Source organism: Bacillus sp. SN1, assembly GCF_002796895.1.
GTDB classification, from domain to species: Bacteria; Bacillota; Bacilli; order Bacillales; family Bacillaceae; genus Bacillus; species Bacillus inaquosorum.
On record NZ_PHIE01000002.1, the window covers coordinates 288,096 to 345,766 of the forward strand.

At 45.7% G+C, this 57,671-nt stretch carries 58 protein-coding genes and 3 pseudogenes (2 of these 61 cut by a window edge); 47 read left to right on the plus strand and 14 right to left on the minus strand.

The genetic code is table 11. The features are described 5' to 3' along the window. Window positions 1–764, plus strand: the 3' portion of a protein-coding gene (locus CVV77_RS10170; protein WP_100275324.1) for a class I SAM-dependent rRNA methyltransferase. It extends 424 nt beyond the left edge of the window; the window shows 764 of its 1,188 coding nt (coding positions 425–1,188); its start codon lies beyond the left edge, outside the window; its stop codon occupies window positions 762–764. 35 nt (window positions 765–799) lie between these two features. Here the strand turns inward: CVV77_RS10170 and CVV77_RS10175 are convergent, their stop codons facing one another. From CVV77_RS10175 to CVV77_RS10190, 4 genes are all read right to left on the minus strand, one after another. After that, window positions 800–997: a YwbE family protein gene (locus CVV77_RS10175; RefSeq protein WP_003236073.1), complete on the minus strand. Its 198-nt coding sequence runs from the start codon at window positions 995–997 to the stop codon at window positions 800–802. 36 nt (window positions 998–1,033) lie between these two features. Further along, window positions 1,034–2,236 (minus strand): MFS transporter, encoded by a 1,203-nt coding sequence (locus CVV77_RS10180; protein WP_019259829.1) that lies wholly within the window; start codon window positions 2,234–2,236, stop codon window positions 1,034–1,036. Window positions 2,237–2,342: 106 nt separating this feature from the next. Beyond that, the gene (locus CVV77_RS10185; protein ID WP_019259828.1) at window positions 2,343–3,020 is read right to left on the minus strand and encodes a CidB/LrgB family autolysis modulator; all 678 of its coding nucleotides are present in this window, start codon (window positions 3,018–3,020) and stop codon (window positions 2,343–2,345) included. Beyond that, window positions 3,002–3,388 carry a CidA/LrgA family holin-like protein gene (locus CVV77_RS10190; RefSeq protein WP_003222205.1) on the minus strand — a complete coding sequence of 129 codons (387 nt, stop codon included), beginning with the start codon at window positions 3,386–3,388 and terminating at the stop codon, window positions 3,002–3,004. The genes CVV77_RS10185 and CVV77_RS10190 overlap by 19 nt, the downstream gene beginning before the upstream one ends. Window positions 3,389–3,493: 105 nt before the next feature. Between CVV77_RS10190 and cidR the strand changes: the two genes are divergently transcribed. From cidR to CVV77_RS10225, 7 genes are all read left to right on the plus strand, one after another. Next, the gene (gene cidR, locus CVV77_RS10195) at window positions 3,494–4,399 is read left to right on the plus strand and encodes a cidABC operon transcriptional activator CidR (protein WP_100275325.1); all 906 of its coding nucleotides are present in this window, start codon (window positions 3,494–3,496) and stop codon (window positions 4,397–4,399) included. 7 nt (window positions 4,400–4,406) lie between these two features. Continuing rightward, window positions 4,407–5,225 carry a hydroxyethylthiazole kinase gene (gene thiM, locus CVV77_RS10200; RefSeq protein ID WP_100275326.1) on the plus strand — a complete coding sequence of 273 codons (819 nt, stop codon included), beginning with the start codon at window positions 4,407–4,409 and terminating at the stop codon, window positions 5,223–5,225. Beyond that, complete coding sequence (gene thiE, locus CVV77_RS10205; protein WP_019259827.1) at window positions 5,222–5,890, plus strand: thiamine phosphate synthase; 669 nt, start codon at window positions 5,222–5,224, stop codon at window positions 5,888–5,890. The genes thiM and thiE overlap by 4 nt, the downstream gene beginning before the upstream one ends. A gap of 156 nt (window positions 5,891–6,046) precedes the next feature. Then, window positions 6,047–7,492, plus strand: a complete 1,446-nt coding sequence (gene efeU / locus CVV77_RS10210) for a ferrous ion permease EfeU (protein ID WP_100275327.1) — start codon at window positions 6,047–6,049, stop codon at window positions 7,490–7,492. Beyond that, window positions 7,489–8,646 (plus strand): iron uptake system protein EfeO, encoded by a 1,158-nt coding sequence (gene efeM / locus CVV77_RS10215; RefSeq protein WP_088111839.1) that lies wholly within the window; start codon window positions 7,489–7,491, stop codon window positions 8,644–8,646. The genes efeU and efeM overlap by 4 nt, the downstream gene beginning before the upstream one ends. A gap of 18 nt (window positions 8,647–8,664) precedes the next feature. Next, on the plus strand, window positions 8,665–9,915 hold the full coding sequence (gene efeB, locus CVV77_RS10220) for an iron uptake transporter deferrochelatase/peroxidase subunit (protein WP_003236053.1): 1,251 nt from the start codon (window positions 8,665–8,667) through the stop codon (window positions 9,913–9,915). 280 nt (window positions 9,916–10,195) lie between these two features. Beyond that, window positions 10,196–10,798, plus strand: a complete 603-nt coding sequence (locus CVV77_RS10225) for a DsbA family oxidoreductase (RefSeq protein ID WP_100275328.1) — start codon at window positions 10,196–10,198, stop codon at window positions 10,796–10,798. Window positions 10,799–10,827: 29 nt separating this feature from the next. Here the strand turns inward: CVV77_RS10225 and CVV77_RS10230 are convergent, their stop codons facing one another. From CVV77_RS10230 to slrA, 3 genes are all read right to left on the minus strand, one after another. After that, entirely contained in the window at window positions 10,828–12,369 is a 1,542-nt protein-coding gene (locus CVV77_RS10230) for a solute symporter family protein (protein ID WP_100275329.1), read from the minus strand. Continuing rightward, window positions 12,366–12,674, minus strand: a complete 309-nt coding sequence (locus CVV77_RS10235; protein WP_003236047.1) for a DUF485 domain-containing protein — start codon at window positions 12,672–12,674, stop codon at window positions 12,366–12,368. The genes CVV77_RS10230 and CVV77_RS10235 overlap by 4 nt, the downstream gene beginning before the upstream one ends. Window positions 12,675–13,116: 442 nt before the next feature. Then, on the minus strand, window positions 13,117–13,275 hold the full coding sequence (gene slrA / locus CVV77_RS10240; RefSeq protein ID WP_003236045.1) for a transcriptional regulator SlrA: 159 nt from the start codon (window positions 13,273–13,275) through the stop codon (window positions 13,117–13,119). A gap of 352 nt (window positions 13,276–13,627) precedes the next feature. Here slrA and CVV77_RS10245 point away from each other — a divergent pair, with 352 nt between their 5' ends. From CVV77_RS10245 to galT, 4 genes are all read left to right on the plus strand, one after another. Then, the gene (locus CVV77_RS10245) at window positions 13,628–14,299 is read left to right on the plus strand and encodes a TetR/AcrR family transcriptional regulator (RefSeq protein WP_100275330.1); all 672 of its coding nucleotides are present in this window, start codon (window positions 13,628–13,630) and stop codon (window positions 14,297–14,299) included. A gap of 17 nt (window positions 14,300–14,316) precedes the next feature. Beyond that, entirely contained in the window at window positions 14,317–14,700 is a 384-nt protein-coding gene (locus CVV77_RS10250) for a GtrA family protein (RefSeq protein ID WP_003236040.1), read from the plus strand. Between the two features lie 84 nt (window positions 14,701–14,784). Further along, complete coding sequence (locus CVV77_RS10255) at window positions 14,785–15,957, plus strand: galactokinase (protein ID WP_100275331.1); 1,173 nt, start codon at window positions 14,785–14,787, stop codon at window positions 15,955–15,957. A gap of 3 nt (window positions 15,958–15,960) precedes the next feature. Next, window positions 15,961–17,502: a UDP-glucose--hexose-1-phosphate uridylyltransferase gene (gene galT / locus CVV77_RS10260; protein ID WP_100275332.1), complete on the plus strand. Its 1,542-nt coding sequence runs from the start codon at window positions 15,961–15,963 to the stop codon at window positions 17,500–17,502. 70 nt (window positions 17,503–17,572) lie between these two features. On the opposite strand, the gene CVV77_RS10265 is transcribed toward galT, so the two are convergent. After that, window positions 17,573–17,818: a GlsB/YeaQ/YmgE family stress response membrane protein gene (locus tag CVV77_RS10265; RefSeq protein WP_003222176.1), complete on the minus strand. Its 246-nt coding sequence runs from the start codon at window positions 17,816–17,818 to the stop codon at window positions 17,573–17,575. 513 nt (window positions 17,819–18,331) lie between these two features. Here CVV77_RS10265 and qoxA point away from each other — a divergent pair. From qoxA to qoxD, 4 genes are read left to right on the plus strand one after another with little or no spacing between them, the layout of a single operon-like run. Continuing rightward, on the plus strand, window positions 18,332–19,297 hold the full coding sequence (qoxA, locus tag CVV77_RS10270; protein WP_080010897.1) for a cytochrome aa3 quinol oxidase subunit II: 966 nt from the start codon (window positions 18,332–18,334) through the stop codon (window positions 19,295–19,297). Window positions 19,298–19,324: 27 nt separating this feature from the next. Then, window positions 19,325–21,274 carry a cytochrome aa3 quinol oxidase subunit I gene (qoxB, locus tag CVV77_RS10275; protein WP_003222173.1) on the plus strand — a complete coding sequence of 650 codons (1,950 nt, stop codon included), beginning with the start codon at window positions 19,325–19,327 and terminating at the stop codon, window positions 21,272–21,274. A 13-nt stretch (window positions 21,275–21,287) separates the two neighbouring features. After that, window positions 21,288–21,902 (plus strand): cytochrome aa3 quinol oxidase subunit III, encoded by a 615-nt coding sequence (gene qoxC / locus CVV77_RS10280; protein ID WP_003222171.1) that lies wholly within the window; start codon window positions 21,288–21,290, stop codon window positions 21,900–21,902. Window position 21,903: 1 nt separating this feature from the next. Continuing rightward, window positions 21,904–22,278: a cytochrome aa3 quinol oxidase subunit IV gene (gene qoxD, locus CVV77_RS10285; protein ID WP_100275333.1), complete on the plus strand. Its 375-nt coding sequence runs from the start codon at window positions 21,904–21,906 to the stop codon at window positions 22,276–22,278. Window positions 22,279–22,519: 241 nt separating this feature from the next. Here qoxD and ywcE read toward each other — a convergent pair whose 3' ends face one another. Then, entirely contained in the window at window positions 22,520–22,783 is a 264-nt protein-coding gene (gene ywcE, locus CVV77_RS10295; protein ID WP_003227411.1) for a spore morphogenesis/germination protein YwcE, read from the minus strand. Window positions 22,784–23,288: 505 nt separating this feature from the next. On the opposite strand from ywcE, the gene rodA reads away from it, so the two are divergent. The 3 genes from rodA (at window position 23,289) to CVV77_RS10310 (ending at window position 26,502) form a co-directional block, all read left to right on the plus strand. Beyond that, on the plus strand, window positions 23,289–24,467 hold the full coding sequence (rodA, locus tag CVV77_RS10300; RefSeq protein WP_060399775.1) for a cell shape-determining peptidoglycan glycosyltransferase RodA: 1,179 nt from the start codon (window positions 23,289–23,291) through the stop codon (window positions 24,465–24,467). 108 nt (window positions 24,468–24,575) lie between these two features. Next, window positions 24,576–25,325 (plus strand): oxygen-insensitive NADPH nitroreductase, encoded by a 750-nt coding sequence (nfsA, locus tag CVV77_RS10305; RefSeq protein WP_100275334.1) that lies wholly within the window; start codon window positions 24,576–24,578, stop codon window positions 25,323–25,325. Window positions 25,326–25,500: 175 nt separating this feature from the next. Next, entirely contained in the window at window positions 25,501–26,502 is a 1,002-nt protein-coding gene (locus CVV77_RS10310; RefSeq protein ID WP_100275335.1) for an LLM class flavin-dependent oxidoreductase, read from the plus strand. A gap of 35 nt (window positions 26,503–26,537) precedes the next feature. On the opposite strand, the gene vpr is transcribed toward CVV77_RS10310, so the two are convergent. Further along, the gene (gene vpr, locus CVV77_RS10315) at window positions 26,538–28,958 is read right to left on the minus strand and encodes a serine protease Vpr (RefSeq protein ID WP_100275336.1); all 2,421 of its coding nucleotides are present in this window, start codon (window positions 28,956–28,958) and stop codon (window positions 26,538–26,540) included. Between the two features lie 530 nt (window positions 28,959–29,488). On the opposite strand from vpr, the gene CVV77_RS10320 reads away from it, so the two are divergent. Together CVV77_RS10320 and sacT are read left to right on the plus strand one after the other, a co-directional pair. After that, a complete protein-coding gene (locus CVV77_RS10320) occupies window positions 29,489–29,791 on the plus strand; it encodes a hypothetical protein (protein ID WP_100275337.1) in 303 nt (100 codons plus the stop codon). A gap of 39 nt (window positions 29,792–29,830) precedes the next feature. Beyond that, window positions 29,831–30,661, plus strand: a complete 831-nt coding sequence (gene sacT / locus CVV77_RS10325; RefSeq protein ID WP_003236015.1) for a sac operon transcriptional antiterminator SacT — start codon at window positions 29,831–29,833, stop codon at window positions 30,659–30,661. Between the two features lie 39 nt (window positions 30,662–30,700). Here the strand turns inward: sacT and CVV77_RS10330 are convergent, their stop codons facing one another. Beyond that, window positions 30,701–31,471 carry a formate/nitrite transporter family protein gene (locus CVV77_RS10330; protein ID WP_019259814.1) on the minus strand — a complete coding sequence of 257 codons (771 nt, stop codon included), beginning with the start codon at window positions 31,469–31,471 and terminating at the stop codon, window positions 30,701–30,703. Window positions 31,472–31,770: 299 nt separating this feature from the next. Between CVV77_RS10330 and scrA the strand changes: the two genes are divergently transcribed. The 3 genes from scrA to CVV77_RS10345 all read left to right on the plus strand — a co-directional run bounded on the left by scrA (window position 31,771) and on the right by CVV77_RS10345 (window position 34,934). After that, entirely contained in the window at window positions 31,771–33,156 is a 1,386-nt protein-coding gene (scrA, locus tag CVV77_RS10335; RefSeq protein ID WP_100275338.1) for a PTS system sucrose transporter subunit IIBC, read from the plus strand. Next, on the plus strand, window positions 33,153–34,592 hold the full coding sequence (gene sacA, locus CVV77_RS10340) for a sucrose-6-phosphate hydrolase (protein WP_100275339.1): 1,440 nt from the start codon (window positions 33,153–33,155) through the stop codon (window positions 34,590–34,592). The genes scrA and sacA overlap by 4 nt, the downstream gene beginning before the upstream one ends. Before the next feature lie 93 nt (window positions 34,593–34,685). Beyond that, window positions 34,686–34,934: a hypothetical protein gene (locus CVV77_RS10345; protein ID WP_003236006.1), complete on the plus strand. Its 249-nt coding sequence runs from the start codon at window positions 34,686–34,688 to the stop codon at window positions 34,932–34,934. Window positions 34,935–35,030: 96 nt separating this feature from the next. Here the strand turns inward: CVV77_RS10345 and CVV77_RS10350 are convergent, their stop codons facing one another. Further along, on the minus strand, window positions 35,031–35,840 hold the full coding sequence (locus CVV77_RS10350; protein ID WP_100275340.1) for a bifunctional hydroxymethylpyrimidine kinase/phosphomethylpyrimidine kinase: 810 nt from the start codon (window positions 35,838–35,840) through the stop codon (window positions 35,031–35,033). A 143-nt stretch (window positions 35,841–35,983) separates the two neighbouring features. Between CVV77_RS10350 and CVV77_RS10355 the strand changes: the two genes are divergently transcribed. The 5 genes from CVV77_RS10355 to CVV77_RS10375 all read left to right on the plus strand — a co-directional run bounded on the left by CVV77_RS10355 (window position 35,984) and on the right by CVV77_RS10375 (window position 39,119). Beyond that, window positions 35,984–36,322, plus strand: a complete 339-nt coding sequence (locus CVV77_RS10355) for a PadR family transcriptional regulator (RefSeq protein ID WP_088111853.1) — start codon at window positions 35,984–35,986, stop codon at window positions 36,320–36,322. Next, a complete protein-coding gene (locus CVV77_RS10360) occupies window positions 36,315–36,950 on the plus strand; it encodes a permease prefix domain 1-containing protein (protein WP_088111854.1) in 636 nt (211 codons plus the stop codon). Before CVV77_RS10355 ends, CVV77_RS10360 begins: the two co-directional genes overlap by 8 nt. A gap of 47 nt (window positions 36,951–36,997) precedes the next feature. Then, a complete protein-coding gene (locus CVV77_RS10365; protein WP_100275341.1) occupies window positions 36,998–37,531 on the plus strand; it encodes a hypothetical protein in 534 nt (177 codons plus the stop codon). Window positions 37,532–37,620: 89 nt separating this feature from the next. Continuing rightward, window positions 37,621–38,427, plus strand: a complete 807-nt coding sequence (locus tag CVV77_RS10370) for a glycosyltransferase family 2 protein (RefSeq protein ID WP_019259810.1) — start codon at window positions 37,621–37,623, stop codon at window positions 38,425–38,427. A 14-nt stretch (window positions 38,428–38,441) separates the two neighbouring features. Next, window positions 38,442–39,119 (plus strand): uracil-DNA glycosylase, encoded by a 678-nt coding sequence (locus tag CVV77_RS10375; protein ID WP_003235999.1) that lies wholly within the window; start codon window positions 38,442–38,444, stop codon window positions 39,117–39,119. Window positions 39,120–39,143: 24 nt separating this feature from the next. On the opposite strand, the gene CVV77_RS10380 is transcribed toward CVV77_RS10375, so the two are convergent. Continuing rightward, the gene (locus CVV77_RS10380) at window positions 39,144–40,514 is read right to left on the minus strand and encodes an aldehyde dehydrogenase (protein WP_100275342.1); all 1,371 of its coding nucleotides are present in this window, start codon (window positions 40,512–40,514) and stop codon (window positions 39,144–39,146) included. A gap of 166 nt (window positions 40,515–40,680) precedes the next feature. Between CVV77_RS10380 and CVV77_RS10385 the strand changes: the two genes are divergently transcribed. From CVV77_RS10385 to CVV77_RS10395, 3 genes are all read left to right on the plus strand, one after another. Then, window positions 40,681–40,998: a YwdI family protein gene (locus tag CVV77_RS10385; protein ID WP_084993966.1), complete on the plus strand. Its 318-nt coding sequence runs from the start codon at window positions 40,681–40,683 to the stop codon at window positions 40,996–40,998. 19 nt (window positions 40,999–41,017) lie between these two features. Then, complete coding sequence (locus CVV77_RS10390; protein ID WP_100275343.1) at window positions 41,018–42,340, plus strand: purine/pyrimidine permease; 1,323 nt, start codon at window positions 41,018–41,020, stop codon at window positions 42,338–42,340. A 61-nt stretch (window positions 42,341–42,401) separates the two neighbouring features. After that, window positions 42,402–42,773, plus strand: a complete 372-nt coding sequence (locus CVV77_RS10395; protein ID WP_003227446.1) for a DUF423 domain-containing protein — start codon at window positions 42,402–42,404, stop codon at window positions 42,771–42,773. Between the two features lie 43 nt (window positions 42,774–42,816). Here CVV77_RS10395 and gerQ read toward each other — a convergent pair whose 3' ends face one another. Beyond that, the gene (gerQ, locus tag CVV77_RS10400) at window positions 42,817–43,353 is read right to left on the minus strand and encodes a spore coat protein GerQ (protein WP_100275344.1); all 537 of its coding nucleotides are present in this window, start codon (window positions 43,351–43,353) and stop codon (window positions 42,817–42,819) included. Window positions 43,354–43,671: 318 nt separating this feature from the next. Between gerQ and spsA the strand changes: the two genes are divergently transcribed. The 15 genes and pseudogenes from spsA to CVV77_RS10475 form a co-directional block, all read left to right on the plus strand. Then, the gene (gene spsA, locus CVV77_RS10410; RefSeq protein WP_019259805.1) at window positions 43,672–44,442 is read left to right on the plus strand and encodes a spore coat dTDP-glycosyltransferase SpsA; all 771 of its coding nucleotides are present in this window, start codon (window positions 43,672–43,674) and stop codon (window positions 44,440–44,442) included. A 4-nt stretch (window positions 44,443–44,446) separates the two neighbouring features. Beyond that, entirely contained in the window at window positions 44,447–45,871 is a 1,425-nt protein-coding gene (locus CVV77_RS10415) for a CDP-glycerol glycerophosphotransferase family protein (protein ID WP_100275345.1), read from the plus strand. 126 nt (window positions 45,872–45,997) lie between these two features. Further along, window positions 45,998–46,244 (plus strand): annotated as a pseudogene (locus tag CVV77_RS22165) (DegT/DnrJ/EryC1/StrS family aminotransferase); the annotation flags it as partial. Next, window positions 46,232–47,101, plus strand: a complete 870-nt coding sequence (locus CVV77_RS10425) for a GNAT family N-acetyltransferase (protein ID WP_019259803.1) — start codon at window positions 46,232–46,234, stop codon at window positions 47,099–47,101. The pseudogene CVV77_RS22165 and the gene CVV77_RS10425, both read left to right, overlap by 13 nt. 25 nt (window positions 47,102–47,126) lie before the next feature. Continuing rightward, window positions 47,127–47,202 (plus strand): annotated as a pseudogene (locus tag CVV77_RS22685) (hypothetical protein); the annotation flags it as partial. Then, a pseudogene (locus CVV77_RS22690) lies at window positions 47,192–47,377 on the plus strand (PseG/SpsG family protein); the annotation flags it as partial. The pseudogenes CVV77_RS22685 and CVV77_RS22690, both read left to right, overlap by 11 nt. Window positions 47,378–47,524: 147 nt before the next feature. Next, window positions 47,525–48,265: a sugar phosphate nucleotidyltransferase gene (locus CVV77_RS10435; protein WP_100275346.1), complete on the plus strand. Its 741-nt coding sequence runs from the start codon at window positions 47,525–47,527 to the stop codon at window positions 48,263–48,265. Beyond that, window positions 48,265–49,212, plus strand: coding sequence for a dTDP-glucose 4,6-dehydratase (gene rfbB / locus CVV77_RS10440; RefSeq protein ID WP_019259801.1), 948 nt, complete (start codon window positions 48,265–48,267; stop codon window positions 49,210–49,212). Before CVV77_RS10435 ends, rfbB begins: the two co-directional genes overlap by 1 nt. A 13-nt stretch (window positions 49,213–49,225) precedes the next feature. Further along, complete coding sequence (gene rfbD, locus CVV77_RS10445; RefSeq protein WP_100275347.1) at window positions 49,226–50,077, plus strand: dTDP-4-dehydrorhamnose reductase; 852 nt, start codon at window positions 49,226–49,228, stop codon at window positions 50,075–50,077. Then, complete coding sequence (locus CVV77_RS10450; protein ID WP_003235966.1) at window positions 50,070–50,525, plus strand: dTDP-4-dehydrorhamnose 3,5-epimerase family protein; 456 nt, start codon at window positions 50,070–50,072, stop codon at window positions 50,523–50,525. The genes rfbD and CVV77_RS10450 overlap by 8 nt, the downstream gene beginning before the upstream one ends. A 323-nt stretch (window positions 50,526–50,848) precedes the next feature. After that, a complete protein-coding gene (bslB, locus tag CVV77_RS10455; protein WP_060399757.1) occupies window positions 50,849–51,313 on the plus strand; it encodes a biofilm surface layer hydrophobin BslB in 465 nt (154 codons plus the stop codon). A 176-nt stretch (window positions 51,314–51,489) separates the two neighbouring features. Then, window positions 51,490–52,764 (plus strand): glutamate dehydrogenase, encoded by a 1,275-nt coding sequence (gene rocG / locus CVV77_RS10460; protein WP_084993949.1) that lies wholly within the window; start codon window positions 51,490–51,492, stop codon window positions 52,762–52,764. A gap of 240 nt (window positions 52,765–53,004) precedes the next feature. After that, window positions 53,005–54,552: an L-glutamate gamma-semialdehyde dehydrogenase gene (gene pruA, locus CVV77_RS10465; protein ID WP_100275348.1), complete on the plus strand. Its 1,548-nt coding sequence runs from the start codon at window positions 53,005–53,007 to the stop codon at window positions 54,550–54,552. Between the two features lie 73 nt (window positions 54,553–54,625). Continuing rightward, window positions 54,626–56,326, plus strand: coding sequence for a M20 family metallopeptidase (locus CVV77_RS10470; RefSeq protein WP_100275349.1), 1,701 nt, complete (start codon window positions 54,626–54,628; stop codon window positions 56,324–56,326). Next, window positions 56,326–57,671: the 5' portion of an amino acid permease gene (locus CVV77_RS10475; protein ID WP_100275350.1), read on the plus strand. 67 nt of this gene lie beyond the right edge of the window; the window shows 1,346 of its 1,413 coding nt (coding positions 1–1,346); its start codon is at window positions 56,326–56,328; its stop codon lies beyond the right edge, outside the window. The genes CVV77_RS10470 and CVV77_RS10475 overlap by 1 nt, the downstream gene beginning before the upstream one ends.

Sequence of the window (57,671 nt, forward strand, 5' to 3'; positions counted from 1 at the left end):
CTTTGGATGAGCTGAAACTGGACTATAAAGCCATTTACGAGAAAAAACGCTTCGACACGGCGGGACAATATGTTGAAGATGATGACTTCGTGAAGGGGAAAAGAGGCGAGTTCCCAATCATCATTCTGGAAAATGGCATTCAATACGCGGTGGATCTGAATGAAGGCGCCATGACAGGCATCTTTTTGGATCAGAGACATGTGCGCAAGGTGATCAGAGACCGCTATGCAAAAGGAAAAACAGTGTTAAATACGTTTTCTTATACGGGGGCATTCTCCGTGGCAGCGGCGCTTGGCGGAGCGGAGAAAACAACAAGCGTGGACGTGGCAAACCGGAGCCTTGCCAAAACGATTGAGCAATTCAGCGTGAACAAGCTGGATTACGAGACACACGACATTAAAGTGATGGACGTGTTTAACTATTTTTCGTATGCAGCGAAAAAGGATCTGCGCTTTGATCTGATTATTCTCGACCCGCCTTCCTTTGCGCGTACAAAAAAACGCACCTTCAGCGCGGCCAAGGATTATAAAAACCTGCTGAAGGAAACGATCGCCATCACAGCTGACAAGGGCATCATCGTTGCTTCCACAAACAGCAGCGCCTTCGGCATAAAGAAATTCAAAGGCTTTGTCGATGCCGCCTTTAAAGAAACAAATGAACGCTACACCATCATTGAGGAATTTACACTGCCGGAGGATTTCAAAACGATTTCGGCGTTCCCGGAAGGCAACTATCTAAAAGTGGTTTTTCTGCAGAAAAAATAAAGAAAAAAGCTGCCCTGTTCAGGAGCAGCTTTTTTTTATGTAGAAATGATCTGCTGGACGCGGCCGATGCGGCCATCTTCAAGCCGGACTTTAATGCCGTGCGGATGAAAGCTTGATTTCGTTAAAATATCCTTTACTGTCCCTCTCGTCAGTTTTCCTGTTTTTTGATCTGCTTTCAATACAATATCAACCTGTAATCCTTTCGAAATACTGCTTCGCTCTTGCCCGTTCATAGCGTACATCCCCTTTCCTTTTGTTCATTATAGTCATTATGGTTTAAAAGTAACAGCCGGCTGATGAAGTGTATTTTTGTTTTTTTCAGCCTTCATTAAATATAATGTCAGCCCAAAGCCTGCTATGCTCAGAATGCCAAAAAGCAAGTAGACTGCGAAGATTGACACGTAGTCAAAAATGTATCCGCCTGTAAATGTACAGAACCAGTTGCCGAATCCATTGCCGATGGCGGCGTACATGGTCAGCGCCGTCGCTTCAACGTGGCTTGGCGTAATCTTTTTTACATATTGAAGCGCCGCCGGGATAAATAAACCGATCGCAACTCCCTGAAGAAAGACCGTCGCATAAATGATCCATAATGAAGGCGCTGTGAAATAGAGCGCCCACCTGAATAATGAGACCCCGCCTGACAGCATAATGACGTTGAGCAGCCCCATTTTATCTATAAATGTTTGGGCAAAACGCATAAATGGAATTTCCGAAATGACGCCGATGAAAAATAAAATGCCGATAGCGGAAAGTGACGCGCCGCTTTTGTCCAGAAAAAGACTGAAATACGTATTGTTCGCTAAGTTTGGAGCAAATGTCGTAAAGGTGATGATCATAAAGATGAGGAAGGTTTTGTTGCTGATAAGCTCCCGGAATCCTTTGCGGATATTGACCTTTGTTTTTGTTTTCTGCTGGCCCGGCATTTGTGAGGCCAATATGGCGGCGATGCACAGAAAGGCACAGCCAAAGATAAAGATCACGTGAATGGGGTACAGCTGATTCGTTACCTGTCCCATGGCAAACACTGCGATGCCGAAGCCGAGAGAACCAAACAGGCGAATTCCGCCGTAGTTGCCGTTTGTTTCTTGAGTGTACCTTAGTGAAATGCTGTCCGATAATGGAATAATCGTGCTTTGAAAGGCTGCAAAACAGGCCGCGATTAAAATAAACAGAGGAAAGCCGTCAAATGCAATATAGCCTAATCCAATGATGCCTGTGATTGATGTGCAAACCGCCAGCAGGCTTTTCGTTTTTTGTGTATAGTCGCTCAGCATGCCCCAAAACGGCTGAAAGAAAATCATCACAATCGGACCGAGTGACATGATCAAGCCGACCTGTGATCCGCTTACATGCTGTTCTTTCGTTAAATACATACTGAGTAAGGGAATAATGCTGCCCGTGCCAAGAAAAGCAAACAAATAAAATCCTTTTAACGCGGCGTAATGCCGTCTCACCTGCAAGTTGTGCATGGGGTGCCTCCTTTGGTATCCACAAATTACATTATATTGGAATTCGCCAGCTTTTCAATAAGGGGAAGCACATAAAAAAAACTGCCCTTGAAAGGACAGTTTTTTCTTACATAAATGAAAGTAAAAACGGCGCTGCACAAAGCGTCATAATCGCAGCTAAGATCATCGACACACTGGAAATCGTGCCGGACACAGAGCTAAGCTCAAATGCTTTTGACGTTCCCGCTCCGTGTGCGCTTGTGCCAAGCAGCACACCCCGCGCGATTTCATTATCAATGCGGAAATAGCGGATGACCATCGGGCCGATCACTGTGCCTAACAAAGCGGTCAAAATCACAAACACGGCTGTGACGGCAGGCATTCCGCCGATCATTTCAGATACGTTCATAGCGATCGGCGTTGTCACTGATCTTGGGACGAGGCTGTCAATTAAGCCAGTGCCCAGGTGAAGCCATTTCGCAATAAGAGCAGTTGAAATAATCGCGATGCATGAACCGACGGCCACGTTCAAAATAATTTCCACTGCGTATTTCTTTAAAACAGGGAAATATTTATAAAGCGGGATCGCGAATGCCACGGTAGCCGGCTGAAGCATATCGGTCAGCAATTCGCCGCCGAGATTATATGACTCGTACGGGACATTCACCAGCAGCAGCAGACCGACTAACACAGCGGGCGTCACCAATAGCGGCGACGTATAGACGCGCGGAAAGCGTTGATATACTTTTTTTGCTCCTAAATACACCAAAACCGTTAAAAACAAACTTACAATTCCGATGAACACGTATGCTTTTTCTCCTTTCTTTTTGCAATGATTTGTGTAAGCGTTCCTGTAGACACCATCACGACAAACGTGCTGATGATGACAACAAGCAGAATGCTGACACCAAATTTCGACATAATGTCTCCGTATTCAATCACTCCGACGGCAGACGGGATAAAAAATAAAAGCAGCTCCCCGAGAAGCCACGCAGCGCCAAGCTCTATCCATTCAAGCTTGATGATCTTAAAGTGTAATAATGTGAAAAGAATCACAATCCCAATTATACTGCCGGGAATATTTATATGAAGAAGGGCTGTCACCCAATTAATCAGCCGAGCAAATATAAATAACAGAGCGATTTGAATAACGGTTAGCAACAGTTTTTTCATATTGATGCCTCCCTTATATTCATATTGTACATAAGGTCTCGCTATAGGTAAAATATATATAAAGAATAATAAGTATTCCTTTTGTCTATAGAAAGGGTGAAGCACATGGATATTCGCCATTTAACATATTTCTTGGAAGTCGCCCGTTTAAAAAGCTTTACAAAGGCTTCCCAATCCCTATATGTTTCCCAGCCGACGATATCAAAAATGATCAAAAATTTAGAAGAAGAGCTCGGGATTGAACTGTTTTACCGAAACGGCAGGCAGGTGGAACTGACTGACGCCGGCCAGAGCATGTATGTGCAGGCGCAGGAAATTATAAAATCATTTCAAAACCTGACGTCAGAATTAAATGATATTATGGAGGTCAAGAAAGGGCACGTGCGGATCGGACTGCCGCCGATGATCGGGTCAGGATTTTTCCCAAGAGTGCTCGGGGATTTTCGTGAAAACTATCCGAATATCACCTTTCAGCTAGTCGAAGACGGTTCTATAAAAGTCCAAGATGGCGTTGGGGACGGCTCTCTTGATATCGGCGTTGTGGTTCTTCCTGCAAATGAAGATATTTTTCATTCGTTTACAATCGTAAAAGAAACCCTGATGCTTGTCGTTCACCCTTCCCACCGGCTGGCAGACGAAAAAGAGTGCAGGCTGCGTGAGTTGAAGGACGAGCCTTTTATTTTCTTCAGGGAGGATTTTGTCCTGCACAACCGAATTATGACGGAATGTATCAAGGCTGGATTCCGGCCTCATATCATTTATGAAACCTCACAATGGGATTTTATCAGTGAGATGGTGTCAGCCAACCTTGGAATCGGGCTTTTGCCGGAACGAATCTGCCGCGGACTTGACCCGGAAAAAGTAAAAGTCATTCCGCTTGTCGATCCAGTCATCCCTTGGCACCTCGCCATTATTTGGAGAAAGGACCGTTACTTGCCCTTTGCGGCCAGAGCTTGGCTCGAACATACGAAATCGTATTTATGGGACTCGAAAAAAGATAGTAAAGGATGATGCAAACATGGATGCACAATCAGCAGCAAAATGTCTTACTGCTGTCCGCCAGCATAGCCCTCTGGTGCACAGCATAACCAATAATGTCGTAACGAATTTTACAGCAAACGGCCTGCTCGCCCTCGGCGCATCACCGGTTATGGCGTACGCGAAAGAAGAGGTCGCCGACATGGCGAAGATTGCGGGTGCGCTCGTTTTAAATATTGGAACGCTGAGCAAGGAATCAGTCGAAGCGATGATCATCGCGGGAAAATCAGCCAATGAACATGGCGTCCCTGTCATTCTTGATCCTGTCGGGGCCGGAGCAACACCGTTCCGTACTGAATCGGCACGTGACATCATTCGTGAGGTGCGCCTCGCTGCGATCAGAGGAAACGCGGCGGAAATTGCCCATACCGTCGGCGTGACCGATTGGCTGATCAAAGGCGTTGATGCGGGAGAAGGCGGAGGCGACATCATCCGGCTGGCCCAGCAGGCGGCACAAAAACTCAACACGGTCATTGCGATTACTGGCGAAGTCGATGTCATAGCCGACACGTCAAACGTATATACCCTTCATAACGGCCACAAGCTGCTGACGAAAGTGACAGGTGCCGGATGCCTGCTGACGTCTGTTGTCGGTGCGTTTTGTGCTGTGGAAGAAAATCCATTGTTTGCTGCTATTGCTGCCATTTCTTCGTATGGTGTTGCAGCTCAGCTTGCCGCACAGCAGACAGCTGACAAAGGCCCGGGAAGCTTTCAGATTGAATTGCTGAACAAGCTTTCATCTGTTACTGAACAAGATGTCCAAGAACTGGCGACAATAGAAAGGGTGACTGTCTCATGACACGTATTTCTCGGGAAATGATGAAAGAGTTATTATCTGTTTACTTCATTATGGGGTCGAATAATACGAAAGCCGATCCTGTCACTGTCGTACAAAAAGCGTTAAAAGGCGGCGCTACTCTTTACCAATTTCGTGAAAAGGGCGGGGACGCGCTGGCAGGGGAGGCGCGGATTGAATTCGCTAAAAACGTGCAGGAAGCCTGCCGTGAAGCCGGTGTTCCCTTCATAGTCAATGATGATGTGGAGCTGGCCCTGACGCTGAAGGCTGACGGTATCCACATCGGCCAGGAAGACGCTAGCGCAAAAGAAGTAAGAGACGCTATAGGCGATATGATTCTTGGCGTTTCCGCCCATACAATGTCTGAGGTGAAGCAAGCTGAAGAAGATGGCGCGGATTATGTCGGACTCGGGCCAATCTATCCGACAGAAACGAAAAAGGATACGAGAGCCGTACAGGGTGTATCTCTTATCGAAGCGGTTCGCCGCCAAGGCATCGGCATACCAATTGTGGGCATCGGCGGCATCACAATCGAAAATGCCGCTCCTGTTATCCAAGCGGGGGCCGACGGTGTCAGTATGATCAGCGCCATCAGTCAGGCGGAGGATCCAGAAGGTGCCGCACGCAAGTTTCATGAAGAAATTCAAACGTATAAAGCGGGAAGATAAACGTTGTTTTCCATTCAAAAGGCTGTCCTGTAAAGGACAGCCTTTTTGCTGTGGCATCAAGGTTTTCAGACCTTCAAATTTTAATTGACAAAGAACAGGAACTGGCTATGATTATGATATACAATGATAATCATTTTCATTTATAGGAGGAACATGATGGCTCGGGGGCTGGCACTTATTTTATTCAGCTTGTTGATGGTTTTCGGTTCTGCGGCACATGCGGAAGACGATCCGATCGCTGTGCTGATTCAATTAAACAAGCAAATGATCGAATCTGTAAAAGACGGAGATATAGACACGGCACAACAAACATTTGAAACATTCAAGGCGAAGTGGAAAAAAGAAGAACCTTCTATTAAAAAGGAAAACCTTTCTTCCCACAGCAAAATGGACTCGAATATCGCGATGATTTCTCTTTCTTTCATCAATCAAGACGCAGACAAGCTCAAAACGCAGCTTGAAGAGCTTTCTTCTCATTTAGAAACCTATCAGCAGGCTGTCGTGCTGAAAAAGACATCCTCGGGTCAATCAAGGGCGTCCTTAACAGCCTATATACAAAGCTTAAAAGACACAAAACAGCTAATACAAAAAAACCAATTGGATCAAGCATCATCCGCAATCGACAATTTAATTACATCCTGGCTCGCTGTTGAGGGGGACGTCGTTTCCCAATCGAAGGAAGCCTATACGACATCAGAGGAAAACCTGGCGCTGATGAAGGCTGAAATCGACAGTCATCCCGAAAAGGTATCAAAGCAAATTGACGAAATGATTCAATTGCTCGAGCCAATCGCTTCAAGCAGCTATAGCTGGTGGGATGCGGCACTCATTCCGATTCGTGAAGGGATGGAGGCCCTGCTTGTTATCGGGGCGCTTTTAACCATGACAAAAAAAGCCCGTGTCACGCGTTCCTCTACATGGATCTGGGGCGGAGCATCCGCCGGCATGGTTATTTCCTTGGCAGCCGGCATAGGTGTCACGCTTCTGTTCTCCTCCAACATATTCGGGGAAAACAATTTCTTGCTTGGCGGGGTTACCGGCGTGCTGTCCGCTGTCATGCTTTTGTATGTAGGAGTATGGCTGCACAGAAATGCCTCAATGGACAAATGGAGAGAAAAAATCAATACCCAGAAGTCACAGGCCCTGAAAAAACGAAGTCTGCTTTCCTTCGGCCTGATCGCATTTCTGGCAGTGGTGAGAGAAGGGCTTGAAACGGTCATCTTTTTCATCGGGCTTGTCGGGAAGCTACCGCTCACTGAACTGATTGGCGGAACTGCCGCGGGGCTTATCGTTCTCGTTATCGTCGGTGTTCTCATGATTAAGCTCGGAATGCGTATCCCATTGAAGCCGTTTTTCCTGCTGTCCATGGCGGTCGTCCTGTATATGTGCGTGAAATTTCTCGGAACAGGCGTTCACAGCCTGCAGCTGGCAGGCATTCTCCCGTCTGATGCAGAGAGTTGGCTGCCGTCTATATCGGTGCTTGGAATTTATCCGTCCGTGTACAGCACGGTCCCGCAATTGCTGATTTTACTCTTTTTACTGATTGCGCTTGTCTCAGAAGCGGCAAAACATTTTACAAACGGAAAGGAACTGACAAAATGAATTTCACAAAAATCGCTGTATCAGCCGGCTGCATCCTTGCGCTGTGCGCAGGCTGCGGAGCCAATGACACATCCTCAACCAAAGAAAAAGCTTCATCTGACAAAAGCGGGGTCAGCAAAGAGATCGCCGCATCTGTAGATAAAATGGAAACCATCATTTCCAAGCTGAATGATTCAGCGGAAAAAGGAGACCAAAAGGAAATTGAAAAGAAGGGGAAAGAGCTAAACAGCTACTGGCTTTCCTTTGAAAATGATATCCGCGGCGACTATCCATTCGAATATACAGAAATCGAAAAGCACCTTCAGCCCATCTATACAGAAGCACAGAAAGACAAACCGGATACAGACAAAATCAAGACAGAATCCGAGTCGCTGAAAGCGTCCTTAGAAGACCTGACAGAAGCGAAGAAGAGCAGCAAAAAGGCAAGCGATCAGCTGGAAAAAGCAGCGGACGAATATAAAAACTATGTCAAAGAGCAGAGCGATCAGCTTGTAAAAGCGACTGAAGCATTTACAAGCGCTGTGAAATCCGGCGATATCGAAAAGTCTAAAACGTTATATGCGAAAGCGCGTGTTTATTATGAGCGAATCGAACCGATCGCTGAAAGCCTAGGTGACCTTGATCCGAAAATTGACGCCCGTGAAAACGATGTAGAAGAAGGAGACAAATGGACAGGTTTCCACAAGCTTGAGAAAGCCATTTGGAAGGATCAAGATATTTCCGGGGAAAAGGCAACGGCTGACCAGCTTCTCAAGGATGTAAAAGAGCTTGACGGTTCAATTGAAGCACTGAAATTAACACCTGAACAAATTGTAGCAGGCGCGATGGAGCTTCTGAACGAAGCCGGCATTTCGAAAATCACGGGAGAAGAAGAGCGCTACTCACGAATCGATTTAGTCGACCTTATGGCGAATGTGGAGGGCTCCGAAGCTGTTTATCAAACAGTGAAAAGCGCGCTTGTAAAAGATCACTCTGACCTGACGGAAAAACTGGATACGGAGTTCAGCGAATTTGAAGTTTTAATGGCAAAATACAAAACAACTGATCAGTCCTATACGTCTTATGATAAATTAAGTGAAGATCAAATCAGAGAGCTGAGCACAAAGCTGACGACTCTTTCTGAAACCATGTCGAAGATTGCGAATGTGCTATAAAAGGAGTTTTGTAACAGCATGAGCGATGAACAAAAAAAGCCAGAACAAATTCATAGACGGGACATCCTAAAATGGGGAGCGATGGCAGGCGCGGCCGTTGCGATCGGTGCCAGCGGACTCGGTGGTCTCGCTCCGCTTGTTCAGACCGCGGCTAAGTCGTCGAAAAAGGATGAAAAAGAGGATGAGCAGGTCGTTCCGTTTTACGGAAAGCATCAAGCCGGAATCACAACTGCCCATCAGACGTATGCCTATTTTGCGGCGCTGGATGTTACTGCAAAAGAGAAGAGCGACATCATTACATTATTCAGAAACTGGACAAGTCTGACACAGATGCTGACGTCTGGAAAGAAAATGTCGGCTGAGCAGAAAAATCAATATCTGCCGCCGCAGGATACAGGTGAATCGGTTGATTTATCCCCTTCCAATTTAACGGTCACATTCGGATTCGGGCCTGGCTTTTTTGAAAAAGACGGAAAGGACCGCTTTGGGCTGAAAAACAAAAAACCGAAGCATCTTGCCGCTCTTCCAGCGATGCCGAATGACAACCTGGATGAGAAGCAGGGAGGCGGAGACATCTGCATTCAAGTATGCGCAGACGATGAACAAGTGGCGTTTCACGCACTGCGGAACCTGCTGAATCAAGCGGTCGGAACCTGTGAGGTCCGCTTTGTGAACAAAGGCTTTTTAAGCGGAGGAAAAAATGGCGAAACGCCGCGCAACCTCTTCGGGTTTAAAGATGGAACAGGCAACCAGAGCACGAAGGATGACACCTTGATGAACTCGATCGTGTGGATTCAGTCCGGTGAACCCGACTGGATGACGGGCGGTACCTATATGGCCTTTCGGAAAATCAAAATGTTCCTTGAGATATGGGACCGCTCTTCCCTCAAGGATCAAGAGGATACCTTCGGCCGCAGAAAAAGCTCGGGAGCGCCTTTTGGCCAGAAAAAAGAAACAGACCCCGTGAAGCTGAATCAAATCCCGGCAAATTCACACGTTAACCTTGCGAAATCTACGGGAAAACAAATTTTGCGAAGAGCTTTCTCTTACACAGAAGGACTTGATCCGAAAACCGGCTATATGGATGCGGGTCTCCTGTTTATCAGCTTTCAAAAAAATCCCGACAATCAGTTCATCCCCATGCTGAAGGCTCTTTCAGCAAAGGATGCGTTAAACGAATACACGCAAACAATCGGTTCTGCTTTATATGCATGCCCAGGCGGCTGCAAAAAAGGAGAATATATTGCCCAGCGTTTGCTGGAATCATAAAAGAAGCCTTTACAGGCTTCTTTCAGCGTGTCGACAAACCCTCGCATTCGTTGTCAAGCCTGTGCGTTGGTGCTCACGAATTAGAGCATTCGCTCCGCTCCAATGCTCGGCTTTCCTAGACTTCAAGGGTTTTCAATTACGCTGAAAGCATGACAAAATCCTAAAACGTTTTAGGATTTTGTCAACAATCTGAAAGAAGCCTTATCGGCTTCTTTTAAAAAAAACAGTTGTAACTTTTATTGTTACAGTTTAAAATCAATCTATACGAAAGGAGATTATCATGACAGTACACATCAAAGTTTATTCAGATTACGTTTGCCCATTTTGCTTCATTGGAAAAGCCGCTTTTGAAGAAGCGATAAAAGGAAAGGATGTTGACGTCGAGTGGATGCCGTTTGAACTGCGCCCAAGCCCAACTCCACAGCTTGACCCGGTCAATGATCCTTCCAAACAGTACATGTGGCAGACATCCATTCAGCCAATGGCGGAGAAATTAGGAGTCGACATCAATTTTCCGAATGTCTCGCCACATCCATATACAGATCTGGCATTTGAAGGCTTCCACTTTGCCAAGGAATACAATAAAGGACATGAATACAACACCCGTGTCTTTCAAGCGTTTTTCCAAGAGGGCCAAAATATCGGTGACATTGACATTTTGACGAATCTTGCTGAGGAAGTGGGACTAGACGGAGCCTCATTCAAATCCGCACTGGAATCAAGAACATATCAGGACGTACAGCACCAAGCCTTAAAGCACGCCTATGAAGAGGCTGACATCACAGCCGTTCCAACTTTTATCATTGGCGACACCGTCATTCCGGGAGCAGCCGGCAAGGACGTATTTGAAAAAGCAATTTCTGACGAACAGCAGAAAAAGTAAGAAAAAGCTCTCTATACAAGAGAGCTTTTTTACTCCTGTTCCATATGAATGCCGGTATGCGCCTTCACCTGTATTTCTGCAAACGTATCTTCATTAACCGTTTTATTTGACGACAGCACCGTTCCGAGCCACGCGCCGAGGAAGCCGAGAGGGATGGAAATAATGCCCGGATTAGAAAGCGGAATGAGCGGATCGCCGGTAAATATAGCACCTCCGGACGGATCCCACACACTAGGGCTCATCGATACAAGCACAAGCGCGCTGATCAGGCCTGTCAGGCTGCCCCACAAAGCGCCTGTAGCATTGAATCTCTTCCAGAAGACCGTAAACACAATCAGCGGGAGGTTTGCGCTGGCCGCTACCGCAAATGCAAGTGCGACAAGGAACGCCACATTTAAGGACTGTGCGAAAATCGCAAGGAGAATCGAGAGCACCGACACGGCGACAGAAGCCCATCTGGCCGCTTTCATCTGTTCTTTTTCAGTTGCTTCTCCCTTTCTGATAATCTGGCTGTAGATATCATGGGCAAATGCTGAGGCGGCAGACAGCACCAATCCTGTCACGACCGCTAAAATGGTAGCAAAAGCGATCGCTGACACAAACGCGAACAGAAAATCTCCCCCGAGCGCTTTTGCCAAAAGCGGCGCCGCCATATTTCCCGCTTGATCAGCCGCCGTAATCGCGTCAAAGCCGACAAACGCAGCGGCGCCAAATCCGAGAAACACCGTCATAATGTAAAATACACCGATAATCCATGTCGCTGAAACAACGGATGTCCGGGCCGTCTTGGCATCCTTAACGGTATAAAACCGGATCAAAATATGCGGAAGCCCGGCAGTTCCCAGCACGAGTGCCAAGTTTAACGACAAGGTCTCAAGCGGCACCTTGTATTTATTTCCGGGATTTAAGAAATCAGCGCCAAGCGGAGTGGCTGTTTTCATCTGCTCAAACATGGTATTAAGGTTAAAGCCAAATTTCGAAAACACGATGATCGAAATCACGAGTGTGCCGGCCATCAGTAAAACAGCTTTAATAATTTGAACCCAGCTTGTCGCGATCATGCCGCCAAACACGACATAAATGGTCATCAGCACTCCGACAATGAGGACCGCCGCGGTATAATCCAGGCCAAGCAGCAGTTTAATCAGCGCGCCCGCCCCCACGAGCTGGGCGATCATATAAAAAGTAGAGATGGCAATGGTATTCAGAGCCGCGACGCCGCGGATTTTCTTTTCTTTAAAGCGGGCCGCAATCATGTCCGCCATCGTATACTTCCCAAGATTCCGAAGCGGTTCCGCCACGATGTACAAGACAACGAGATAAGCAACTAGAAAACCGATGCTGTAAAAGAATCCATCAAATCCATATAACGCAATCATTCCGGCAATCCCAAGAAACGAGGCTGCAGACATGTAGTCACCGGCAATTGCCAGTCCATTCTGAACACCGGTGAGCCCGCCGCCGGCCGTATAAAACTCACTCGTTGTTTTCGTTTTCTTTGCGGCAAAATACGTGATGATAAGCGTCAGGCCGACAATCGCTAAAAATAATAGAAAGGCAGTCATATTCATGTCTGTTCACCCTTCAGATCCGCCTTTAGAGCGCTTACATATCGGTCGAAATGAGCCGCTTTTCGGGAATACACCGTACTCAGTATCCAGGTCATGGCGAATTGGGCGATGGCAAACAGCCAAGCCCATGAAACAGCCCCAATTGCCGGCTTATTCAAAAAGGTGAAATAAGACGTCAAAACAGGAAGTGAAAAATAAAAGACAAAAAAGAAAATCGCAGAAGGAACAATAAAAGCACGTTTCTGCTTTAAAAAAGCTTGAAAAGACGGAGTTGCAGCAATCTGTTTATAATCAGCTTTGTACATGGCTATCCTCCTTTTATTCGCTAAACGTAAGCAAAAAGGTACACCAATAGGTATGTACTGAAAGTCTGATTTATGCGTTGGAGAACATCTGGAGAATGAAAAAAGAAGGAAGTCGTGAAGATAGGAACGCGAGCGGTATAAAGACAGGCGAAGGTTTTCCAGCTCGGCCGCGTATACACGAGTTTGCTTTCAAAACCTCACCGAATGCAGCTTGTTCTCAGCAAAGCTGCTGTTTACCAGAGCCCGGTTATCATGTTCGCATCACCTCTTTATGACAATGGATGTGCCAAGAGGTGATCGCATCACCGGCTGTCTGTCGTATGTTAGCTGACACACCGTTTGTCCTCAAGCTCGGCGCAGCAATTGCTTTCGAATAGAGGATATGGTGAAAACTCAGATCAGATGATAGAAAAGCCAGAGGTAATAGATCCGCCTGTTCGGATTAGTCTTGGCGGACGGTTTTTTTGTGATTATTCTTTCTCAATGCTGTCTCAGATTCTAAAAACTGTCTCACATCACGAATGCCTAACCCAATAGATCTAGCTTCTTGTATTAACATATGCCAATCTTTGTCCAAATCTTTTTTTACATGAGTTTTCATAGTAACCTCCAATTGTATAAAATGTTTTCCTGCAACATGCGGGCAATAAAGACAAGCCGGCGCGATGATGAGGCGAGTACAACAAATTTCACACATAGTTGCTCGGCGTTCACAAACTGAAGGAAAAACCACCTACCTATTCCCTAAAAAAATGACTAATATAACCAATGAACCTCATTTATAATAATAAACAATTAAATACTGACTGGATAGTATGTAATTGAAAATAAATCCTTCAGCCTATTAAATATGACCCCGGAGAAACCGAATAGCATAAGCATTCAAAGAAATAAATACCGCTAAAGATTGATCCGTTGTAAGATAAGGATAATCATACCGCCTGGAGAAAAATATGAAAAAAAACAAATTTCAAATGAAAAGAGAAGCAACCTTTGAAAGTTTTATAGACGCTGGCTTGAATTTGTTGATTGACCGAGCGTATGATCCGGTTTCTGTTGAGGATATCAGCAGAGCGGCCGGGTACAGTAAAGGAGCATTTTATGTTCATTTTGTCAGCAAGGAGGATTTTCTGCAGCATCTTCTCGAAAAACGCCAGATGAAAAAAGCGATCATCGTAGGGTATCTTGATCAAATGGAACGAACATCGGTGAAACCGCTGACATTGGAAGAGGCTGCAAAACATGCCGCAGAGCTGCTTTATTCCTATTACATAAATAAGCCGTCGTGGGACATTACCTCGTTTGCCATGAATATGCCGACGTATAAAGTCCTTCAGAAATGCAAGGCCTATGTCCGGCTGTACGAATTGTGGGTGGAAGAAAATGCGTTATATATTAAGTGGCTGAAGGAGAGAAAGCTGATTGGCGCCTGTATTGATCCGGAATATACGGCTAAAATAATATGTGCAGTGCTCGACGGAATCATCAAACAATCGTATGTATTGGGCCAACCCGCCACATTCCGCAGCTTTTTAGACGCACTCTCGGTTTTCTTTGCTCCAGACAGAGAGCAAGTGAGGCCAAGAATTTTGAAAAGTTTTTCAGAAAGCGAGGAACATCAGTGAAGTATAGAGAAATGATTATGTATATCATTATGGGGGTTTTCACAACCATTGTGAACATCGCCAGCTTTTATATATTGGTAGAGATCATGAATATGGATTACAAAGCCGCCACTGTCGCCGCTTGGATTTTGTCCGTGCTGTTTGCATACATAACAAATAAATTATATGTGTTTCAGCAAAAAACACATGACCTGCAGAGCCTGCTGAAAGAGATCACTGCCTTTTTCAGCGTTCGGGTCCTGTCTCTCGGCATAGATTTAGGCATGATGATCATTCTTGTCGGCCAGTTCAATACAAATGAAACCTTGGCCAAAATACTCGACAACGCGGTCATCGTTGTCGTCAACTATGCTGCAAGCAAATGGCTCGTCTTTAAAAAGACAAAAGAAGAAGGGGTATGACAGGGGACAGCAGCATATGATCTATCGTTTTCGCTGAAGACATAAGGGGAAATAAAAAAATAAAACCATGAAAGGTGATTGCACATGCGGGAAGAGCTAAAGGGGATATTTGCAAGTGTATTCGGAGAAAAAGAGGGGTTACGGTTTTTTTTCGCACCTGGAAGAGTGAATCTGATTGGAGAACATACAGACTATAACGGCGGGCATGTGTTTCCGTGCGCGCTGACAATGGGTACATATGCTGCTGTTGCAGAAAGAAACGATGGGGTTGTCCGGATGTATTCAGACAACTTTAAAGACGCAGGCATCAAAGAATGCAGCCTTGACGACATCCGCTATCAAAAAGAAGACGACTGGGCGAACTATCCGAAAGGCGTCATTTATGAATTTCAGCAAAGGGGCTATTCAGTTCCCCATGGCTTTGACATTGTATTTTCAGGGAATATTCCAAACGGGGCGGGCCTCTCGTCCTCCGCTTCTATTGAACTGCTGATGGGAGTCGTGCTCCAAAGCTATTTCCATCCTGAAGTGGATGCGCTTGAGCTTGTAAAAATGGCGCAGCATGCGGAAAACACTTTTATCGGTGTCAATTGCGGAATTATGGATCAATTTGCAATCGGAATGGGGAAAAAACATCATGCGATGCTGCTGAACTGCGACACGCTGGACTATGAATATAGCAAACTCGATGTCTCAGGCCTCGCACTGGTCATCGCGAACACGAACAAAAAAAGGACATTAGCAGACTCGAGCTATAATACAAGACGCCAAGAGTGCAATGACGCATTGCTTGATCTGCAAAAAGCACTCGATATTGCCTCGCTGGGTGACATCAAGCCCTCTGATTTCGACGCGCATTCCGGCCTGATCCAAAATGAAACGAACAGACGCCGGGCAAAGCACGCCGTATACGAAAATCACCGCGCCATCAAGACGGCCCATATGTTCAAAAAAAACAATATAGATGAAATCGGGCTGTTAATGAAGGAATCCCATCTTTCACTGAAGGATGATTATGAAGTGACCTGCCCTGAACTTGACGAGCTTGTGTTTGCGGCGTGGGAGCACGAAGGCGTGATTGGATCAAGAATGACGGGAGCTGGCTTCGGCGGCTGCACCATCAGCATTGTCAAAGATGCGTTTGTTGAAGATTTTATCCAAAAGGTTGGAGACAGGTATCAAGAAAAAACAGGGCTCAAAGCGGATTTTTATGTCGCTGATATCGGAGAAGGAGCGAGAGAACTAAAGGGGGAGTGACACATGAGTATTGTTGAACATCTGGAACAGCTGCTGGAGTATGGCCTGGAACGAAAACTGATTTCGATCTGGGATCGGGAATATACGAGAAACCGTCTTTATGAAGCGTTAGACATCAAGCACCCCGAGCCGGTCTCCCACACATGCATCAAGCAGGCACAAAGCCTGCCGGACTTACTTGCTCCTATTTACAAATGGGCTGTGGAAACCGGTCGTATGGAAGCGGATACAGACACATACCGTGACTTGCTCAGCGCAAAGCTGATGGGATGTTTCGTACCTGCTCCGTCTGAGGTCATTCGCAAATTTGAAGAGACAAAAGCTTTATACGGCCCAAAACAGGCGACAAAGGAATTCTATCAATATGCAGAGGATGTCTACTATATCCGGTCTGACAGAATCGCCAAAAATGTTCATTGGACGGTGCCGACTGAATATGGCGAGCTGGAAATGACTATTAATCTATCAAAGCCCGAAAAGGACCCAAAAGCGATTGCGGCTGCAAAAGAGCAGGTGCAGACAAATTATCCGAAGTGTTTGCTGTGTAAAGAAAATGTCGGGTTTGAGGGAAGCGTGAATCATCCAGCCCGCCAAAATCACAGAATCATTCCGGTTATTCTTAAAGACGAAGAATGGTATTTGCAGTTCTCGCCATACGTCTATTATCCAGAGCATTGCATCGTCTTAAAAGGTGAACATGAACCAATGGAGATCAGCAGAAAAACATTTGAAAGGCTGCTGTCATTTCTCGGGCAATATCCGCATTATTTTATCGGTTCAAATGCGGATCTGCCAATTGTCGGCGGCAGCATCCTAAGCCATGACCATTTCCAAGGCGGGGCGCACGATTTTCCGATGGCGCGAGCAGAAGCGGAAGATGTATATGAATTAAATGATCATCCAGGCGTGTCGCTGGGCTTAGTGAAGTGGCCGATGTCCGTGCTCAGGCTCCAAGGAGACAAACCGGATCAAGTCGCCGAAGCTGCTGATCATATATTCCGCACGTGGCAAGCGTATTCCGATGAAAAGGCCGGCATAGCCGCCTATACAGGTGATACGCCCCATAATACGGTTACGCCGATTGCGCGGCGCAGGGGAGACTTGTATGAACTCGATATCGTGCTGAGAAACAATCGGACGGATGGGGAGCATCCATTAGGAATATTTCATCCTCATCAGGAAGTTCACCATATTAAAAAAGAAAATATCGGCCTGATTGAGGTCATGGGATTGGCGATATTGCCGGGCCGTTTACAGGAAGAAATGAAAGAAACGGCAGCGGCGCTTTGCTCTGCTGATCCGAAATCAGCTTTAGAACAAAATCCGCTCACAGCAAAACATAAGGAGTGGGCTCTTCGGATTACGGAAAAAAGAACGATAACAAAAGAGAATGCCGATCTAGTCATAAAAGAAGAGCTTGGACATGTATTCGCGCGCATTCTTGAACACGCCGGTGTATTTAAACAGACAACGGAAGGAAAACAGGCCTTCAGCAGGTTTATCGACCATTTAGGCGTCAAACCAGTCAAAAGCCTCAACCGCTAGGGTTGAGGCTTTTTTAATTTTTATGGCAAAGCAAACGCCCAAAGCACTGACGCTTCGGGCGCTGTCACTCTTATCCTCTTTTTCTGGCTAACAGGCTTACTAGAAATACAACAATGGCTGCGCCGATCACCGCAGGAATAATAGCAAATCCGGCTAGGTTCGGCCCCCATGTTCCAAGCAGCCCGTGTCCGATCCAGGCGCCGATAAGGCCTGCGATCATTGACCCGATAATTCCTCCAGGCATATCTCCTTTTACAAACAGGCTGCCAAGCCATCCGATAATAATAGCGACGATAAGTGAAATAATAAAACTCATCATACAACACATCCTATTTTATATTTATTTGCTTATATCATTCCTCTGTTTTGTATAAGATAAACAATTGGATGCGCTAATAAAAAGTTGGAACAGTTCAGAGCATATCGCCGCTCTAATGAGCCTTTTCTTTCAATATTGGTTGCGTTAAAATGGTAATCGTGTGAAAAGGTGCTAGGCAAGGAAAAATTAATTCCTTTCTAGAAAGTTTAACAAAATGAAATTTTTGATTGACCTAGGTTTTTTAATGTGGTAAACCTTTATTTGTCAGAATTAGTTCTTCATCATCTTTCTTTACTTATATGCGGAAATAACTAGAAACTTTTCATCTTAAGCGATAGATGTGAATAAAGTTGGAGCAATTTTTGTCGATTTTATGACATTTAAGCGAAATTGGGATGAAGTTTATAAAAAAATAAAGCTAATAAGTGAACTTTTTGATAGCATAACAAAGTAGAGAAAAGATTTTGAGGAAGTATGCACTTCAGATTTATTACATCAATAGGAAGGATGGTGATCTTCTTGTTCAGAGCATTAAAACCGTTACTTGTATTTGCGCTGTTAACTGTGGTTTTCGTCCTTGGGGGATGCAGCAATGCCTCAGTACTAGATCCGAAAGGGCCTGTGGCTGATCAGCAAAGTGATTTAATCCTGTTATCTATCGGATTTATGCTGTTTATCGTCGGGGTCGTCTTTGTTCTATTTACCATTATTTTAGTAAAATACCGCGACCGTAAAGGCAAAGATAATGGATCTTATAACCCAGAAATTCACGGTAACACGTTCTTAGAAGTAGTCTGGACAGTGATCCCAATTTTAATCGTCATTGCACTTTCTGTGCCAACCGTACAGACGATATATTCGTTAGAAAAAGCTCCTGAAGCAACAAAGGATAAAGAGCCTCTTGTTGTTTACGCTACTTCGGTAGACTGGAAATGGGTATTCAGCTACCCTGAACAGGATATTGAAACGGTTAACTACTTAAATATTCCTGTCGACCGCCCAATCTTGTTTAAAATCTCATCTGCAGATTCAATGGCTTCGCTATGGATTCCTCAGCTTGGAGGACAAAAGTACGCGATGGCAGGAATGCTGATGGATCAATACTTACAGGCTGATGAAGTGGGAACTTATGAAGGCCGCAACGCGAACTTCACAGGCGAACATTTTGCCGACCAAGAGTTTGATGTGAATGCTGTAACAGAAAAAGACTTTAACAGCTGGGTGAAAAAGACTCAAAACGAGGCTCCTAAGCTGACAAAAGAGAAGTATGATCAATTAATGCTTCCTGAAAATGTGGACGAATTAACGTTCTCTTCTACTCACTTAAAATACGTTGACCACGGACAAGACGCAGAGTACGCGATGGAGGCCCGCAAACGCCTTGGCTACCAAGCTGTTTCACCGCACTCTAAAACAGATCCGTTTGAAAACGTAAAGGAAAATGAATTTAAGAAGTCTGATGATACAGAAGAATGATATTGATCAGGAAAGGAGGAAGCCCGCATGAAATTCAAATGGGATGAATTTTTCGTAACAGGTGACCCATTAATTCTGGGCGCACAAGTTTCCATCGCACTATCTACCATTGCCATCATTTTTGTACTGACCTACTTTAAGAAATGGAAATGGCTCTGGTCTGAATGGATAACAACTGTTGACCATAAAAAACTCGGAATCATGTATATTATATCTGCTGTAATTATGTTATTCCGCGGCGGTGTCGACGGTCTGATGATGCGTGCCCAGCTAGCGCTTCCGAATAACAGTTTTTTAGACTCAAACCACTATAATGAAATTTTTACAACTCACGGTACAATCATGATCATCTTCATGGCGATGCCGTTCCTAATCGGTCTTATCAACGTTGTTGTACCTCTTCAAATCGGTGCTCGCGACGTTGCGTTCCCTTACTTGAACAACCTGAGCTTCTGGACGTTCTTCGTAGGGGCGATGCTTTTCAATATCTCTTTCGTTATCGGAGGTTCTCCGAACGCAGGATGGACAAGTTATATGCCGCTTGCAAGTAACGATATGAGCCCTGGACCGGGTGAGAACTACTACCTCCTCGGACTTCAGATTGCCGGTATCGGTACCCTGATGACAGGGATCAACTTTATGGTAACAATCTTAAAAATGAGAACAAAAGGCATGACATTAATGCGTATGCCAATGTTCACATGGACAACACTGATCACAATGGTTATTATCGTGTTTGCTTTCCCTGTACTTACAGTAGCTTTAGCACTTTTATCATTTGATCGTTTGTTCGGTGCTCACTTTTTCACATTGGAAGCAGGCGGTATGCCGATGCTTTGGGCGAACCTGTTCTGGATTTGGGGACATCCTGAAGTATATATCGTTATTCTTCCGGCATTCGGTATTTTCTCTGAGATTATCTCAAGCTTTGCGAGAAAACAATTGTTTGGTTACACAGCGATGGTTGGTTCTATTATCGCCATCTCCGTATTGAGTTTCCTAGTTTGGACTCACCACTTCTTCACAATGGGGAACAGTGCGTCCGTTAACTCTTTCTTCTCAATTACGACAATGGCCATCTCGATTCCGACCGGGGTTAAAATCTTTAACTGGCTCTTTACCATGTATAAAGGCCGAATCAGCTTTACAACGCCTATGCTGTGGGCGCTTGCATTCATTCCTAACTTCGTTATCGGCGGGGTTACAGGGGTTATGCTTGCGATGGCAGCAGCGGATTATCAATACCATAATACGTACTTCCTTGTATCTCACTTCCACTATGTGCTGATCGCAGGTACTGTATTTGCTTGTTTCGCCGGATTTATTTTCTGGTATCCAAAAATGTTCGGCCACAAGCTGAACGAAAGAATCGGAAAATGGTTCTTCTGGATCTTTATGATCGGGTTCAATATTTGTTTCTTCCCGCAATATTTCTTGGGGCTTCAAGGCATGCCTCGCCGTATTTACACATACGGACCGAATGACGGCTGGACAACATTGAACTTTATTTCAACTGTCGGAGCTTTCATGATGGGTGTAGGATTCTTAATCCTTTGCTATAACATCTACTACAGCTTCCGCTACTCTACTCGTGAAATCAGCGGAGATTCATGGGGTGTGGGACGCAGTCTTGATTGGGCGACTTCTTCTGCGATTCCGCCGCATTACAACTTTGCGGTGCTTCCTGAAGTCAAATCTAAAGATGCATTCCATCATATGAAAGAAGAAAAAACTGAGTTATACCCTGAAAGCAAATTCAAGAAAATCCATATGCCAAGCAACTCAGGCAGACCGTTCTTTATGTCTGTTGCCTTCGGTATCGCCGGCTTTGGACTTGTCTTTGAATGGTACTGGATGGGCGTAGTCGGATTGATCGGAGTCCTGCTCTGCATGGTTCTGCGTTCATTCGAATACGACAACGGCTACTACATTAGTGTTGATGAAATAAAAGAGACGGAAAGAAAGATTTCCGAATAAGGAGGCGTGAGTTATGGAACATGCAGAACACGGCAATTCTAACGCGCCTATGGAATATCAATCTGAAACCGGCAGACTTAATATTCTCGGGTTTTGGATCTTTTTAGGGGCAGAAATTGTGTTGTTCTCAACACTATTTGCAACCTTCTTCGTTCTTCAAAACAGAACAGCAGGAGGTGTCTTACCGGACGAACTGTTTGAAGTGAATCTGGTAATGATTATGACGTTCTTGCTGCTTATCAGCAGCTTTACCTGCGGGATCGCTGTTCATGAAATGCGCCGCGGAAGTTTAAAAGGCGTAGTCATTTGGACAATTATCACACTTCTTCTTGGCGCCGGCTTCGTCGGTTGTGAGATCAACGAGTTTGTCCACTATGTACATGAAGGAGCATCTCTCGGTACAAGTGCGTTCTGGTCTGGATTCTTTGTTTTACTTGGAACTCACGGAACTCACGTAACAATCGGTATTTTCTGGATCATAGGAATTCTGATTCAGTTGAAGAAACGCGGCTTAACTCCGCAAACTTCATCTAAAATCTTTATCTCAAGCTTGTACTGGCACTTCTTAGATGTTGTATGGATTTTCATCTTTACAGGTGTCTATCTCATGGGATTGGGGGGTCTGTAAAATGGCAAACAAATCTGCTGAACACAGTCACTTTCCATGGAAGCACATTGTAGGTTTTGCACTGTCTATCGTTTTGACCCTGCTGGCTCTATGGGTTGCAGTGTATACTGACCTAAGCTCATCAGCAAAACTTTGGATCATTTTCGGCTTCGCCTTCATTCAGGCGGCGCTGCAGCTTCTCATGTTCATGCACATGACAGAGAGCGAAAACGGCAGTATCCAAGTCGGTAACACGCTGTTCGGATTCTTCGGCGCGATCGTTATCGTGCTTGGATCCATCTGGATTTTCGCGGCTCACTATCACCATGGTGACCATATGGACGGAAATCCTCCTGGAGGCGCTAAACACTCAGAGCACTCAGGCCACAACAAATAATACAAAAACCCTCTTCGTTAGAAGAGGGTTTTTATTATTAGCAAAATCCCAAAACGAAATTTTTTTGGTATTTTATCATTTGTTCAGCGTGATTGAAAACCCTTGAAGTCTAGGAAGGACGAGCATTGGAGCACAGCGAATGTAGCAATTCGTGAGCACCAACGCGCAGGACTGACAACGAATGCGAGGGTTTGTCGACACGCTGAAACCCTCTTCGTTAGAAGAGGGTTTTTTGCTGTCCTCAGCTGCTTCGCTTTCTGCGAAGATACGGAAGACCGTAAATGATAAATGCGGCGATATGAGCGACAATGACGTTGACGGCAAACAAGATAATCATGAGAGTGTGTCCTAGTGGAGAAAGGCTTTCTGTTGCGTAGAAGAAGAAGAATACCCACATTAAGATGATTGGCGGAATAGCTGAGAGTGCGACTTTTTTGTTATCAAGCCAAATAAAGAGAGGCGTTGCGCTGGCAACCAGTAAGTAAGCAAAAAACATGTCCATCATACCCGTCTCCTTTCATTTTGTGATAACGTTTACAAAAATGAAATAGAGGAACTGAGTTGTGTCTGTTTTGTGATTGTTTTTTGAACATTCTGTTACAATTATTATACCATGTTTTCCAGAAATTGATACACGTTTTTGCAGAAATGGTCTGGACCTAACGTCTTATTTTTTAAAACGTATTCTCTAGGAGAATGTATAGACAAGGACAAATGTTATTGCGGATTCTATATAAGGAAACACTATGCTGAATAAGCGATTTGGGTACGAAACACATATTGTATATTAGTTTTTAACCAAACCCTTTATAATGGGGTTTTTTTCATTTGAAAAGTTTTGTGTCAATCGAAACGTTTTGGTTTATGATACGTCATATTTCGTGTAGCTGAAAAAGCGTTGCAAATGCGCAAAAAACATAAAAGGAAACGAGCTTCACGTGTCATCTTGATCGAGGTTCATGTATAATAAACATTAGTGATTTTCCGATGAAAATGTAAGGCGGGATAGAATGGGTCGATATAAGAAACAGCAAAGCCCCTTTTACCAGGGGGATTTGATTTTTATATTTGGTGTGTTTTTTATTATAAGTGTAGTATCAATTTATGCTGCTGGACAATTCGGGCAGTATGGGAACACGGATTGGATACAGCAAATTGTGTTTTATCTTTTGGGAGCTATTGCCATCACAGTGCTTTTGTACTTTGATTTAGAACAGCTCGAAAAATTAAGTTTATATATTTTTATCATTGGTATTTTATCTTTGATTATTCTAAAGATTAGTCCTGAGTCCATTGCACCTGTCATTAAAGGAGCAAAAAGTTGGTTTAGGTTTGGAAGAATAACCATACAGCCATCAGAGTTTATGAAGGTTGGTTTGATTATGATGCTAGCTTCAGTCATCGGAAAAGCCAATCCTAAAGGAGTACGGACACTTAGAGATGATATTCACCTGTTATTAAAGATTGCGGGTGTCGCAGTTATCCCTGTTGGTCTTATCCTAATGCAAGATGCTGGGACTGCGGGAATATGTATGTTTATCGTTCTTGTAATGGTTTTTATGTCAGGGATCAATTGGAAACTGATAACAATCATTGCTGGTTCAGGTATCTTACTCATTTCATTAATTTTATTAGTAATGATAAACTTTCCCGACGCTGCAAAATCAGTCGGAATACAGGAATATCAAATTAAGAGGGTTACTTCTTGGGTTTCTGATTCAAATGAGACACAGAATGATGATAGCGGGTGGCAAGTTGATCAAGCTATCATGGCTATAGGATCTGGTGGTATTTTGGGAAATGGTATTTCTGAATTAAAGGTTTATGTTCCAGAAAGTACAACTGACTTCATCTTCTCTATAATAGGTGAATCCTTTGGATTTTTAGGCTGTGCCTTTGTCGTCATCATGTTCTTCTTCTTAATCTACAGGCTTGTCGTTCTGATTGACAAAATACATCCGTTTAACCGTTTCGCTTCTTTCTTTTGCGTTGGCTATACGGCGTTAATAGTGATTCACACATTCCAGAATATCGGAATGAACATCGGTATTATGCCTGTTACCGGGATTCCGTTGCTGTTTGTCAGCTACGGGGGAAGCTCTACACTTTCCACGCTGATCGGCTTCGGGATTGTATATAATGCGAGTGTGCAGCTGACGAAATACAGAAGCTATCTCTTTAATTCTTAATATGCAGACAGCCTTTTTCAAGGCTGTCTTTTTTGTTGTTGCAGAGCATTTCGCTTTTGAGTTCACTTTTTTTCGGATATGATAAAAACAGATAAGGAGGTTCTTGTGATGAATAACACAATTGAAACCATTTTGAATCATCGGTCCATCCGATCTTTTACAGATCAGCTTTTGACTGCTGAGGAAATTGATACATTAGTGAAAAGTGCGCAGGCTGCGTCAACGTCCAGCTACGTACAGGCATATTCGATTATCGGGGTTTCCGATCCTGAGAAAAAACGTGAGCTGTCTGTGCTTGCCGGAAATCAGCCTTACGTTGAGAACAACGGACACTTTTTTGTATTTTGTGCGGACTTGTACCGCCACCAAAAACTAGCTGAGGAAAAAGGCGAAAATATCTCTGAGCTGCTCGAGAATACGGAAATGTTTATGGTGAGCTTGATTGATGCGGCGCTGGCAGCGCAAAATATGAGCATTGCTGCTGAATCTATGGGGCTTGGCATTTGCTATATCGGCGGCATTCGGAATGAACTGGACAAGGTGACAGAGGTGTTGCAAACGCCTGACCATGTGCTTCCGCTTTTCGGTCTGGCAGTGGGCCATCCTGCCAACCTATCCGGCAAAAAACCGAGATTGCCAAAACAGGCGGTCTATCATGAGAATACGTATAATGTGAACACAGACGATTTCCGCAAAACGATGGATGCGTATGATCAAACCATTTCTGATTATTATAGAGAAAGAACAAACGGCCAGCGTGTGGAAACGTGGTCTGACCAGATTCTGAACTTTATGAAGCAGAAGCCGCGTACGTATTTAAATGACTATGTGAAAGAAAAAGGCTTTAATAAAAACTAAAGCAAACCTCTCCGCTTCGGAGGGGTTTTTATGTTTCACGTGTAACATATTCCGACAAATAGAGACATGCCGTCACAAATAAATGACGAATGATCGGGAGACACTGATAAGCAGTATGAGCGGCTTTGGCGAAAAAATAAGGGATCAGTGATACGATGAGGATGAGGTGGTAGGGATGATTTCATTAAGTATATTAGATCAATCTCCAGTATCAGAGGGCAGCAATGCAGAAACAGCATTACAGCAAACCGTTGCGCTTGCACAGGCTGCTGAGGATTTTGGATATAAGAGATTTTGGGTTTCTGAGCATCACTTTTCAAAGCGGCTGGCAGGGTCAAGCCCAGAGGTGCTGATCAGTCATATAGCGGCAAAAACAAAGCGAATCCGTGTTGGATCAGGGGGAGTCATGCTGCCGCATTACAGCGCTTATAAAGTAGCTGAGAATTTCCGTGTGCTGGAGGGGCTGACACCGGGAAGAATTGATCTCGGGCTTGGCAGAGCACCGGGGGGAATGCCGATTGCATCCTGGGCGCTGAATGACGGCGGGAAGCGCAATGCTGATCAGTATCCGCAGCAAATCAAGGAGCTGACCATGTATCTGCATGATTTGGCGGATGACAAACACCGTTTTCCGAATCTGACGGCTGCGCCGCATATTTCAACCGCGCCGGATGTGTGGCTGCTTGGCTCATCTGGAGAAAGCGCGCTGCTCGCCGCTGAGTCAGGCGCTGGCTATATGTTTGCCCACTTTATCAATGGAGAGGGCGGAGAGGATACTGTCAGACAGTATAAGAGACGATTTAAGCCGTCTGTGTTAGGAGAAACGCCCCGAGCGGCAGTCGCTGTTTTTGTTCTTTGTGCTGACACGGAGGAGAAGGCAGAGGAGCTTGCGGCAGTGCTTGATTTTACGCTATTGGCAGGGGAACAGGGCATTCCTTTAGAAGGAGTTCCTTCGTTTGAAGCTGTTCGAGAAAATACGTACTCCCCGTATGAACAAAGACGAATTGCTGATAATCGAAATCGAATGATTGTCGGCACGAAAGAACAGGTGAAGGAGCAGCTGCTGGCTTTGAGTAAAGCGTATGGAGCAGAAGAAATCATGGCGGTGACAATTACACATCATTTTGAAGATAAACTCCATTCATACCGCTTGTTGAAGGAGGCATTTGCGAATTAATCTGAAAAAGCCCTGCCGATCGGCAGGGCTTCTTATTATTCAATGGTAAAAGGCTCTTCAGTCAGAACTTGGCTTGATTTGCCTTTGTTCGCGGCATAGGCGAGCAAGTAATATTCTCCAGCCGGAAGCTTGGTTCCACCATTGATTGTGCCGTCCCAGTCAAAGTACTGATAGCCTTTATCTTGATTTTTATAAATGCCGGCTTGGCCTGCAAAATCAAGGTTGCTGTCATAGACGAGGAACGCCAGCTCTTCTGCTCCCGCAGGAAGGTAGGTTTCAATTTGATAGGTGTCTTGTACAGACCCTTCGCTGACGGAGACAGATGTTACTCTCGGATAATCCGGCTCTTTGACGATCAGCAATGTAGGTACCTTGGCGACGGTTTTTCCGCCTTCTCTGACGATGACCGTTCCTTCATAGGTGCCTGCTTTTGCTTTGTTTGTATTAACCTTTACTTTTGCAGTGGCTTTTCCGGTTTTATGTGCCGGAATCACAACACGGCTTGTGCCGGATGTGGAGATGCCGCTGCCGTTAAATGAGTATTCAAGTGTGTATGACTTTCTAATGGAAGATTGGTTTTCAATCGTAAACGTTTCTTTTTTCGTTTCGTTTCCGTTTTCCTTCAAGAAAGTGCCGTATGAATAGCTTCCGGGTGAGACGAGCGAGTCGGCTTTGATCGCGTTCATGATTCTTGCGCTGCCTGCGCCTTGGGCGTTATGCGGATACACTTCTCCGTCGCCATCCTTTAAGGTGACAGCGGTGTTCATGATGGCGGCTTTGATCTGTTCAACGCTCCACTTTGGTTTGGCTTGTTTGATAACGGCAACAGCCCCGGCAATATGAGGAGATGCCATGCTTGTTCCTTGTTTTGATCCGTAGCCATATGGGTTTTGAGGATCGTGTGTCGGAATGGTGCTGACGATATTGACGCCTGGTGCGGAAATATCAGGCTTAATCATCCACGTATCCATTACAGGGCCGCGGGAAGAGAAATCAGCTACTTGCTCACCAAGCGCTTTTGAGACCGTCAACTTGAATGTGGTTTTTGTCTCGACTGCTTTCAAGGCACTGACGAGTTTTTCGCCGTCTTCTAATGAAAGCTTAATCGTCGGCACAGACATGCCTGGCACATTGGCTTCAATTTCTCCGGAGAGGTTGTTATACACAACCATGCCGATGGCGCCGGCTTTTTTAGCATTGTCGGCTTTATCCACAAACGCAATGCTGCCCCGTTTGACAACGGCGACTTTGCCTGTCAGATCTTTTCCTTCAAAGTCCTTTGCTTCGCCAAGTCCGGCTTCAACTAGCTCAACTTCTTTGTTATTGAGCGCTTTGACATCGTCCTCTTTGTTATAGCCCATTACTTTTGCCGAAGAGTAAGAGCCGAAAGTGACGGCGTATTCATTGAGCGGCAGCTGAGTGGCACCGACAGAAATTGCTTCTCTTGAAGTGCCTGGTGATCCGACTGTCCAGCCGTTCGGCCCGCTGTTGCCGTTTGACGTTACCGCGACAACGCCTTCTGACATGGCCCAGTCAAGCGCTGTGCTTGTCGCCCAGTCCGGGTTGTTTAATGAATTTCCGAGAGACAGGTTCATCACATCTGCTCCGTCCTGTACAGCACGTTCCACGCCGGCAATGACGTTTTCTGTTGTGCCGCTTCCGCCAGGGCCCAGTACGCGGTAAGCAAGAAGTGTGGCATCAGGCGCCACGCCTTTAATCGTTCCGTTTGCGGCGACAGTTCCGGCCACGTGCGTTCCGTGGTCAGTGGCTTCACCTCTCGGATCGCCGTTCGGTGTTTCTTTCGGGTCGTAATCATTGTCTACAAAATCATATCCTTTATATTGTCCGAAGTTTTTCTTCAAATCAGGGTGATTGTATTCAACCCCAGTATCAATAACCGCTACCTTCACGCCTTTTCCTGTGTAGCCTAAATCCCATGCGTCGTTTGCTCCGATATACGGTGCGCTGTCATCCATTTGCGGAGATACGGCGTCCTCGGAGACCGTGACGTCTTTATCCTTCATATTGTCTGTTTTATAGGTGACGTTCGGGTATACTGCCTTTACGTCTTTTACTGCAAGAAGTTTTGGAATCTCATTAGCTGGGAGCTTCATAGAAAAGCCTGAGAATACCTGCTCATATTCCCGGTTTACTTTTCCGTTTTTCACCGCTTTGACAGCACTGTTTTTGGCTTTTGTTCGTGCGGTTTTCAGCTTGCTTTTCGTTTGGCTTTCTCCCGCTTCCTTCGCCTCTGCCAAGGATTTTTCTTTTAATTCCACGATAACGGTTGTTTTTTTGCTTGTTGTCATGTCGATATCACCGAATACCTCGGCTTTTTCCAGGTCAGCCGACGTTTTTGAAGAAACCGGCGCCGCCTGTACTCCTGTCATACCTGTGGATAACGTAAAAAATAAAACAAAACTTAGGAGCAGAAAGCGAATGATTCCATTTTTCAATGTATTTCCCCCTTTGTGTTTAGAAAAAATGTTAAAGATCTAGTATATATTTCTTGAAAATTCAAAAAAATCCTTGTGTCATTTGGACCATTTATTGGATTTCGTTTGTGTATAAGGAAGGAGTTATACACAGAACCCTGTGTATAAGTGAATAAATCTGTGTATATATATAGTTGGGAATATATGTTCCTATACAAAATATAGATAGAGTTTGTGGACATGTGGATATCTCTTGTGATTAAGTTGTTCTTATCTTTGGGATAACTTGTGTATAAAGTTTTTAATGCGGTTCCCCAAATTTCATTTCATTTCTTTCAGCTTTCAACAAAACTTCTAAAAACTAGTTGGTTTTTTCACTCATATTGTGACAAAGAATTCTTTTTCCACGGTCTATTATAGAGTCATGAGTTTTGCTAGAGCCGCTAGTTTGCGAGAAAAGAAATCGGCCGTCTTTTCACGCGGGCTGCGGCTGAGAAAACGGGCTGCTAAAAAAGGCTGCCTGCCAAAAAGAAGCGGAGGGATGTTTTTCTATGAAACGTTTGCTTGTATCTTTACGGGTGTGGATGGTCTTTTTGATGAACTGGGTGAAGCCGGACAGAAAAACTGCGGCTGCCGCGGTCTATTCGGCTCAGCGTACATACCAAAGAAAAGCGGCGGTGCAGGCCGCAGGACTTGTTTCGTTTTATGAATGGCGGATGGCTGTGAATGAGGAAGAAAAGCAGAAAGCGAAAGCCGCTGCGCTTTATAAAAGAAGATGTCTGCAAGCCTTCAAAGAATCGCCAAAGCAGGAGAGAGCTGGCCCGCATCTTTACATGGCGGTCAAAAGGAGGTAAAATCCCAGTCAAAAGCAAATTGGCGGGAGAGATAGCCTCTTGAAAATCTATAAAGTATTAAACAACAATGCGGCTTTAATAAAAGAGGACGATCAGGAAAAAATTGTGATGGGACCGGGAATCGCTTTTCAAAAAAAGAAAAATGATCTCATCCCTATGAATAAAGTAGAAAAAATCTTTGTCGTGCACGACGAGAATGAAAAATTTAAACAAATCCTGCAAACGCTGCCGGAGGAGCATATAGAAATAGCTGAGGATATCATCAGTTATGCGGAAGGAGAGCTCGCGTCGCCGCTGAGCGACCACATTCATATCGCGCTTTCTGACCATTTGTCCTTTGCGATCGAAAGGATTCAAAATGGGCTGCTTGTGCAGAATAAATTGCTGCATGAGATAAAAGCGCTCTATAAAAAAGAATATGAGATCGGCCTGTGGGCGATCGGACACGTAAAAGAGACATTGGGCGTGTCTCTGCCTGAAGATGAAGCGGGTTATATTGCCCTTCACATTCATACGGCGAAGATGGATGCGGAGAGCATGTATTCAGCGCTGAAGCATACAACCATGATCAAAGAAATGATAGAGAAAATAGAAAACTACTTTAATCGAAAGGTGGATGAAAACAGCATTTCCTATCAACGCCTTGTCACGCATTTGCGATACGCGGTCAGCCGGTTGGAATCAAATGAAGCGCTCCATCGTATGGACGAGGAGATGCTTTATTTCATCCAAAAAAAGTATTCATTTGCCTATCAATGTGCGCTGGAGCTGGCGGAGTTTTTGAAAAATGAATATCAATTACATTTGCCGGAGTCCGAGGCCGGCTATATCACGCTGCATGTCCAGCGTCTTCAAGATCTCTCGGAATAACCGCTTTGACTTGCAGGGAGTGATCTCTGGAAGTTTTTTTTATTTATCGGGATTGAGCGTATAGTACATCCAGCCCATCATTACAATTCCTGCGGTCAGATTGCCGAGCGTAACAGGAATTAAGTTTCTGACTGCTCCCATCAGTGTCACCGTATCAGGGTGCTCGATCAAAAGTGAGATGGCGAATGTGCACATATTGGCAATGCTGTGCTCAAAACCGGAAATAAAGAAGCAGAAAACGAAAAGCATCATGGCAAACAGCTTGGCTCCTTCTCCTTTGAGAGACATCGGAATGAAAAAGGCGAGGCACACAAGCCAATTGCACAGCATTCCTCTGAAAAACAGTTCGGAAGCGGGCGGCTCCATTTTGTGCTCTGCCAGATGAATCAAAAAGGAATGAACAGAAGCCTCCTCAAAAAGTCCTGTCGCGCTGATCAGGATGGCAAATAAAATGGCGCCAATCAAATTGCCAGCATAGCTTGACATCCACAAGTACAGAGTGTCGCGCCAACGGATTTTTTTTCGGAGCGCGGTATAGGTGAAATAAAAGGTATTGCCGGTAAATAAATCCCCGCCGCCGTAAGCAATCAGCAGAATAGCGGCCCCGAAAGTGACAGCGGCTGCCGGAAATGCAAATGGAGAGTCAGCCATATAGAAATAGCTGCCTGTTTTGCTTGCGGCTGTAATACCAAAACCGATAAACATGCTGGCCAAAATGGATCGGAGCAAATATCGGATTTTGCTTGAAACAAATATATTTTGTTTTCTCAAAGCGTACTGTTCAACCTTTTGCAATGCTTGAGTTTCCATTGTCTTTTCCTGCTTTCTTTGATTTGAGCATAGTATAGCATGATATTGTGAAATGTTTCACAATTAATTTTTACGAATTTTTGTCTAAATGTTTTATGAAACTTTTTAACTAAAAAAACAGTTGACGAAAACGCTGTCATCAATTATGATGAAAGCGTATTCTCAATCTGAATAAGCGGGATTGTGACTGGTAAAGCAGGCAAGACCTAAAATTTGCGTAAATGAAAAAGGATCGCTGTGTCCTTTCTTCGTTGGCGAATTTTAGGTCTTTTTTGTTTAAATAAAAGGGGGAGAAACAGATGGATTACAAAGAGACTGCAAAACGCCTCATTGAGCTTCTCGGGGGGAAAGAAAACATTATCAGCGCAGCTCATTGTGCAACAAGGCTGCGTTTAGTGATTAAAAATGAATCAAAGATAGATCAAGCACAAGTAGAAGAGCTTGATGGCGTCAAAGGCGCTTTCAGCAGCTCTGGCCAGTACCAGATCATTTTCGGAACAGGCCTTGTCAATAAGGTGTACGATGCTTTTTCAAAGGAAGCAGATATTGAGCGTGAAGAACACGTAAATCACCAGGATGCGGCAAAAGAAAAAATGAATCCCGCTGCGAGATTTGCGAAAACGCTTTCTAATATTTTTGTTCCAATCATCCCGGCTATTGTGGCCAGCGGCCTATTAATGGGATTACTGGGTATGGTCAATGCGTTTCATTGGATGAGCAAGGATTCTGCGCTGCTGCAGCTGCTTGATATGTTTTCAAGTGCAGCATTTATTTTCTTGCCGATTTTAATCGGGGTAAGCGCTTCAAAAGAATTTGGCAGCAATCCGTACTTGGGAGCGGTTATCGGCGGAATCATGATTCATCCGACGCTTTTGAATCCATGGGGATTGGCGGAAGCGACACCTGATTATATGAATCTTTTCGGATTCGATATCGCGCTTCTCGGCTACCAGGGAACTGTTATCCCTGTCCTGCTGGCGGTTTATGTGATGAGCAAGGTAGAGAAATGGACGAGAAAAGTGGTCCCTCATGCAGTAGATTTGCTTGTTACACCTTTTGTCACAGTGATTGTCACCGGGTTTGTCGCTTTTATCGCGATTGGTCCTCTGGGCAGAGCGCTTGGCTCCGGCATTACGGTTGCTTTAACTTATGTATATGACCATGCAGGTTTTGTTGCGGGTCTGATTTTCGGTGGCACGTATTCACTTATCGTGCTGACAGGCGTTCATCACAGCTTCCATGCGATTGAGGCAGGGCTTATTGCAGATATCGGCAAAAACTACTTGCTGCCAATCTGGTCAATGGCGAATGTCGCACAGGGCGGCGCCGGGCTTGCCGTCTTCTTTATGGCGAAAAAGGCAAAGACAAAAGAAATCGCGCTTCCGGCTGCATTTTCCGCTTTTCTTGGCATTACTGAGCCCGTCATCTTCGGAGTCAATCTGCGCTACCGAAAACCGTTTATCGCCGCGATGATTGGAGGCGCATTGGGCGGTGCATATGTCGTCTTTACACATGTTGCTGCAAACGCTTACGGGTTAACGGGTATTCCGATGATCGCCATTGCTGCGCCGTTTGGCATGGGCAACTTGATCAACTATCTGATTGGTATGGCCATTGCGGGAGTGTCAGCGTTCATTGCAGCGTTTATCATGAAGATTAATGAGGATGAGGAGAGGAAAAAATGACAGTACATGATCAGGAGCTTCGTCGCCGGGCTTATGAAGAAGTGGAGAAAAAAGAGCCTATCGCGAACAGCGATCCGCACCGCCAGCATTTTCACATTATGCCGCCGGTTGGGCTGCTGAATGACCCGAATGGCGTGATTTATTGGAAGGGCAGCTATCATGTGTTTTTTCAATGGCAGCCATTTCAGACGGGGCACGGCGCTAAATTTTGGGGGCATTATACGACACAGGATGTTGTGAATTGGAAGCGGGAAGAGATTGCGCTTGCCCCGAGTGATTGGTTCGATAAAAACGGCTGCTACTCGGGCAGCGCTGTCGCGAAAGACGATCGGCTCTATCTATTTTACACAGGAAATGTCAGGGATCAGGATGGGAATCGGGAAACGTATCAATGCCTTGCCGTATCTGACGACGGACTGTCCTTTGAGAAAAAGGGTGTCGTCGCCCGCCTCCCTGAAGGATACACGCCGCATTTTCGCGATCCGAAGGTATGGGAGCATGAAGGAACATGGTATATGGTGGTCGGTGCACAAACGGAGAATATGCAAGGACACGCTGTTTTGTTTGCTTCTGATAACCTGACAGAGTGGAGATTTCTCGGCCCGATAACTGGCGCGGGCTTCAATGGGCTTGACGAATTCGGGTACATGTGGGAGTGCCCTGACTTGTTTTCCATTCAGGGGTCCGACGTGCTGATTGTCTCGCCACAAGGGCTTGAGACTGGCGGTTTTCGTTATCAGAACGTGTATCAATCGGGTTATTTTATCGGGCGTCTCGATTATAACAAGCCTGAATTGAAGCATGGCGATTTTACGGAGCTTGATCAAGGTTTTGATTTTTACGCTCCGCAAACACTTGAAGACGATCAGGGAAGGCGAATTTTGTTTGCGTGGATGGCTGTGCCTGATCAGGATGAAGGGACTCATCCGACGATTGACTATCACTGGATCCACTGTATGACGCTGCCGAGACAGCTGACGCTATCTGGGCAGAAGCTGATTCAGCAGCCGCTGCCTGAGCTGAAAGCCATGCGCAGGAATGAGAAAAAAGTGCAAATCAACATGCATGGATCATCTGGTACGCTTCCAGTTGAAAACCCTGAAAGAGCTGAGATCTTGATTGAAGACATTGATACGGAGTCTGGCTTTTCAATCAGTATCCGCGGTACGGCTGCGTTTTCTTTTCATAAGGACGAGGGGATTGTTACGCTGGAGCGGACGAGCTTCGACGGAAAAAGAACAGAAGCGAGACATTGCTGCATCAAGGATTTGCATACCGTGCACATGTTTATCGACGCTTCATCTGTGGAAATCTTTGTCAATAACGGAGAAGAGGTCTTCAGTGCGAGATATTTTCCTTTCCCGGGAAATCATGAAGTGACAGCCAGTTCGACAGGAAAATCTGAAATGAACGTCGGAATTTGGACCCTTATGTAGAAAATCCTTCTATTTTCTTATGTGAAATCTGTGCCATCTGTGCTATTCTTCAACGATAACCTACTATTTTTTTCTGTAAAAGGAGTTGTTTTCTTGAATATACATGAACAGAAGATAACACCGGAATGTTTGGAAAAGGCTGCGGATCAAGTTGAAGATAAGCGGGAAGAATATAAGGATGTGCTGCTTCAGCTGAAAAAAATGCTTGGCGGGACAACGCCGCACAGTGAAACGGCGGAAATTCTTTCGCGAGCATATGAGCAAATGAAGGAATATGCACTTTTTGTTCAGTCGATAGAAACATTTTTGAGGAAATCTGCGAACCATTTAAAAATCAAATAAACAGGCTGCCGATGGGATCGGCAGTTTTTTCTGTGAAAAGTCTTCGGTCATATAAAAAAGGCTGCCTCTCTGTAAGGCAGCCTTTTTTGTTTATGATTAGTTATTCAGGCGCAGCGCAGAATGCTTCGTTGGCCCGACATATTGGTTGAGCGGGAAGGATTCTTTAATGGCAGCGGTAATAAAATCTTTCGCTGCGTAAATGGCTTCTTTGACTTCCGCACCTTTGGCGAGCTCCGCTGTCACGGCTGCTGAGAACGTACAGCCTGCGCCATGTGTATAAGGCGTATCGATCATTTCGCTTTCAAGGACTTCCGCTGTTTCTCCGTCATAGAGAACATCAACCGCTTTTTCGTGTTTGAGTTTGCCTCCGCCTGTAATGACGACATATTGAGCGCCGAGCGCATGAATTTTTTTCGCAGCTTCGATCATATCGTCAACTGTCTTTAATTCATCCATGCCGCTGAGCTGGCTGGCTTCAAACAGATTAGGCGTAATGACAGTGGCTAGCGGCGCTAATTGTTCACGCAGGGCTTGGGCGTGCTCCGGATACAGGACTTCATTTGCTCCTTTGCAAACCATGACTGGGTCAATTACCACATTTTTTAATTGTTTTTCTTTGATCGTTTTTGCTGCAAGCTCGATAATGTCAACGGTTGGCAGCATTCCTGTTTTCATGGCGTCCACACCGATGCCGTCCGTAATCGTTGCAAGCTGGGCGCGGATTGTATCAGTATCGATCGGGAAGACTTGGTGGTCCCAGCTGTTGTTCGGGTCCATCGCAACGATCACCGTTAAGGCGGTCATCCCGTATACGTTTTTTTCTTGAAATGTTTTTAAATCAGCTTGAATCCCAGCACCGCCGCTCGAATCTGAGCCGGCAATGGTGAGTGCTTTATGCATAGACATGTCTTGAACCTCCATCGTGTTTTGTCTTTCATTATAGTTAGATTTTCTCTGTATCACAATATAGAAGATCTATAGGAATCATTTGACAATACCAAGGGGCTTTCGTAAAATGCTACATAAGAAAACTAGGTAGGGGTTTTGTGATGTTAAATCGTGAGCTGGTGAAGGGCAGCACTGTTATATTGGTATTGACGCTTCTGAACGAGCGTCCGATGTACGGCTATGAGCTTGTCAAAGAAATGGGAAGCCGCAGCGGAAATGAACTGCAGATGAAAGAAGGGACCTTGTATCCTTCTCTTCACAAGCTTGAACGCCAAGGGTTTATTTCTTCATATTGGGAGAAGCAGGAGAAAGGACCGGACCGTAAATACTACCGGATTACAGATGAAGGCAAAGAGGTGCTGGCGGAACGCACGAAGGAATGGAGCGTATTTTCCGCTATGATGGACCGAATGCTGAAACGGGGCGGGCAGAATGGATAAAGAAACGTATTTATATGAAATCAAAAATGGACTTAAAGGGCTTCCAGAAGGAGAGACGATGGTAGAAGAGATTGAGAACCATATTGAACATCATTTGTTCCACTCTTTTCAGGAAGGGAAGAGTGAAGAGGAAGCTATGCAGACTTTAATGCAGGCGTTTGGAACACCAGCTGACATTGTTTCTTCGTTTAAGAAAGAACAGCCTGTAACGTTCCGTGCGTTTTTAATGTTCCATCTTTTCTTTAACAGCGCACTATTCGCAGTCGGTATCGCCATTACGATGATGTATGTCAGGATTGAATCACCCATTGTTCATGCAGTATGGAAAGGCATTTCTGTTTCTGTGTGGTTAATCTTAGCTGCATATATCATCTACTGGGTGCTGATTGGGTATCAAGGGGTGAGGGAGTTTGGAAAACGCGGAGAACAGCTTGTTTTACATACGATTCTGATCTGCATGGTGCCAAACGTCATTTTTATGCTTGTTTTTCTATTTCATGTGATTCCTGTTGCGCTGTTTCAATCCTTGCTGACACCTTGGTTTGTCGGAACTTGTGCTTGTGCAACGCTGTTATTTCCGTTATTCGGCCGAATGGGCTGTTATATTGGCAGGCGTCAGCTTGCCTGATTTTTTAGGTATATACATAGAATTCCTATGTAAGGAAGGTGTATGTTGTGAAAATTAGCTCTTGTCTATATGGTTTTGTAGCTCATGGGGCAGTATTTTTGTTTACGGGCGGCTGCATGCTCTTGGCTATGTTAGCCAGCTTGCCTTTTGTTTTTCTGCTTGATCGGCTGCCTGATGTCGCATTTACAGCCGGTGCCATTTTTATGCTGTTATGTTCATATGCTTACGTCTGGTTTTGGGCGGTCCGGTTTGCGTATAACCAAAAAATGCGTCTGTTCGAGGTTCAATTGGGGTCCTTTGTGTTGCTGGCCATCATGATATCTTTGTTTTTATTAGATGGATCCAGTATGAAAGACATCGTAAGGAATTGGGACGATGCAGGCTGTGCTTTTGTTCCGCCGGCTTTTACATTTTTGTGTCTTTCTTATGCGCTGGTGCTGCTTCCAGTCTATCAATCAAAGCTGTGGCATCTCATCCTTCCGAATGGCGTCCGGCTGAAAGATCTTTTTCATGTCCTAGGAGATCTGATATTGATCATGGTGCTTTTGATCGGAGCCACTTTGCTGTTTCTATCATTTTAGCATCCTGTTTCAGTAGGATATTCCCACTGATCTCCCGTCCAATATATGTTTTAATAGTACATGACTATGAAAATGAGAAGGAGAGCATCATGAAGATTTCTATCGTAATTGTGACCTATAATCGGATTCCGGCTTTGTGTGAGCTTCTGGAGTCGATTTCGCAGCAGACCATGAAGCCGTATGAAATCATTATTGTGAATGATGCCGGGGAATCGGTCGTGCCGGTCAAAGCACTGTATCCGGAGCTGCCGATTGCTGTCATCAATTTAGAAAAGAACTCGGGGCATGTGGCTGCGAGAAATGCCGGTGTAAAAGAGGCGTCTGGCGATTGCATTATGCTTTGTGATGACGATGATTTCTTTACGCCGGGACATGTGGAGAGAATGGCGAAGGAAATGGAAACGGCCGATTTCGTTCATTCTGATGCGGAAATTGTTTCGTTTGAAGAGAAAAACGGAACAAGATATCCAGTTTCGCGAAAGCTGTTTGCTTATACCGCTGACTATGAGGATATGAGAGTGTTCTCTACATACGTGCCGTCGGGCAGCATGTACAGACGTTTTCTGCATGATGAAATCGGGTATTTCGATGCTGATGTGCACAATTATTGGGACTGGGATTTTTATTTGCGCGCGGCGAAGGAGTACCGGGTGAAGCGTGTCCCTTGCGCCAGTGTGATTTATGCCTTCAGTGACGCGGGAGACAATCAGTCCGCGGACCTTGGCGCCAAGCGGAAACAATATTTGGACCGTTTAAGTGAAAAGCACGGACTCGGGGAACTGCCGACGAAAAACTTTGCCGTCCTGCTTGAAGAGCCTGATATGAAAAGACGGGAAGCAAAAAGTGAAATCGTTTGGGATGGCAAGCCTGTCTATTCCAGGCTTCATCGTTCGTAAGGGAGGCCTGAATCTTGAAACAGCTTTTACAGGACAGCTGGTGGAATCAGCTGAAGGAAGAGTTTGAGAAACCGTATTATCAAGAGCTCAGAGAAATGCTGAAGCGGGAATACGCGGAGCAAACGATATATCCGGACAGCCGGGATATTTTTAATGCGCTGCATTATACTTCATACGATGATGTCAAGGTGGTGATACTCGGCCAAGATCCGTATCACGGGCCTGGACAGGCTCAAGGTTTGAGCTTCTCCGTAAAGCCGGGTGTGAAGCAGCCGCCTTCATTAAAAAATATCTTTCTTGAGCTGCAGCAGGACATCGGATGCAGCATCCCGAATCACGGGTCGCTTGTCAGCTGGGCAGAGCAAGGAGTTCTTTTGCTGAATACTGTGCTGACAGTAAGGCGCGGACAGGCGAATTCCCATAAGGGAAAAGGCTGGGAGCGTCTGACGGACCGAATGATTGACGTGCTGAATGAAAGGGAGCGGCCGGTGATCTTTATTTTGTGGGGCCGGCATGCCCAAATGAAAAAAGAACGGATCGACACGTCCAAGCATTTTATCATTGAATCGACGCACCCCAGCCCGTTTTCGGCAAGGAACGGATTTTTCGGAAGCAGACCGTTTTCCCGGGCGAATGCGTTCTTGGAGAAAATGGGAGAGGCACCGATTGATTGGTGTATAAAGGATTTGTAAAAAGCGCAGATACTCTGCGCTTTTTTATTTAAGTATCCTCCGAATCATTCGCAGGCCGTTTTGGGAGGAAGGATAACGAAAAGCGAAGTCGAAGCGGTTCGTTTGTTTGACGACGCTTTTTTTGTGTGTAAATGTGTTAAAGCTGTCAAATCCGTGATAGCTGCCGATGCCGCTTTCTCCGACGCCTCCGAATGGCAAATACGGTGTCGCGACGTGCATTAACGTATCATTGACACAGCCGCCGCCAAATGACAGATTCTCTAAAACAGCCCGCTCGATTTCTGGGTTTGTAGTGAAGACATACAAGGCGAGCGGCTTTGGGCGCGACTGGATTTTCTCGATGACTTCGCCGATATCGCTGTATGTAAACAGCGGAAGAATCGGCCCGAAAATCTCCTCCTGCATCACAGGAGAGTCATCTTTCACTTGATCAAGAATTGTCGGCGCTATTTTGTGGTGATCAGGATCAGATTGTCCGCCTGTGAGCGGGACGCCATCATTCAGAAAGCTGAGCAGCCGCTGATAGTGGCGCTCACTGACGATTTTGCCGTATTGCGGATTCTGTTCGGGCTGAGGGCCGTAAAAATCACTGATCGCACGCTTCATTTCTTCTGTGAGCTTCGTTTTGATGTCTTCGTGGACAAATAAATAATCCGGTGCGATGCAGGTTTGTCCCGCATTTGTGAATTTCCCGAAGACAATGCGTTTGGCGGCAAGTTGTATGTCAGCATCCTTATGGACAATGCAGGGGCTTTTGCCGCCGAGCTCCAAGGTGACGGGAACTAATTGTTTGGCGGCGGCCTCCATAACGATTTTTCCGACGGCAACGCTGCCGGTGAAGAAAATATAGTCAAAGGGCTGCTGTAATAATGCTGTGCTGATGTCGGGCCCGCCTTCCGCCATAGTGACATAATCACTCGGAAAAACGCTGCTGATGAGCTTGGAAAGAACAGCGGAAACAGCCGGCGTATATTCTGATGGCTTGAGAACGACTGTGTTCCCGGCCGCAATGGCGCCAATCAAGGGAGAAAGCGCCAGCTGCAAGGGATAGTTCCAAGGTGCGATCACCAAAACAGTTCCATACGGCTCAGGGATAATGATGCTTTTGGAGCCTAGATGGCTCAGCGGTGTTTTGACACGTTTGGGCTTGGCCCATTTTCTCAGCCGTTTCATCACGAAGCTGATTTCCTCCAACACGATTCCGATTTCTGTCGTGTATGCCTCCTGTTCGGATTTGTGAAGATCCTGATAGAGAGCGGCTGTTAGATCGGCTTCATGTGTTTTGATGGTTTGTTTCAGCTTCTGCAACATGTTTAGTCTCGATTCGAGCGGTCTCGTATGCCCCGCCGCAAAATAGGCTTTGTGCTTGCTGACGATAGAGGGGATGCTGTTCATTCCGTTTCTCCTTTTTTGTAAGGTATGGTGATTTATTATGTGAAAAATCTCTTCTGCTTGTCAAATGCACAAGGTTTGTCAGAAAAAATAATAAACTCATATCTGCGTTTACGGCAGGAATTTGATAAAATGCAGGAAGACGAATTTATTTTTTGGAGGGTTCTTGATGAACATTCACATATCTGCTTTGATTCAAAAGATGGAAGAGGAGCTGAAAAAAGCAAAGGCGGCTGAACGTGATGAGGAGCTGAAGCGTTACGTAGCGGTTGTCCGTTCTTTGTGTGATGTCGTGCTGGATCAGCCGGAGGCCGCGAGCGCGCCCCGCATACAGCCGAGCATCACGCCGAGTCCTGCCGCGCCGCCATCGACAGACCAGCTGATGATGGAAAAAATGATGGGAAGCGCGGGATTAAATAAATATCGAAAGCAGGAAAAAGAGAAGAAGGAAGAGGATGGAAACGGAGAGTCTTTATTTGATTTTTAATAAGAAAGGTTGAGCTCACGTGAAATTGGTTCTTGGCGCTCTGCAATGGACAGCGTTTATCATTGCTGCGGCGATTGTTGTTCCGGTGGCGGTTGCCCAGTCGTTTCATCTGGATCACTCCGATTCTGCGAGATTGATCCAAAGCACTTTTTTTGTACTGGGAATTGCCGCCGTCATTCAGTGTTTGAAAGGCCACAGACTGCCGATCAACGAGAGCCCCGCCGGTTTGTGGTGGGGAGTGTACACGATCTACGGCGGGCTGACGGGAACTGTATTTGCGACATATGGGGATACATTGCGCGGTTTGCAGGGAGCTCTTCTTGTAAGCGCTGTATGTTTCTTTTTGTTAAGTGTCTTCAAGGTCATTGACCGGCTTGCCGCCTTGTTTACCCCGGTTGTGACCGGCGTCTATTTATTGCTGCTTGTGATGCAGCTGAGTCAGCCGATTATAAAAGGAATTCTCGGAATCGGCTATCGAAAAGACAGTGTGGACGGTCTTGTATTTGTCCTGGCGCTTGTTGTTGTCGCCGCCGCCTTTATGATGACAAATTCGAACATTATGTTTTTGAAACAATATTCTATTTTATTGGCCCTGTTCGGCGGGTGGGTGCTGTTTGCGGCTGCCGGAGCGGCAAAGCCGATTGAAATGCCGGATCGGCTGTTTCAGCTGCCTTCCCTGTTTCCTTTTGGGACCCCGTTATTTAACAGCGGCCTGGTCATCACCTCAATTTTTATTACCATCTTGCTGATTGTGAATATGCTGGCGAGCATGAAGGTTGTGGACATCGCTGTGAAAAAATTCGGCAAAAAGCCTGATGAACAGCATCACGAACGCCAAGCCGGTTTTGCCGCCTCATTCAGCCATCTGCTGAGCGGTTTGACGGGAGCCATTGCCCCGGTTCCGATTTCGGGAGCCGCGGGTTTTATTGAGACGACTAAAATGCCTTCTAAAAAACCTTTTATGATCGGCAGCATTCTGGTTGTCGCGATCAGTGTGATCCCGTTTTTTATGAATGCGTTTGCGAGCCTGCCATCACCTGTTGGGTTTGCGGTGAACTTTGTTGTGTTCTCCGCAATGGGCGGCTTGGCCTTTGCGGAATTTGATTCATATGAGAAAGCAGAACTGAAAAGGGTGCGGTCTGTGATCGGCATCTCGCTGCTGACAGGGGTCGGTATCATGTTTGTTCCTGAAACTGCATTAAAGGGTTTGCATCCGGTATTTATTTCTCTATTAAGCAACGGGCTTGTATTAGGAACGCTTGCTGCAATAGCGGCAGACCAGTTTCAGCTTTGGCGCAGGAGAAAATCCGACAATCTCGTGTCATCGGAGAACAAAGATTGAATTTTGGTACAGGTGCGATAAGATAAATGATATGAGTTTAACGAAAAGGCGGGAGAGATAGATGAAAGTTTTTATCATATTAGGGGCCATTAACGCCCTGCTTGCCGTGGGACTCGGAGCATTTGGCGCTCACGGATTAGAAGGGAAAATTCCTGATAAATATCTTCAGGTTTGGCACACAGGTGTGCAGTATCATATGTATCACGCTCTAGGGCTTTTCGTTGTCGCGTTTCTGGCCGATAAATTATCCGGCATAGGCAGTGTCACGACAGCGGGCTGGCTGATGTTTGCGGGAATTGTACTGTTTTCCGGAAGCTTATATATTCTTAGTGTAACGCAAATCTCCATCCTCGGGGCCATTACCCCGCTCGGCGGTGTGGCATTTATTATTTCTTGGATTATGATCGTTGTCGCAGCCGTCAAATATCTATAAACAAAAAAGCCAATCCTCATCAAATGAGTGATTGGCTTTTTCTTTATCTTGGCGAATAGGACGCCATGGAATATGGATACGTATACGCAATCTCTTCATCAAATGTAATGTAATCGAGGTAGATTGTCAGGAGCAGGTAGCGTGTTCCTGATTTCGGATCGCTGAGGATAATGTGATCCCGGCCCGCAGCCTCGATGACGCCGCGGAAGATCTTTGAGCCCCATTCCTTGCTGTTTTCAAAAGTCATATAGATGGTCGCCGTTTTTCCCCTGTTCAGGCGCAAAATGTTCTCAATGTATGATTCCTCTACAGGCAGCATACCGGGAACGCTTTGGCCCGGCGCTGACGGTGTCGGCCCCGAGGGAATTTGAAACCCGCCGCCCTGCTGCTGGCCGGGGAATCCGAAGCCTTGCTGTCCCTGTTGCCCCTGCTGCATTGGCATCATTTGCTGCATTCCCATCGTCTGCATTTGTGGGCCTTGGCCTTGCTGCGGGTATGGATTGGCGCCGAATTGAGGCTGATACACCTGCATATTATCATATGCCTGCATTTGCTGATATTGATTTTTTTTCGGTTTCATATCGTTCCTCCTTTTTATGAAAACCATTCAGGACATGTTCCGGATGTATAGATGAACGCTCCGCGATGACTCACCTCCGATGGAAACGATCTTAGTCGCTGGTGCAATTTTTATCTCTTTCACCTTATGAGGCTGATGCTTGGAATATGCGGAAAAAGAACAGTGGACAGCACAGATTTCGACCTGGGCAGCCGCTGTTTTTTATAGACATACACAAACTTTTCGCATATTGGTTTGTATTCCTAGCGCAACTTGCGAATAAGCAACATAAGATAACGTTAGTTTCAGGTGTGAAGTTTCAAGAAGGAGGTGTAGGATTTGCCGAAAGTGTCAGTCATTATGACAAGCTATAACAAAAGTGATTATGTGGCAAAGTCCATTTCTAGCATACTCTCACAAACCTTTTCAGATTTTGAATTGTTTATTATGGATGACAACTCCAATGAAGAGACGCTGAATGTAATCCGTCCTTTTTTGAATGATAACCGAGTGCGTTTTTATCAAAGCGATGTATCTGGAGTGAAGGAAAGAACGGAAAAAACGAGATACGCGGCGCTGATCAATCAGGCGATTGAGATGGCGGAGGGTGAATATATCACCTATGCGACGGATGATAACATCTATATGCCGGACCGCCTCCTGAAAATGGTGCGGGAGCTCGATGCTCATCCTGAAAAGGCTGTGATTTACTCAGCCTCCAAAACCTATCATTTAAACGAGCATCGCGATATTGTAAAAGAAACTGTCAGGCCTGCCGCTCAAGTGACGTGGAACGCGCCGTGCGCCATCGATCATTGCTCGGTGATGCACAGATACTCGGTGCTTGAGAAGGTGAAGGAAAGGTTTGGCTCCTATTGGGATGAAAGCCCGGCATTTTACCGGATCGGTGATGCCCGCTTCTTTTGGAGAGTCAATCATTTTTATCCATTTTACCCGCTGGCCGAGGAGCTGGATCTAAATTATATTACCGACCAATCGATTCACTTTCAGCTGTTTGAATCAGAAAAAAATGAATTCGTCCGGAACCTTCCTCCGCAGCGCAATTGCCGCGAACTGCGTGAATCATTAAAAAAGCTTGGAATGGGGTGAGAGTTTGTCGGCCTATTTAAGCAATTATTGGGTGCTGTACAGGAAGTATGTGGAGCTTTTTGACGGACTTCGCTACAAGGGGATTCCTCTTGGGCTTATCAGTAATTTTTATCAATACATCAGCCCTGAGCTGCGAGTGATGATGGAAGAAGAACCGGAGTTATTCGGACCGGTGGATCAGTATGTCGATGAAGGACAAATTCAGCCGTTTTTTAATGAAAAAATACAAAGTATGGTCAAAACAAATGATGAACCTGTTAAGGGGAAAGTCATTTTGCATTTTGATTACCTGCGTTTTTCAAACGAAAATTACTATCAATTTGATCCTGAAAAAACAGCTGTTTTGGCCAGATGGAGTTTGCCGGATTATTGTGATCTGCCTGTCATTAGCAAGCGTGAACTTGCGGAATCATGCCAAAAAGGCGATCCGAAGCCGTATCTCGAAACAGCCGTTTCGATTCTCGCCGCTTTTGATGACCACCCGGCATTCGGTGATCAAGCATTTCGCGACAGGCTTTTCAAAGATATTCCTTTATTTATGGAGGCCATTGATGCGGTTAATGCGCTGTTTGAGCAGGAGAAGATTTCGGCCGTTGTCGTCGGAACGGCAGAAGACATTTACAGCAGGGTGCTCGCGCTCATGTGTGAAAGGAGAGGGGCCGTCAGCATTTGTCTTCAGCATGGCGCGTTGATGGGAGATGAAGCCTTCATTCCTGTTTTTACAACCTATCAAGCCGTTTTTGGTGCGTATGAAGCGGAGTGGTATATACGAAAAGGCTGTAAACCCGAGCAGATTCTTATAACGGGACATCCCCGCTTCGATCAGATTTTTAACAGAACCCCTATGGACATGTCCACATTCTATCGAAAACTCGCTTTTCATCCGTCTAAAAAAATCGTGCTCATTGCGACCCAGCCCTTTTCAGATGATTTTTATTCCGGTGTGCTAGAAGGGCTTTCTGATCAGAAACAGTTGCAAATTATCATCAAACCCCATCCTTGGGAAATCGGAAAAAACAAGCTTGATCTGTATTACGCCGCGGCGAAAAAACATAAAGCATGCAGAGTCATCAAAAAGGAGCTTGATCTGTATGATTTGCTTCCGTATACTAACGCGGCAGTGACGCAAACCTCAACAGTCGGACTTGAAGCCATGCTGTTTCAAAAGCCTGTGCTGATCGGGAAATCATCCGGAAACCGCACGTATCCGTACTATGAATCTCTTGGTGATTTTATGTTTGATCAGCCGGATGAACTGGCGCGCACCTTGACTGAGGTTCTTCGAAGTCCCGCCGTGCACCAAAAAGCAGAAGAGGCGCGTCTGGCTTTTTTAGAAGCCAATTATCCGGTGGTAGAATCAACAAACGCTCTATTTGCTGAACTGAAAGCCAAAACAGGGGTTGATTACAGGCGGGAAGATATTGAATAAAGCGATAGGCGCGCAAGACATCAGCAAGGAAGAAATTCAGGAGGTCGCAGAAACGCTGGAATCGGGATGGCTCTTCAAAATCTCGAAGGTTCAGCAATTTGAAAAAGAGTTTGCCGCCAGGCATTTATATATGTTTTGCAAGTTGATAAAAAACAGGCAGATAGCACGCGCAGCGTTCATTTTATCCCAGTGCATATTCATCCGTATGATCAAAAGCGATTCGGGTTTAAGGAAGCGGACCTCCCGATCGCCATGAATGACTATAAACGAACCCTGTCACTCCCTCTATCCATCAAAGTCGGACGAAGATGTACAGGATGTCATTGAAGCTGAGCGGGATATCGAAAAGGGGCTGGTTAAGTGTATACGGTAAAAGAAAATGTCTCCAAAGAGGCGATTGAGGAATTTCTCCAAAGCAGGCAGCTTACACTGGACGTTCCGTATCAATTTTCCCTCGGCCTTTTTGAAAACAGCAGGCTCCAAGGCGTCTTGCTTTACGAAGATTCTCTGTGGGAAAGCCGGATGCTTCATAAGAAAGTCATGAACGTCAAACTTCTTGCGGCAAACAGCACTGGGCAGCTGAAGAGGCTGTTTCAAGCCTTTTATTCTGTACGGCAAATGGATGAAACTGATTTTATCTTTGTTCGTGTTCCGGCTGAAGATATCGGAGCGGCGCATGTGATACAGCAGCAGCCATCCTCTTACTTTGTCGGCAGTTTGCTTAAGCTGGCAAAGCCCCCGTCTTTTTATGACAAAACACCGCCATTTTTTGAACTGGGCCCGCCTGAGCCCGGAGACACAGAAGCGATATGTGAGCTGGCCCGAGACTCGTTTACAAAAAGCAGATATTTTCAAGATCCTCATCTCAGCCGCGAAGCAGCAAACAAGATCTTTCAGGAGTGGACACGAAACAATCTCAATGGAAGGGCGGCATTCAATATTGCCGCTAAGCACAATGGCGAGGTCATCGGCTATCTTCAATGCCTGTCAAGAGGCGATGAATGTATTCTCGATTTGATGGCTGTGAAGCCGGGATTTGAAGGAAAACGTATCGCGTTTCATTTATTGGCGAATTTTATAGAACAACCGGAGACCCAGAAGCATAAGACGGTAACAGCGGGGACGCAGCTTCACAATGTAAGGGCGATCCGCCTTTATGAAAGAATGGGCTTCACAGCTGAACAATCGTATTACTATTATCATATTTGGCCGGGCAAGGAAGCGAAATAATGGCAGAGTTTCAGATTGAAACACTGTGGGCAAAAACGCTCCTGTATTTATAATTGCCGAGGCTGGAATGCCAGGCTTTTGCGATGATTGATGCAGCGGCACGAATTTATTCTCCGGGAAATAAAAAGCAAGAAACTTGATCTGCTTTTGTTTAATATACTCGGCGCGCCCGTGATCTGTAAAGGAAAATAAAGGCGGAAACAGATGTGAATAACTGATTCATCAACGGAATTTACGGCAATATCAGAAGCAGGAAACACCCGCATCTATGAAGGATAGGATTATCTTATTCTTCACCCGCCTTCCAGGCTGCAAGAAATTTTAAAATCTGGCGCAGCCGATCAAGTCCTCAAGCGGGTATCAGCTATTCTTCAAGATTTGTATGATCAAAAGGTATAAAAATGCATGTAAGGAAGTGTTAATGTGAAAGGTGTTATTTTAGCCGGAGGAAACGGCTCACGCCTTATGCCCTTAACCAAAGCCGTCAACAAGCATTTGCTTCCTGTAGGCCCGTATCCGATGATTTACTGGTCGATTATGAAGCTGGAGGAAGCCGGAATAAAAGACATTTTACTCATCAGCCAAAAAGAGCATATGCCGCAATTTTATAAACTGCTTGGGAACGGGGAAGAGCTTGGCGTCACAATCACTTATCAGGTTCAGCCAGCCGCATCGGGCATTTCGGATGGGCTGTCTTATGCAAAACGCTTTACGAAAAAAGAGCCTTTTATTTTATTATTAGGTGATAATATATTCGAAGATTCATTAAAGCCTTTTACGGAGCGCTTTGAACAGCAGAGAAAAGGAGCAAAGGTGCTGCTGAAAGAAGTTGATGATCCGGAACGCTTCGGGATTGCTGAGATTGATGAGAAAAACAAGCGGATTCGTTCCATTATCGAGAAGCCCGCACACCCGCTGACCAACCTTTGTGTGACTGGCATTTATATGTATGATGCGGAGGTTTTTTCGTATATTGAACAAATATCACCGTCAAAGCGCGGCGAGCTGGAAATCACCGATGTGAATAATCTATACATCGAAAACAGCCAGCTTACGTATGATGTGTTATCAGGCTGGTGGGTCGATGCCGGAACTCACGAATCGCTTCATCTCGCCTCCCAGCTTGTACACAAGGCTTTACAGAAAGGACAGGACGAAAAGTGATGGCAAAATCATATTTAATTACGGGCGGGGCCGGCTTCATCGGGCTCACGTTTACAAAGCTCATGCTGAAGGAAACGGAGGCGCGCATTACCGTTTTAGATAAACTGACGTACGCCAGCCACCCGGACGAAATGGAAACATTAAAGGAAAACAGCCGATTTCGCTTTATAAAAGGGGATATCAGCGTTCAGGAGGATATCGACCAGGCGTTTGATGAGACCTATGACGGCGTGATTCACTTCGCTGCGGAATCGCATGTGGACAGAAGCATTTCCCAAGCGGAGCCGTTTATCACCACCAATGTCATGGGGACATATCGATTGGCGGAAGCGGTCCTGCGGGGAAAAGCCAAGAAGCTGATTCATATTTCAACAGATGAGGTGTACGGGGATTTAGAAGCTGATGATCCCGCGTTTACTGAAACGACGCCGCTTTCTCCTAATAACCCTTATTCAGCCAGCAAGGCAAGCTCTGATTTGCTCGTGTTATCGTATGTGAAAACCCACAAGCTTCCGGCCATTATTACACGATGCAGCAACAATTACGGCCCCTATCAGCACAGCGAAAAAATGATACCGACGATTATCCGCCACGCGAAGCAAGGGCTTCCGGTTCCGCTGTATGGCGATGGGCTTCAGATCCGAGACTGGCTGTTTGCGGAGGATCATTGCCGTGCCATCAAGCTGATCTTAGAAAAAGGAACTGACGGCGAGGTGTATAACATCGGCGGCGGAAATGAACGCACGAATAAAGAGCTGGCGAGCATCATCATGAAGCAACTGGGCTGTGAGGAATTGTTCGCCCACGTGGAAGACCGAAAAGGGCATGACCGGCGCTATGCGATCAATGCATCAAAGCTGAAAAACGAACTGGGCTGGCGGCAGGAAGTGCCGTTTGAAGAAGGCATTGCGCATACGATTCGCTGGTATACAGACAATGACCGATGAGAAGGTGATCCGATTGACAAAGGTATTGGTGACTGGCGCGGGAGGACAGCTTGGCCTGGAACTGTGCCGCCAGCTGAAGCAAGCGGGATATGAGGTCATTGCGTTAACAAAGAAGATGATGAACATTGCCGACCAGCGCTCAGTACGGCATTCGTTTGGCCATTATCAGCCGGATATCGTAGTCAATACAGCCGCGTTTACGTCGGTTGATAAATGCGAGACAGAACTTGATAAAGCGTATTTAATTAACGGAATCGGCGCTTATTATACAGCGCTTGAGGCAACCCGCATCGGTGCTCAATATGTTCATATCAGCACGGACTATGTTTTTGACGGGAAAGGAACCCAGCCTTATAGGGAAGACGATCCCCTCGATCCGAACACCATCTACGGCAAAAGCAAAAAGCTCGGAGAAGAACTGATTCGATTAGCGACAAAAGACAGCACGATCATCAGAACGTCGTGGGTGTACGGACATGGCGGCAGCAATTTCGTTCATACCATGCTGAAGCTTGCTGAAACGAAACAAGAGCTGCAGGTTGTAAGCGATCAAATTGGTTCGCCGACCTATACGAAGGATTTAGCAGAAGCGGTCATCAAGCTGTTCAGCCATCCGCCGGGCATCTATCATGTCAGCAATTCAGGAATATGCAGCTGGTATGAATTCGCGAAGGCCATTATGGAAGAAAGCGGACTGGCCACAGTCATTTTGCCTGTCACGACAGAAGAATACGGGAACAAAACGCCCCGTCCGGCTTACTCTGTGCTGAGCCATCAGGCCATTGAAGAAGCCGGCATTCGCCCTCGCCATTGGCGGGAAGCGTTACGGGAATATTTACAGGAAAGGAGCAGTGCGCGTGATTGATGGAGTCAAGGTGAAAAAATTGACGAAGCATAGTGATGACAGAGGCTTTTTTGCCGAGCTGGTTCGGGATGATGAGAACCTTCTTGAGCATTTTGGGCAGGCCTCTTGGTCGAAAAGCTATCCGGGTGTGATTAAAGCATTTCATTATCACGAGAAGCAGGATGATCTCTGGTTCTTCCCAACCGGCCACGCTCAGGTTGTCCTTTACGATCTTCGAGAGGATTCAAAGACAAAAGGAGAAACTGACGTCTATTATATGGGTGAAGACAACCCGATGCTGTTATTGATCCCAAAAGGGGTGGCCCACGGGTACAGAGTGCTGGGAGAGACGCCGCTGACGATTATCTACTTCACCACCATGTCGTATAACCCGGATCAGCCTGATGAAAAAAGAATTCCATGGAATGATGAAACGATCGGTTTTAACTGGAATACCGAAAATAGATAAAAATAGGAACGTGATCAATCGGAGAGCGGAGGCATCTTCGACTTTTTTTGTCCTTTTTTCAAAATGGGCTAAAAGATAGAAAACAACAGGATGATGTTACTAGAAAAAGAGAGAAAATCATCCATTTGAACCTTGTGTAAACAGGATGATATTCTCAAATGATTCCAAGTGTTAATATTCCTAAAAAAGCATTTACTTCCATGGAAAATGATGATAGATTAATTTTTAAGAAAAAGAATTGGTAATTCGCGAATTACGAAAAAACGCTTTTTCTGCAGAGGACGCTCTGGCCAATCCCAACAGTGATTTGAGGAGGAAATGTCATGTTAAAAAGAACTTCATTCGTATCTTCATTATTGATCAGTTCAGCTGTCTTACTATCAATCTTGCTTCCTTCAGGCCAAGCTCATGCGCAGTCCGCAACAATTGAGGCAAAAACGATCAACAGCACAAAAGAGTGGACCACTTCTGATATTGAAGTGACATATAAACCAAATGCGGTGCTTTCTCTTGGTGCGGTAGAATTTCGGTTTCCCGACGGGTTTCATGCTACAACAAGAGATTCAGTGAATGGAAGAACGCTGAAAGAAACACAGATCTTAAACGATGGAAAAACTGTCAGACTCCCGCTTACGCTTGATTTGTTAGGGGCATCCGAATTTGACCTTGTCATGGTGCGCAAAACCCTTCCGCGCGCAGGCACTTACACGATTAAAGGTGATGTTGTAAACGGTTTGGGAATCGGCAGTTTTTATGCTGAAACGCAGCTGGTGATTGACCCTCGTTAATGAATAGATTTAATCAGAGACTGAGATGTTTTCAGTCTCTTTTTTTGTTGATTAAAAAAACTGGTACGGATCTTGCATGATCATAAGGGTGAATCCACTGAAGAAAGGAATTGGCCGGCTGATTTTTTAAAGCGCTTACATTTTCAAGTGGCCAAAAAAACAATGAGGTGAAAAAGATGTCAGCAAAGCAAGTCGCGAAAGATGAGGAAAAAGAAGCTCTAAATTTATTTTTGTCTACCCAAACGATCATTAAGGAAGCCCTTCGAAAGCTGGGCTATCCGGGCGATATGTATGAACTCATGAAAGAGCCGCAGAGAATGCTCACCGTCCGCATTCCGGTCAAAATGGATAACGGCAGCGTCAAGGTGTTCACAGGGTACCGGTCGCAGCACAATGATGCGGTTGGTCCGACAAAGGGAGGCGTGCGCTTCCATCCTGAAGTCAATGAAGAGGAAGTAAAGGCATTATCCATTTGGATGACGCTCAAGTGCGGGATTGCCAATCTTCCTTACGGCGGCGGAAAGGGCGGTATTATTTGTGATCCGCGGACCATGTCATTTGGAGAACTGGAAAGGCTGAGCAGGGGGTATGTCCGTGCCATCAGCCAGATCGTCGGTCCGACAAAGGATATTCCGGCTCCCGATGTGTACACCAACTCGCAAATTATGGCATGGATGATGGATGAGTACAGCCGGCTGCGGGAATTTGATTCTCCGGGCTTTATCACAGGGAAACCGCTCGTTTTAGGCGGATCGCAAGGCCGGGAAACGGCAACGGCACAGGGCGTCACGATTTGTATTGAAGAGGCGGTTAAGAAAAAAGGGATCAAGCTGCAAAACGCGCGCATCATCATACAGGGCTTTGGAAACGCTGGCAGCTTTCTGGCCAAATTCATGCATGATGCCGGCGCGAAGGTGATCGGGATCTCGGATGCCCATGGCGGGCTCTACAACCCGGACGGCCTTGATATCCCTTATTTGCTCGATAAGCGGGACAGCTTCGGCATGGTCACCAATTTATTTACAGACGTCATCACAAATGAGGAGCTGCTTGAAAAGGATTGCGATATTTTAGTGCCAGCGGCGATCGCCAATCAAATCACAGCCAAAAACGCACATAACATTCAGGCGTCAATCGTCGTCGAAGCGGCGAATGGCCCGACAACCATTGATGCCACTAAGATCCTGAATGAAAGAGGCGTGCTCCTCGTGCCTGATATTCTGGCGAGTGCCGGCGGCGTCACGGTTTCTTATTTTGAATGGGTGCAAAACAACCAAGGATATTATTGGTCAGAAGAAGAGGTTGCAGAAAAACTGAGAAACGTCATGGTCAATTCGTTCGAAACGATTTATCAGACAGCGGCAACACATAAAGTGGATATGCGCTTGGCGGCTTACATGACGGGCATCAGAAAATCGGCAGAAGCATCGCGATTCCGCGGGTGGGTATAAATTCGGAAGGGGAGATATCCCCTTCTGGCGCAAAATAATTTTGCATTTATTCTTTGCGGTCAGAGCGAAAATCGCAAAAAAAATTTGCGTTTCATGATTGGAAATAGAGAATGGTGTTCTCCTGTTAGACAAATTTCTGTACAATTCAACAAGTTTTTTCAGGAAGAGACAAAATATTGGCATGATTCTTGCATTTTTATTCATGCGAAGACATATTTCATGACATGAGGGGGACTACATATGACAGTATCATACGCGCACGAACCATTTACTGATTTTACAGAAGCAAAGAATAAAACAGCATTTCAAGAGTCATTGGCATTTGTAAACACTCAGCTCGGCAACCATTATCCGCTTGTGATAAATGGAGAAAAAATTGAAACGGACCGCAAAATTGTTTCCATTAACCCGGCAAATAAACAAGAGGTGATTGGGTACGCATCAACAGCGGATCAAGAGCTTGCTGAAAAAGCGATGCAAGCCGCACTGCAGGCATTTGAATCATGGAAAAAACAAAGACCGGAGCACCGCGCGAATATCCTCTTTAAAGCAGCGGCTATCTTGCGCAGAAGAAAGCATGAATTTTCAAGCTATCTTGTGAAGGAAGCGGGAAAACCGTGGAAGGAAGCCGATGCGGACACGGCCGAAGCGATAGACTTTTTGGAGTTCTATGCGCGCCAAATGTTAAACCTCAAGGAAGGGGCTCCGGTGAAGAGCCGGGCAGGCGAGTTCAATCAATACCATTACGAAGCGCTTGGCGTCGGCATTGTCATTTCTCCATTTAATTTCCCGCTTGCGATTATGGCAGGAACAGCGGCGGCAGCAATTGTGACAGGAAATACGATTCTCTTAAAACCGGCTGACGCAGCGCCCGTAGTAGCTGCAAAATTTGTCGAGGTCATGGAGGAAGCGGGCTTGCCAAACGGCGTTCTGAACTACATTCCGGGAGATGGAGCGGAAATTGGTGATTTCTTAGTGGAGCATCCGAAAACACGGTTTGTCTCATTTACAGGTTCCCGTGCAGTCGGCTGCCGGATTTATGAGCGTGCTGCCAAAGTGCAGCCGGGCCAAAAATGGCTGAAACGGGTCATTGCTGAAATGGGCGGAAAAGACACAGTGCTTGTCGACAAAGACGCTGATCTTGACCTTGCTGCATCCTCTATCGTGTATTCAGCGTTTGGATATTCAGGACAGAAGTGTTCAGCAGGCTCCCGCGCGGTCATCCATCAGGATGTCTATGATGAAGTGGTGGAAAAAGCTGTGGCGCTGACCAAAACGCTGGCTTTCGGCAATCCGGAAGATCCTGATACGTATATGGGACCCGTGATCCATGAAGCGTCCTACAACAAAGTCATGAAATACATTGAAATCGGCAAATCTGAAGGCAAGCTGTTGGCCGGCGGCGAAGGCGATGATTCAAAAGGCTACTTTATTCAGCCGACGATCTTTGCAGATGTTGATGAAAACGCGCGCCTGATGCAGGAAGAAATTTTCGGCCCGGTTGTTGCGATCTGCAAAGCGCGTGATTTCGATCATATGCTGGAGATTGCAAATAACACGGAATACGGATTAACAGGCGCTCTGCTGACGAAAAATCGTGCGCACATTGAACGGGCGCGTGAGGATTTCCATGTCGGAAACCTATACTTCAACAGAGGCTGTACCGGAGCGATTGTCGGCTATCAGCCGTTCGGCGGTTTTAATATGTCCGGAACAGACTCAAAAGCAGGCGGCCCGGATTATTTAATTCTTCATATGCAAGCCAAAACAACGTCCGAAGCTTTTTGATTTGAGAGAAATAAAATCGTGCGATTCTTTAGCGGATCGCACGATTTCAACTTTTTGATCAGGAGGATAATTTATGCTGTATACAAAAATCAGTCACATGAAGCCGGCTGAAAGAGTGGAGGCACTGACAACATCTCTGGTCAGTCTCAGCAGTGTGAACGGCACTGTCGGAGAAGGGACAAAAGCAGATTTTATCAAAGAAGTGATCATGAGCTACCCTTATTTTCAGGAAAATCCTAGTCATGTATGGGAACAGGCCATTCCGAACGACCCATACAATCGCAAAAATATTTTTGCGTTTATTGAAGGACATGGAGAAAGCCGAAATACTGTCATTTACCATGCCCATCTGGATACAGTCGGAATTGAAGATTTCGGCCCTTTAAAGGATATCGCTTTTGATTGTGAAAAATTGGCCGCGTACTTCAGCCGTTATGAGTTCGACCAAGACGTTCAGCGGGATGCCAAATCGGGCGAGTGGATGTTCGGAAGAGGATCTGTCGATATGCAAAGCGGCATCGCCGTTCATTTAGCCAATCTCCTGCATTTTTTAGAGAACCTCGATACATTGCCGGGAAATCTATTGTTTATGGCAAATCCGGATGAGGAAAGTCAGCATTCCGGCGTTCTTGCCAGCATTTCAGAGCTGAACCGGCTCAAAAAAGAAAAACAGCTTCACTATCTGGCTGCTATTAATACAGATTTTATTACGCCGCTTTACGATGGAGATGAGACAAGATATATCTACACCGGAGCCGCTGGAAAACTGCTGCCTTGCTTTTACATCTACGGGCGGGAAGTCCATGTTGGCGATACGCTGGCAGGGATTGATCCAAATGTGATTTCATCTGAAATCACAAGCCGTCTTCACAATAACATTCATCTGGCAGAAAAGATCGAAGGGGAGTTGGTTCTGCCCCCATCCTGTTTGTATCAGCGTGATAACAAAGAAGCCTATAATGTGCAAACGGCTGTCAGCAGCTGCTTGTATTTCAATTATTTTATTTATGAAAGAACAGCAAAGGAAATTATGGACCTGCTTATTGAAGTCGCTGAGGAAGCGTGCCGGGACACAGAGCAAAAATTATCAGATTATTACGAAGAATATGTAAAAAGAACCAATCTTCCGAAGAAACATTTATCATGGGACATTCAAGTGTACAGTCTGGAGCAATACTTAGAAAAGCTGAGAAGCCGCGGCGTAGATCCTGAGCAGTGTATCGAGCAGACATTCAAAGCCAATGAGCACCTTGAACTTCGTATAAGATGCTTTAAGGCAATCGAAGAGCTTCAAAAGCTTGACCCCGATCAAGGCGCAAAAGTCATTCTATTTTACGCACCTCCCTACCTGCCGCATAACTATTTAAAAGAAGATAGCGCAAGAGATCAGCTTTTGCAGCATGTAATTAAAGAAGCGGCAGACAAAGCCGCTGAATCGACAGGCGAAACATTTGTCTTCAAAAAGTTTTTCCCCTACTTGGCAGACGGCAGTTTCTTATCGCTGCACGAAACCGATAGAGAAATTGATTCCTTTATCAGAAACTTCCCTGGATGGAATATGATTGGAACCATTCCGTTCAAGGATATACGCAAGCTGAATATTCCATCCATCAACATGGGCGTGTACGGGAAAGATGGCCATAAATGGACAGAACGAGTCTATAAACCGTACACATTTCACGTATTGCCCCACCTCATTCAGCAGACCACTGTTCACCTTTTGCAAAGCTACCGGATGACCATCGCGACACAAGAAACGAAGGGAGAAGGATGATGCAGAATCATAAAAACGAATTGCAGCGCAGCATGAAAAGCAGGCATTTGTTTATGATTGCCTTGGGAGGGGTGATTGGAACCGGGCTATTTTTAGGCTCCGGTTTTACCATCAGCCAGGCGGGACCGCTCGGCGCCATTGCCGCGTATATCATCGGCGGATTTTTAATGTATCTTGTCATGCTTTGTTTAGGAGAACTGGCTGTTGCCATGCCGGTGGCTGGATCGTTTCAGGCCTACGCCACTAAATTTCTGGGACCGTCGACAGGCTTTATGATCGGCTGGCTGTATTGGTTCAGCTGGGCGAATACAGTAGGCTTGGAGCTCACGTCAGCGGGCATTTTGATGCAAAGGTGGCTGCCCTCCGTTCCGATCTGGATATGGTGTCTCGTGTTTGGCATCGTCATCTTTTTGATTAATGCGCTGTCTGTCAGAAGCTTTGCCGAAATGGAATTTTGGTTTTCAAGCATCAAAGTGGCAGCGATCGTATTATTTATCGTGATCGGGGGCGCTGCTGTGTTTGGTTTGATTGACTTTAAAGGCGGACAGGAAACGCCATTTTTGTCTAACTTTATGACTGATAGGGGCCTTTTCCCTAATGGGGTGCTGGCCGTTATGTTTACGCTGGTTATGGTGAATTTCTCCTTTCAGGGGACGGAGCTTGTCGGCATTGCAGCAGGGGAAAGTGAAAGCCCGGAAAAAACACTGCCAAAGTCCATTCGAAATGTCATTTGGCGCACGCTGTTTTTCTTTGTGCTTGCTATGTTCGTCTTGGTTGCCATTCTTCCGTATAAAACAGCGGGGGTCATTGAAAGCCCGTTTGTAGCGGTGCTCGATCAAATCGGCATCCCATTTGCGGCTGATATCATGAATTTTGTCATCTTAACGGCGATTTTATCTGTTGCCAATTCGGGTTTGTATGCGGCGTCGCGCATGATGTGGTCACTTTCATCAAATCAAATGGGCCCGTCCTTCCTCACCAGACTGACAAAAAAAGGCGTGCCGATGAATGCCTTGCTGATTACACTCGGCATTTCCGGCTGTTCGCTGCTGACAAGTGTCATGGCTGCAGAAACGGTGTATTTATGGTGTATCTCAATCTCGGGCATGGTGACAGTTGTCGCGTGGATGTCCATTTGTGCGTCGCAATTTTTCTTTCGCAGACGTTTCCTCGCTGAAGGCGGAAACGTGAATGACCTGGAGTTCAGAACGCCTTTATATCCGCTAGTCCCGATTCTCGGATTTGGTTTATACGCATGCGTATTGATCAGCCTTATTTTCATTCCGGATCAAAGAATCGGCTTGTACTGCGGCGTGCCGATCATTATTTTCTGCTATGCGTACTA

Excerpts from the sequence above, each read along its gene's own strand:
- qoxC (WP_003222171.1), top strand. The coding sequence starts at position 21,288 with ATGGAACATGCAGAACACGGCAATTCTAACGCGCCTATGGAATATCAA.
- rfbB (WP_019259801.1), top strand. The coding sequence starts at position 48,265 with ATGGCAAAATCATATTTAATTACGGGCGGGGCCGGCTTCATCGGGCTC.
- CVV77_RS10250 (WP_003236040.1), top strand. The coding sequence starts at position 14,317 with ATGTATATCATTATGGGGGTTTTCACAACCATTGTGAACATCGCCAGC.
- efeB (WP_003236053.1), top strand. The coding sequence starts at position 8,665 with ATGAGCGATGAACAAAAAAAGCCAGAACAAATTCATAGACGGGACATC.
- efeM (WP_088111839.1), top strand. The coding sequence starts at position 7,489 with ATGAATTTCACAAAAATCGCTGTATCAGCCGGCTGCATCCTTGCGCTG.
- CVV77_RS10180 (WP_019259829.1), bottom strand. The coding sequence starts at position 2,236 with ATGCACAACTTGCAGGTGAGACGGCATTACGCCGCGTTAAAAGGATTT.
- CVV77_RS10255 (WP_100275331.1), top strand. The coding sequence starts at position 14,785 with ATGCGGGAAGAGCTAAAGGGGATATTTGCAAGTGTATTCGGAGAAAAA.
- slrA (WP_003236045.1), bottom strand. The coding sequence starts at position 13,275 with ATGAAAACTCATGTAAAAAAAGATTTGGACAAAGATTGGCATATGTTA.
- CVV77_RS10175 (WP_003236073.1), bottom strand. The coding sequence starts at position 997 with ATGAACGGGCAAGAGCGAAGCAGTATTTCGAAAGGATTACAGGTTGAT.
- rocG (WP_084993949.1), top strand. The coding sequence starts at position 51,490 with ATGTCAGCAAAGCAAGTCGCGAAAGATGAGGAAAAAGAAGCTCTAAAT.
- nfsA (WP_100275334.1), top strand. The coding sequence starts at position 24,576 with ATGAATAACACAATTGAAACCATTTTGAATCATCGGTCCATCCGATCT.
- CVV77_RS10310 (WP_100275335.1), top strand. The coding sequence starts at position 25,501 with ATGATTTCATTAAGTATATTAGATCAATCTCCAGTATCAGAGGGCAGC.
- CVV77_RS10360 (WP_088111854.1), top strand. The coding sequence starts at position 36,315 with ATGGATAAAGAAACGTATTTATATGAAATCAAAAATGGACTTAAAGGG.
- CVV77_RS10230 (WP_100275329.1), bottom strand. The coding sequence starts at position 12,369 with ATGAATATGACTGCCTTTCTATTATTTTTAGCGATTGTCGGCCTGACG.
- CVV77_RS10395 (WP_003227446.1), top strand. The coding sequence starts at position 42,402 with ATGAAAGTTTTTATCATATTAGGGGCCATTAACGCCCTGCTTGCCGTG.
- rodA (WP_060399775.1), top strand. The coding sequence starts at position 23,289 with ATGGGTCGATATAAGAAACAGCAAAGCCCCTTTTACCAGGGGGATTTG.
- scrA (WP_100275338.1), top strand. The coding sequence starts at position 31,771 with ATGGATTACAAAGAGACTGCAAAACGCCTCATTGAGCTTCTCGGGGGG.
- pruA (WP_100275348.1), top strand. The coding sequence starts at position 53,005 with ATGACAGTATCATACGCGCACGAACCATTTACTGATTTTACAGAAGCA.
- CVV77_RS10265 (WP_003222176.1), bottom strand. The coding sequence starts at position 17,818 with ATGAGTTTTATTATTTCACTTATCGTCGCTATTATTATCGGATGGCTT.
- CVV77_RS10225 (WP_100275328.1), top strand. The coding sequence starts at position 10,196 with ATGACAGTACACATCAAAGTTTATTCAGATTACGTTTGCCCATTTTGC.
- CVV77_RS10245 (WP_100275330.1), top strand. The coding sequence starts at position 13,628 with ATGAAAAAAAACAAATTTCAAATGAAAAGAGAAGCAACCTTTGAAAGT.
- efeU (WP_100275327.1), top strand. The coding sequence starts at position 6,047 with ATGGCTCGGGGGCTGGCACTTATTTTATTCAGCTTGTTGATGGTTTTC.
- CVV77_RS10370 (WP_019259810.1), top strand. The coding sequence starts at position 37,621 with ATGAAGATTTCTATCGTAATTGTGACCTATAATCGGATTCCGGCTTTG.
- thiE (WP_019259827.1), top strand. The coding sequence starts at position 5,222 with ATGACACGTATTTCTCGGGAAATGATGAAAGAGTTATTATCTGTTTAC.
- ywcE (WP_003227411.1), bottom strand. The coding sequence starts at position 22,783 with ATGATGGACATGTTTTTTGCTTACTTACTGGTTGCCAGCGCAACGCCT.
- CVV77_RS10385 (WP_084993966.1), top strand. The coding sequence starts at position 40,681 with ATGAACATTCACATATCTGCTTTGATTCAAAAGATGGAAGAGGAGCTG.
- cidR (WP_100275325.1), top strand. The coding sequence starts at position 3,494 with ATGGATATTCGCCATTTAACATATTTCTTGGAAGTCGCCCGTTTAAAA.
- qoxD (WP_100275333.1), top strand. The coding sequence starts at position 21,904 with ATGGCAAACAAATCTGCTGAACACAGTCACTTTCCATGGAAGCACATT.
- CVV77_RS10380 (WP_100275342.1), bottom strand. The coding sequence starts at position 40,514 with ATGAACAGCATCCCCTCTATCGTCAGCAAGCACAAAGCCTATTTTGCG.
- CVV77_RS10330 (WP_019259814.1), bottom strand. The coding sequence starts at position 31,471 with ATGGAAACTCAAGCATTGCAAAAGGTTGAACAGTACGCTTTGAGAAAA.
- bslB (WP_060399757.1), top strand. The coding sequence starts at position 50,849 with ATGTTAAAAAGAACTTCATTCGTATCTTCATTATTGATCAGTTCAGCT.
- thiM (WP_100275326.1), top strand. The coding sequence starts at position 4,407 with ATGGATGCACAATCAGCAGCAAAATGTCTTACTGCTGTCCGCCAGCAT.
- CVV77_RS10470 (WP_100275349.1), top strand. The coding sequence starts at position 54,626 with ATGCTGTATACAAAAATCAGTCACATGAAGCCGGCTGAAAGAGTGGAG.
- CVV77_RS10235 (WP_003236047.1), bottom strand. The coding sequence starts at position 12,674 with ATGTACAAAGCTGATTATAAACAGATTGCTGCAACTCCGTCTTTTCAA.
- CVV77_RS10320 (WP_100275337.1), top strand. The coding sequence starts at position 29,489 with ATGAAACGTTTGCTTGTATCTTTACGGGTGTGGATGGTCTTTTTGATG.
- CVV77_RS10355 (WP_088111853.1), top strand. The coding sequence starts at position 35,984 with ATGTTAAATCGTGAGCTGGTGAAGGGCAGCACTGTTATATTGGTATTG.
- gerQ (WP_100275344.1), bottom strand. The coding sequence starts at position 43,353 with ATGAAACCGAAAAAAAATCAATATCAGCAAATGCAGGCATATGATAAT.
- CVV77_RS10350 (WP_100275340.1), bottom strand. The coding sequence starts at position 35,840 with ATGTCTATGCATAAAGCACTCACCATTGCCGGCTCAGATTCGAGCGGC.
- sacA (WP_100275339.1), top strand. The coding sequence starts at position 33,153 with ATGACAGTACATGATCAGGAGCTTCGTCGCCGGGCTTATGAAGAAGTG.
- CVV77_RS10190 (WP_003222205.1), bottom strand. The coding sequence starts at position 3,388 with ATGAAAAAACTGTTGCTAACCGTTATTCAAATCGCTCTGTTATTTATA.
- qoxB (WP_003222173.1), top strand. The coding sequence starts at position 19,325 with ATGAAATTCAAATGGGATGAATTTTTCGTAACAGGTGACCCATTAATT.
- galT (WP_100275332.1), top strand. The coding sequence starts at position 15,961 with ATGAGTATTGTTGAACATCTGGAACAGCTGCTGGAGTATGGCCTGGAA.